The organism is Pleomorphovibrio marinus, assembly GCF_003347495.1.
Classification (GTDB): domain Bacteria; phylum Bacteroidota; class Bacteroidia; order Cytophagales; family Cyclobacteriaceae; genus Pleomorphovibrio; species Pleomorphovibrio marinus.
Genome location: NZ_QCXY01000008.1, coordinates 115,343 through 173,013 on the forward strand (window position 1 = coordinate 115,343; position 57,671 = coordinate 173,013).

Genomic DNA, 57,671 nt, shown 5'->3' on the forward strand with positions numbered 1-57,671 from the left:
ACTCTGATTGAATCAGTGTAACTAAAAAAGGTTTGGAAGGCGAAATAGAGGTTTTCATCCAATGCTTTTGAAATAAGATAAAGTTCTTCCCCTTCCACAGCTTGGTTGGTTTGCAACCTTCTTACATCAGGATCGATGCAGGAAGATAGTATTAGCAGCCAAATGGCATAAACAGAGAAATGTTTACTCATAGAAAAGGGTGTTTTTTGTGACATATAAGCTAAATGGGCAAAGAGTATGCTAAGCATAAGTGCAATTAAGAAATAAAACCGTAATTTGAAACGAAAAAAACATTACAAGAAATATGTCATTCCAAACTGGATTACTTAAAGATAATGCATTGAAGGGTAAAGTGGTGTTGGTTACTGGTGGTGGGACAGGGCTTGGGAAGTCCATGGGACACTATTTTTGCCATTTAGGTGCAAGATTAATCATTAGTAGCAGAAACGAAAGCGTACTTCAAGAAACTGCCAGAGAAATGCAGAAACAGCATGGGGAAGAAGTTTTGGCCCTGCCTTGCGATGTTCGAGACTATGAAGCTGTGGCTGGAATGTTTAAAGAGGCCATAAATCAGGTAGGTCGGGTCGATGCCGTCGTAAACAATGCGGCTGCCAATTTCATCAGCCCTACCGAAAGGCTTTCTCCCAACGCTTTTCACACCATATTGGACATAGTGCTAAAAGGTACAGCAAACATGACATTGGTAGCCGGCAAGCACTGGATTAATTCAGGTCAGGCAGGTAATTTTCTTAATATTGTTACCACATATGCCTTTACTGGAAGTGGGTATGTGGTACCCAGTGCTGCGGCTAAGGCGGGAGTGCTAGCCATGACCCGGTCTCTTGCAGTGGAATGGGCAAAGTATAACATACGTTCCAATGCCATCGCCCCAGGCCCCTTTCCTACTGAAGGCGCATGGTCCAGGTTATTACCTGATGAAATGGCAAAGCAATTTGATCCTGCCAAAAGAGTCCCTTTAGCTAGGGTGGGAGAGCATCAAGAACTCTCCAATCTTGCAGCTTTCCTTTTAGCCGACCAAAGCGGTTTTATCAATGGAGAAGTCGTAACTATAGATGGGGGAGAATGGCTTAGGGGCGCTGGGCAGTTCAATGACTTCGATAAGGTACCCAAGGAATTGTGGGATCAGATGGAGAAAAAGCGTAAAGGAAAATAAATCAGCTTAATCCATTGCGTTGACTTCCCCATCTTCCTCTATGTGTTTTATCCCTTTTACCCTGAGTTCATCCAGGTTTTTTTCCTGACCAGAACTCTCTCCTGTTATGATTCCCGAAAAGCTAAGTACATCTAGAATCTTGCACCCCTTTTTTCTTAATTGAGTGGCAATTTCTTGCATCTGCCCTTTCATGTCTTCATCTACTGAGGCAATGAATTTTTTTCCTTTCTGTTGCATATGCCTGTGGCTATTGTGGGGCCTGAACGAGACCTGCACCGACATCCCGGCTGAGGAGGTCTAATTTCCGTGCTCCTTTCAGTAATAACTCCTTGATTTCAGTGGCTGAGGCCTTCGGGTACTTTTCCCACAACATCGCGGTGATGCCAGCCACAAATGGAGTAGCCATACTTGTACCACTAAGAAATGCATAGTTATGGGGGGAGATATAGGAACTGAATACCCCTACACCTGGACCTGCAATATCCACTTCACCCCCATCGGGGTTAATACCACCACAGGAAAATTCCGCCACCTTCAAAAACCTGTCCAGAGCAGCCACCGCCAATATGGAAGGGCAATTTGCGGGGTGGTTTACAGGGCGTACTATACCCTGAGAACGTCTGCTGTCATTTCCTGCTGCTGCGATAACTAGGGTGCCGTTTTCCATAGCCATTTTTCCAATGTCGTTGAATATTCGGGAATAGGTTTGGCCGGGGTTGGAGGGTGCTCCCAGGGACATGGAGATTACCTTGCAGCCGTTCACCAGGGCCCACTCCATACCTGCCAAAATGCCACTGTCTCTACCTGAGCCAGCATTTGATAATACTTTTCCAATATAAATATTTGCATTATTTGCTGACCCATATCGTGTTTGAGCCCCTGACCTAATGTTTCCTGCTGCATTTCCGGTGCAATGGGTTCCGTGTCCATTTTTGTCCTCTGCCTCTTCCCCCTGTACAAAGGATTTGGAAGTGATTGCTCTTCCAGTAAACCCAGAGTGACCCATGTAGAAACCGGTATCCAAAATTGCTACAGGAACTTGTTTCCCCGTGTAGCTGCTTTTATCGGAAAGGGTAGCAGTGACTCCCCAAAATGCGAAATCGTTATCCTCAAAGCTATCCGGAAGTGTAGGAGGAGAGGGATTGTCTGGGTTTTCAGGGGGCTTGATTCCAAAAATTTTGCAAAGGAGCAGCCAAACATTGCCTAATATGCTGTTTTTTCTATCCACTTCCAATGCATACACAAAGCGTTCTGGCTCATCGTAAAGAAACATTTTGCTGGATCTTGCAGAGGTAGTTAGCATGTTTATTTCAGTATCGTGGTTTTCATTGACTACCGCTACCCCGAATTTTTCAAAAACTATCCCATCCGCATTTTCAAAAGCTTCTACGTAGTCTTCCTCGTGGGTGGTATAGTCACTCGAGAATGCAAGCCTAAGGGAGGCGTTTTTCACCTCCTTGTCAATTTGATTTTGACCCGCATTGGAGTCGATCATCACAAGCCTTTTTCCGGTAAATTCCGGTTTATTGGTAAGGTCTGCAGGAGAGTCGTTTCTAAAGGGTTTCATAGAGAAAGGGTTTTAAAAATTTGGTTTTAGCATATCAATTTAGCAATAAAGTACTTAAATACAATATTTTATAAATCGAATTTAATGCCTTGAGCAAGGGGCAATGTCTGGCCAAAATTGATAGTGTTGGTTTGCCTTCTCATATAGGCTTTCCAAGAATCTGATCCAGATTCCCTTCCTCCTCCTGTCTCTTTTTCCCCTCCAAAGGCACCTCCGATTTCTGCGCCGGAAGTACCTATATTTACATTTGCGATGCCGCAATCCGAACCTATTGCTGAAAGAAAGAGGTGTGCTTCGCTCACATCCTGGGTCATGATGGCGGAGGAAAGTCCCTGTGGCACATTGTTGTGAAGCGCTATGGCCTCTTCAAGGGTTTCGTAGGGAATAAGATAAAGCAGGGGAGCAAAGGTTTCCTCTTTCATAATTTCCGCCGAAGGATCCAGCTCATACACCCCGGGATGGACATAGCAACCGGATTCGTACCCTTCTCCTTCAAGAATGCTTCCCGCAATCACTTCTCTTCCCCCCAGCTCCTTGATTTTTTGGATGGCGCTCTCGAACTGCTTAGCAGCTTCTTGGTCAATAAGTGGCCCAATATGGTTGTTTTCGTCTAGGGGGTCCCCGACTTTCAACTGGGCATATGCACCTTTTAGCCTCTCTTTCACTTCCTCAACTACATCTCGCTGAATGATCAATCTTCGGGTACTGGTGCATCTTTGCCCGGCAGTACCCACAGCCCCAAAAACCGCGGCTCTTATGGCAAGGTCCAGGTTGGCTTTGTTGGAGATGACTATAGCATTGTTTCCTCCAAGCTCCAAAATGCATTTTCCAAGCCTTTCCCCAATATGCTGGGCTACTGCCTTACCCATTTTGGTAGAGCCTGTGGCTGATATTAGTGGAATTCTTTTGTCTTTTGCCAGCCTTTCCCCTAAGGTTTTGTCCCCAATAATCAGAGAGGAAATGCCTTCTGGAAGCTTGTTTTCCTTAAGTATTTTGGCGATGATTTTTTGGCAAGCAATGGCAGAAAGGGGCGTTTTTTCCGATGGTTTCCAAATACAGACGTTTCCGCATACCCATGCAATCATGGCGTTCCAAGACCAAACAGCTACTGGGAAATTAAAGGCCGAGATAATTCCTACTGGCCCTAAGGGGTGCCACTGCTCCATTATTTGGTGTTGAGGCCGCTCTGAAGGCATGGTTTTACCATAGAGTTGGCGGGAGAGCCCAACGGCAAAATCACAGATGTCGATCATTTCTTGCACCTCCCCCAATCCCTCCTGAAGGGGTTTGCCCATTTCGTGGGACACCAACCTACCCAACATCTCCTTTGACTCCCTCAATCCCAATCCGATTTGCCTTATTATTTCCCCGCGTTTCGGAGCAGGAAGTCCTCTCCAATGCCCAAATGCCAGTAATGCCTGTTCGGCCAGCTTTTCATATTGGCTTTCTGTACATGAATGAACACTACCCAGTAGCTGGCTGTTAATGGGGGATTTGGATACAATTATTGAGCCTTCCCCAGGCTCCCACTTTATTCCGGTACTCGCTCCCGAATGGTTTTCAGTAAGCTTGAAGTAGTCAAGTATTTCTTGTATGGTTGTCTTTTCCATAATGGGGGATTAAAAAGAAGGCGGTAGGATAAAAATACAAAAAATAGCCTGTTAATAAAAAAGGCCGCCCCTTGGGGGCAGCCTTTTTTATTAAACAAAACCAAAGAAAAATTAAAGCTCTAGGTCATAGTAGGATCGTTGACCATTTGGGTAGACCCCCAAAACACTCACTTCCTCACCTTTGTGTTTTTTAAGTGCTTCTATCACATCGTTGGAACTGTTGATTCTGGATCTCCCGATCTTGGTAATGATAAACCCTTCTTTTAATCCGGCTTTCTTCCAGGCATCGTTTTCGTTGATGGTGATTACTGCACCTCCTTCAATGTCCAACCTTTCTTTCATTTCATTTTTGAGGTCTCCAAATACCACCCCTTCAAATTCTACCGTCTTAGGCAATTCCTTTATTACAATCTCCGTATCCCCAGAGAAGTTTTTCAATGTTACGGTGGTATTCATTTCATTACCATCCCGTAAGTATTTTACATCTACTGTGTCCCCGGGTCTTTTTCTGGCTACCCTTTCTTGAAGTGAAGAGGTTGTATAAGTGGGAAAACCATCCACACCTATAATGATGTCTCCTTTTTTCAGGCCAGCTTCGTCACCGCCGCTTCCTTCATTTACACCCTCGACATATACGCCTCTACTTACCCCAAGCTTTTTGCCTAGTTTATCTTCAAGTCTTGGGCCTACATCCGAAATGGTGACACCGATTAATCCTCGCTGTACTGCACCGTATTCCATCAAGTCTTCAGAAACCTTCTTGGCAATGGAACTGGGAACGGCAAAGGAATATCCGCTAAACCCTCCTGAACGTGTGGCTATGGCCGTGTTGATCCCTACAATTTCTCCTTGCAAATTCACCAACGGGCCACCTGAGTTTCCTGGATTTACAGCAGCATCAGTTTGAATAAAGGATTCTACCTGAAGGTTGTTTTCATCCCTTAAAATCTGAATGTTCCTGGCCTTAGCGCTGATAATACCTGCTGTAACAGTGCTGTTTAAGTTATAAGGGTTCCCTACTGCGAGTACCCACTCTCCTACTTTAGCATTGTCTGAATCCCCAAATGGGATATGAGGCAGATTTTTGGCTTCAATTTTCAGTAATGCCAAGTCAGTTGTGGGGTCAGTACCAATTACCCTGGCTACATGTCTCTCGTTGTTCTCAAGGGTGATATCAACCCTTGTGGCATTTTCGACAACATGGTTATTGGTCATGATATAGCCATCTTCGGTTATGATCACACCTGAACCTGAACTTTGACCCTCTCTTGGGGGGCCTCCTTCACCCCGAGGAGAAGGGGATCTAAACCCGAAGAACTCCTCGAAGGGATCCATACCTCTTTCACCCCTACCACTTACGGAAACGCTACTTCTCACGTGGACCACTGCTGGTGTTACCACCTCAGCGGAGGCAACGAAGTTGATACCGTCAGGGACTACGAAACTATCGTTGTTGAGCCAGTTTACAAAACTGGCACTTCTTTCCTCGGTGTAGTTAGTGGTGGCCCCCTGGTTATTTTGCAACAGGCTCACACCTGCAATAGCAACCATTCCCCCTATGAGGGAGGCTAGGACCATACCTAAGAAAAACTGTCTTTTATTCATCTTATACCTTCCTTTTGATTATTACTGATAAGTTTCACGTTAATTGCTTTTTTTTGTTGCTTCCAAAACAGTGCCACCCTAGTTATATTGTTACCGTTTAACACCTTTTAACCGGAAATCCAAATTAGAACTCGGGGTTTAAGATTTGTTTACAAAATTTTCGAAGCTTTTAGGTATATGTAACCATATTCTCTGTGGCATGTTTAACCTACTTTCGATGTCGGGAAAGTCTAGGCATTTTTTATTTTAAAGTTTTCTTACTAAATCTAAGAAAATTTGTGCAATTTTCTATCCAAACTGGATTTTATAACCACTTTGAACACGGACTTTAGTATAAAAAAGCAGGATGTATTCTGCGAATCCAATGTAGATAGGATCGCATGGGGTATTTTGGTGTCCTTCCTTTTATCGCTTCAAGTTTACGCACCTGCCTTAGGGTTCTCTATGGTGCAGCAAGACCCTGCCATCTTGGCAGATACCTTAACCCCTGACCTAGAAACCCCTATTTCTCTTGAGAAAAATTTGCAAAACAACCAGCAGGTTCTTTTGAAGTTACAACAAGCCCTGCTGAGATTACAGAGAAGGCCTAACATGGCCTTTATGGAGGAAGAAGTACCCGTAATTTCCCGGGTATTAGATAGGATTCAGGAAAGCTTTTATACCCATGACCAGGTTTTGAATTTTCAATATCTCAATGAACTCGACAACTTGGTGGTGGGATATCAAACCAGACTTGGCCGCTGGCAAAGTGAAGTGCAGTCTAATTTGAACCAATATTTGGAAATCGCAGAAGAAATTGAACCGGTGTTGTCCTATTCGAATCAAATACGGGCTTTTTCCGATTCTTTGAATATTCCTTCCCTCAGCAAGCAAATCGAAATATTGGAGGAAAGAGTAAGTGCCGTAGATAGTCTGCTTCGGATAAGGAGGCTTGAAGGGGTTGGGGCTCAAAGTGAATTGACAAATCTGATTATTTCCTTAAATGACTTGAAGGAGGAATTAAGGGAGAGACAAGTCGTTTTTAGAAACAGGTTGTTTTATAGGGATTCCCCACCTATTTGGCAAAGCCAAATGGAGTCTTTTACCAGAGATTTCCGCTCCATTGTGGCAGAATCACTTTTATTGAATGAAGTGATTCTTATCAGTTATCTCAAAAAAAACACACTGAACCTGTTTTTTTTAGTGGTGCTAATTCTTGTTTTGTACAGGTGGTATGTGCTCTTGTTGAAAAAGATAGGTAGGGAAAAAGAGTTCTCTTCCATTATTTTAAAGAGGACAAAATACCTGTCTTTTTCTCCGTTTATTTGTGCGTTATTGAGTGGTGCTACACTTGGTCCTTACTTTTTCGCATATCCCCCCAACACCTTGATATTGATTTTCTTATTGACCATGGCGGGATGTACGACTTTTTTGATAAGACATGTAGTAACAAAGAAAGCTTTCCGGGTTTGGGGTTTTATGATGCTCAGTTTGCTGGTTTACGGATTTTCCAATTTAGTCACCGAATGGGCTATCCAAGAAAAGGTGTACCTCATGATGTTTTCACTCTTAGGAGTTCTCATTGGGGCCTGGACACTTAGACTCATTCAAAAGGATCCAGAAACTTTCCCAATGTACCTTTCATGGCTGGTGTATTTGTTTGTGAGTTTGCAGGTTCTTGCTGTTTTTTCCCATGCCTTCGGAAGGTTTAGTTTGGGGAAGTTATTGGGGGTTACCGCCACGCTAAATCTAATGCAGGCCATTAGCCTTTACGTGTTTGTGCTAGTAGTCATGGAGGTAGTCTATCTTTTTTCTGAACTAAGCAAAAAGAGTGAAGCTGCCTATACTAGTTTTGTGGATTATGCGGTGATTTTCAATAAGCTGAAAAAATTGTTAATCTCCCTTGCAGTGATAATGTGGGCTTATTATTTTACCACGAACCTATATGTGGATCAATTTTTATGGGAGAGTTTTAGTGGGTTCCTAAACCAAACCCGGACTTTGGGGAACAACAGCTTCACCTATGGGAGTATATTGATATTTTTAGTGGTTTTGTGGATATCTTCGTTGTTGGCTAAGAATATCGCCTACTTTGTTTCAGTAAGGGATGCCCAAAATGTAGGGACCAGAGACAAAAAAATAGGTTCTTCCATACTTCTCATACGTTTAGGGATATTAAGTCTGGGTTTTTTGTTTGCTATCAGCCTGTCTGGAATATCGCTGGATAGACTGGCTATAGTCATAGGGGCGCTTACCGTAGGAATAGGTTTTGGCCTTCAAAATATTGTCAACAACTTGGCCTCCGGTATCATTTTGGCGTTTGAAAGGCCTGTTCAGGTAGGAGATGCCATAGAAGTCGGTAACCAACTCGGTATTGTTAAGGACATTGGCATTCGTTCCAGCACCATACAGGCTTATGACGGCTCAGAGGTAATCATTCCGAATGGGGATTTGATATCCAATCAACTGGTAAACTGGACATTATCCAATAGACAAAGAAGGGTAGAAATATTCGTGGGAGTGGCCTATGGCTCAGACATTGTAAAGGTCCAGGAAGTACTTACAAACCTGATCAATGAGGAACAAATTCTACGGCATCCTCCCCCAAAGGTATTGATGCATAACTTTGCGGACAGCAGTGTGGAGTTTAGGTTATTGTTTTGGGTGGATAACGTATCCGTTTGGTTGGATGTGAAACATACCATCCTCCATAAAATTTACCAGGCTTTCTATGAAAACGGCATCAAGATTCCATTTCCACAGCGTGATATACACCTTGGAGATGGTTGGCACAACTTCAAAGGTTCCGGTGATGGGAAGAGCGAAGACCCTGGGGAAAACACCCTAAAAAAATAAAATCGAGCCTCCCTACCGGACAGGCAAGCAGGAGGAGAACCTCACACGTAGGGATGATTAAGATTGTGAGATTTCCCCGAAACAAGTTCCCCGAAACAAGATCGGGGCAGGCTATATGACCGCTGAAAAGAAATTATAAACATATGAAATATACAACTTCCTTTTTAGCACTTCTTCTACTTTTTGGTTGTAAAAGTGCCGATTCAGACCCAAATATAATTTTTATTGTAGTGGACGATTTGGGTTGGGCAGATATCACGCCAAACTGGCCGGACACCTTTTATGAAACCCCTAACCTGGACCGTTTGGCTAAAATGGGGGTAAGGTTTTCTCAAGCCTACTCTGCCCATCCTGTTTGCAGTCCCACAAGAGCTGCACTTATGACTGGCAAACATCCCAACAGGGTAGGAATCACGGATTGGATTCCGGGTTCTGACCCCTTTGCTGACGAAAGGCCATTGAGTACCCCAGGGATAAACCACAATTTAGCCTTGGAGGAAGTTACCATAGCGGAAAGGGTAAAGGAAAAGGGGTATGACACCTATTTTGTGGGGAAATGGCACCTGGGTGAAGAACCTGATTTTTGGCCGGAAAACCAAGGCTTTGATGTGAATATTGGAGGGTGGAGTGCAGGAGCCCCGCAACTTTCGGATGGAAAGTATGGGGGGTATTTCTCCCCGTATGGAAACCCCCGCTTGGAAGACGGTCCGGAAGGGGAGTTTCTAACCAATAGATTAATGGATGAAAGCTTGGAGTTGATTCGTGCAAGTGACCATAACCCCTTTTTGCTTTACCTCTCCTTTTATACCGTGCATACGCCAATACAGGCAGTTCCACACCTAATCGAAAAATTCCGACGAAAAAGAGAGGATCTTGGCGAGATTGCGGATCACCAAGCAGTAAAACAGGAAGGGGAAGGAATCACGCAAATCGCACAGACGAATGCGGAATATGCCAGTATGGTCGCTGCTATGGATGAACAAATTGGCAGGCTACTGGATGAATTGGAATCCTCTGGGAAAATGGAAAACACATGGATAGTTTTTACCAGTGACAATGGGGGGCTTTCCACAAGATATAATCAAGGAGGGCCTACGGCCAATGGGCCGTTGAGGGCTGGAAAGGGTTGGTGCTATGAGGGTGGCATTAGGGTTCCACTTATTATTGCCGGGCCAGGGGTATTAGCTGGCCCTGTAGTGGATCATCCGGTGGTAAGTATGGACCTCTTTGCCACTGCGGAGGAATTAGCCAATCTGGAGGTAACGGCGCAGGATGGCAAGTCCTTGCTTGGCTTGCTAAGGGGTCAGGAGATTGAAGAAAATGACATTTTTTGGCATTATCCACATTACCATGGAAGTGCATGGAAACCAGGATCAGCTATCAGGTCTGGGAATTGGAAGCTCATTTATACCTATGAAGACCAAAAAATCTCCCTGTATGAGTTGGCTCAAGATGAAGGAGAAACAACAGATTTGGCACTTGTTTACCCTGAAATAGCCGAAGTTTTGCTTGATGCGATACATGAAAAGATGGAAGACACAGGAGGGAAGTATCCCACTTGGAGGAAGGAAGAGGAAGGTGAGGCAACATTTTTTAACCGCTGAAGTTCTCACAAGGACTATGAGGAGACTTTCATGGCCTGCATTTTTTCATACATCTTATAGGGTCAATGAAGGTAATCTTCCCCTATCTGAACATTGCATCTGCCGAAGAATCCCCGGAGGATATATCCAATGTGGAAAGCCATCAAAAAGTCAACTTCCCTGAGGATTCCTCCTATACAGAGGTTACTTCCCGAAGCATTATTCTACTTTCTCCTGCAGCCCCACTCGCTCATGGATTTCAATGGCTTCCTTAATCCCCCAAATGTTGAATGGCAATGAAGGACTAGACAAAGACTGAATGATTGTATAACTAATCCACCCATTGAAAGGACTACTTTTATTTATAGTTTTTGGCCTGAAGTAATAATACGTTCATGCCAGGTTTATATAAAAAAGTCCAGGCTCTAATCTATTCAAATAAATATTCTATTGATTGTTAGAAATAAATATAATTGCCTATTTTAAGTTTAGGTTACCTTGCTTATTCAGCCTAACCTTAAGGATTTATATGTCTTTAGAGTTTTAATTTGTGTAGATTTAAACTCCCTTCCAAAGTTGACAAAACCAATGAACAATTCTGAAACTAATCCCATTCCCAATATTCAAACTTCCAAATCCAAAAAGATAGTCATAATCGGAGCTGGGTTTGGAGGGTTGAAACTGACTCGCAAGCTTGCCCACACGGATTATCAGGTCGTGTTGCTTGACAAAAACAATTACCATATGTTTCAGCCACTGCTGTACCAAGTGGCGACTGCGGCCTTGTCCCCAAGTTCGGTTTCTTTTCCATTGCGGCGCATTTTTCATAAAACTGAGAATGTCGTTTTCCGTATGGCTGTGGTGAAAAAAATTGATAAAAAAAATCAAATCATCTACACTAATTTAGGTACCCTTGAATACGACATCTTGGTCTTAGCACAAGGAGCCAACACCAATTACTTCGGCAATAAAAACATCCGAAAGTTTTGTGCCCCCATGAAATCTACTTCCGAGGCCCTATATATCAGGAATAAAATCATCTCGAACTATGAAAGGGCCATTAATTTGGCTAATGAATCGGATAGAAAACCTATCATGAATGTGGTAATTGTAGGCGGTGGCGCTACTGGTGTAGAACTGGCAGGATCTATTGCAGAATTGAGAAACAAAGTTCTACCTAAAGATTATCCCCAATTAAATTTCGCAAACATGCGAGTGATACTTATTGAAGCTGGGAATGGGCTTCTCAGTGGCCTTACTCAGCCTTCAAGGGAAAAAGCGTTGGTTTACCTTAAGCGATTGGGGGTAGAGGTGATGCTGAATACGATGGTGGAAGATTATGATGGATTTACCGTAAAGTTAAAAGAAAAAGAATCCATACAAACCCTCACCCTACTATGGGCAGCCGGCATTAAAGCCAACAGTTTGGTTGGTCTTGAGGACAATGAAAGGGCTCCCAATGGAAGGTTTTTGGTGGACGAATACCACCGGTTACTTAAAGAGGAAAACATTTATGTGATAGGAGATCAGTGCTTGCAAACCGAGGAAAAATTTCCCCTTGGCCATCCTCAGGTAGCTCAAGTGGCCATCCAGCAGGCGTCTAATTTGGGAAATAATTTAAAAGCTGATTTAAGACAAAAACCCAGAAAACCTTTTTCATACAAAGATTTGGGTTCAATGGCCACAGTGGGTAAAAGGATGGCCGTGGTGGATCTGCCATTTATCAGTTTTCAGGGGATGTTCGCTTGGTTAGTCTGGCTATTTGTCCACTTGATGGCAATTTTGGGGGTCAATAATAAATTGATGATTTTTCTTACCTGGTCTTGGAATTACCTTTCATTTGACCCAAGCCTTCGTTTATTGATCAGGCCCAGATATGTAAAAGACTTTAAGAGGCAATGGATGTTAGAAGAAAAGGATTTTGAAGATTAAATTAACTCAGGTTTTCTGACATAAATTGCCTTGATAACCAGTTTTCACTTCACAGTTGTTCCGCGTATAGATTTTTCACTTAAGAATATTTGCTAGCATGCAGCGATTCGGCAACCCGCTATTTTATAACTAGAGAATGAGCTGACATCCTGACATCAGCCATCATTGAAATTACGAGCTGGCGATGAAGAAGTGTTCGATAACGGACTTAACCCGTCCAGAAATGATACATCAGTCACCTCAAAAGCCTCCTGCAAGCCAACTGAAGGCATTGGCATATTTTTAGGATACAGTTGGAAAAGCTTATTATGAGAATATTTATCAGCTTGGTACTTTTTACCATTTTGTTGGTGTTGTGTTGGCCACTAGCACTATTGGTGCTGCTGCTCTATCCTTTTATCTGGTTGCTACTGCTTCCATTTAGGATTTTGGGATGGGGAGTAGGCGTTTCTTTGGGCGTGATTGGAGCACTTATTCTTCTGCCCTTTCATTTATTAAAGTAAATCATGACGGTGGTAGTGAAGGTAGTTTTTGGTATTCTGATATGTGGCCTTTTAGGTGCTTTGGTAGCTATTTTGTTGTCAAAAGTTAAAAGATAATGGCAATTTTTCCTTTCTAAGTGGCCTAAGCATTCTTAAAATATCTGGTATCATGGTATGTGGAGGTGATATTGCCTAAATTTGCATCATGGAACAGGCACAAAAAAGGGATGTACGAAGGTTAAGTCTGGCAGAGCTTGAGCAGTTTTTTCTCGAAAAGGGGGATAAAAAATTCCGTGCCAAGCAGGTTTACGACTGGCTTTGGAATAAAACCTTAAAAAACTTTGACGATATGAGCAACATTTCCCTGTCCACTAGGGAAATGCTCAAGGCTCATTTTGCCATAAACCATATTCAGGTGGACCAAATGCATAGGAGCCAAGACGGTACTATTAAGAATGCTGTAAAGTTATACGATGGCAAAATCGTGGAATCGGTATTAATTCCTACCCCCAAGCGGATCACTGCCTGTGTGTCCTCACAGGTAGGCTGTAGCCTGGATTGTAATTTTTGTGCTACTGCCAGGCTAAAAAGAATGAGAAACCTGAATCCAGATGAGATTTTTGACCAGGTGGTGGCTATTAAGGATGAGGCCACTGAGTATTTCGAAAGGCCACTGACCAACATCGTCTTTATGGGGATGGGAGAACCTCTGCTCAATTATGCCAATGTGATGGAGGCGATAGCCAAAATCACTTCTCCCGATGGCCTCGGTCTAAGCCCCAAGCGTATTACAGTATCCACCGTAGGGGTGAACAAAATGATAAAAAAATTGGCAGATGACGGGGTGAAATTTAACTTGGCAGTGTCATTACATTCTGCTATTAATGAAACGCGAAGCAGGTTAATGCCCATTAATGACACCAACCCGGTGGAAGACCTTGCAGAAGCCTTACAATATTGGTACCGAATGACCGGAAGAAAAGTCACCTATGAGTATGTGATCTGGAAGGGTATCAACGATGACCATAGGCATGCCGTCGCCTTGGCAAATTTCTGTAAAATCATCCCTTCCAAGGTAAATATTATTCAGTATAATCCCATTGATGAAGGTGAGTTTCAACAAGCGGATGCCGATAAAGTGGAAATGTATTTGGAAATATTGGAAGGGAATGGAATTGTGGCTAAGGTAAGGAGGTCAAGAGGTCAGGATATTGATGCTGCCTGTGGGCAATTGGCAAACAAGCATTCGGTGGTTTAAATTTTTCCAAACCCAAGTATTTTTTTATATTTGAAATGCAATTTTCACCCGAAAAATGGAAAAGGAAAAATTTGCTCAAGAGGCATTAAACGTATTTAACCGTTTCGGTTATGCCAAAACCGATATGGAAAAATTAGTTCAAGGAATCAACATAGGCCAAGGGGAGCTTGAGGAACACTTTTCCGGGAAAAGTGACTTGGTGATCTATTTGTTTCAGGTTTGTTGCAAGGAGTCGGATGAGGTTTCTGCAAAAATTGACAAAGAAGAATCCACATTGGGCAGTTTATTGCAAGTCACCCGCCTTTCCTTTCGGATTCAAGTCAAATACAGGTTTATCTTTTTGGACTTTTATCAGATCATTGAAAGTTTGGAGGAAATAAGGGATAGGTATTATGAATTGTTGTCCTTGAGAAAGACACAGTTAATTCACTTGTTCCAGTTGCTAGAGCAGGAAGGGTTGTTTAGGGGGGAAATAATCCAGGGGCAATACAGTAATCTGGCAAACCAAATGACCATGCTTTCTGATTATTGGGTTACCAACAACTTTTTGTTTTTTGGTAAGGAGGATTTCAAGCCAGAATACTACAGCCACCTCGTGTTTTCTATTTTGCTCCCCTATCTGACCGAAAAGGGACTTAAGCAATATAAGGACGTTACAGGCCTTTGAATTTGGTCATTTATTTATTGCTGAAGTCGAAGAGTTTTCTCTTTTCCTCTTTAGTGAGGTTGTCATAGCCCTTTTCCGCAATCTTGTCCAGAATCTTATCTATTTCTTCTTGGGTACTTACTGTAGCGTTATTGCCAGCACTTGGTTTCGAACCTGTTTTGCCTTGGGCGGGGTTTGGAGATGAGCTGCCTCTTCTATACGTAACCTTTACTTTTGGCTTATTCGTAAAAAGGTTTTCAAAAAACCTGCCAACAGCCTGAACCGGGGTGCCCAAATCCCTGCCTTTTCCCAATTGTAAAATATAGAAGTACCCCAATGCTGCACCCCCGAGATGGGCGAGTTCTCCACCTGCATTACTTCCCGCAGAGTTGGCGAAAGCTACCAGCACATAAAATATGGCGATGTACTTTATCTTAACCGGCCCTAACAAAATCAACCTGAATTCGGTCTCTGGTCGTAGGGTTGCGGCAGCTACCACTACGGCATATACACCGGCACTTGCCCCAAGCATCAATGCGCCTTCTACCCTGTCACTAAAAAGTGGGGCAATGTTATAGATCAGCATATACAGGAAGCCACCCGCTACCCCACCGAGTATATAAAGGTTGACCAGCTTTTTGCTGCCGAGGAAATCGTTGAGCAAAATACCGAACCAATATAAAAACAACATATTGAAAAGAATATGGAAGAAACCTTCATGTAGAAACATATAGGTGAAGAGGGTCCAGGGCTGACTCAAAAAGTAGGGTATGGAGGCAGGCATCATCAGGTAGGACATCATGGCCTTATAAAATTCCCCTGCCCCACCCAAGGTGAGGAAAACCCGAAGTACCATTAAGCCAAGATAAACAATAAGGTTTATGGCTAATATTTTATACAAGCCATTGTTCTTATGGTTAAAGGCGTTTTTCAGGTTATACCAAAATCCTCCGTACATAGTCAGTAGAAATTACGTCTGTCTCTTTTCCACATAGTCACCAATACGGCACCAATAGCCAATCCGGCCAGGTGGGCAAAGTGGGCGACATTGTCTGCGGGATTACTTACAAATATATGATATACTGTGTATAGTCCATAAAACAACACGAGGTATTTTGCTTTCACGGGCATGGGCGGAAAAAGCAAGAACAACTGCGTGTTTGGAAACAACATGCCGAAAGCGATCAAAACCCCAAAAAGTGCCCCAGAAGCCCCTACCATGGGGATGTTTAGTTGCCTTTCCTGAATCCTCAGCATATAGCGTTGGGCTTGGTTCCTCAATTCAGCATCATCGGGGTTACGGCTGTATTTGTCGATGAAGTCATAGATACCGGTGTTAAACAGGTGTCTGTTTTCGGAAACAAAACTGCTGAAGGTATCTGGGTTTGGGTCTTCGGAAAAGCGTTCTATTTTTTGGTTTAGAGAGTTCATTTTAACGGCATTGTACCCAGAATAAAGTACACCGGACCCCACTCCACAAACCATCCAAAGGATCAGTATTTTTTTGGGGCCTAAAAATTGTTCCAACAGGGGCCCAAAGATAAATAAACCAAACATGTTGCTGAACAGGTGCCAAAAGTCCGCATGCATAAACATGTAAGTTACAAATTGGAAGGGCATAAAAAACCTGGACTCAATAGCGTATAAAGCGAAAAAGTTGGTGAGTTGGGGCATGAAAAAAGCTGCGATAACATGGATTCCTATGGTGAGGATCAACAAGTTTTTTACCACAGGAGTAAGGGCTCTAAACATAATATCGGTTTTTATGAATGATTGAAAAAACTGTCTATCTTATTAATATCCAATTGGACGAAGGTTTTGTTCCCAGTTGGGCTGTAATTTGGGTTTTGACAGGCAAACAATTGGCCTACCAAACTCTCCATTTCTCCCTGACTCAGCTTTACCCCCTTTTTAATGGAAGATCTTTTGGCCAGGGAGCGTGCAAGGTTTTCCCTTTTATCCAGGGAGAGCTCGGACTTAAAGTGCTTAAACTGATCCAAAAGTCCCTCAAACAAGGCTTTTTCGTTCGTTATTGTAATATCGGCAGGCACCCCATTAATAACCACTGTCTGCTGCCCAAACACACTTACCAAGAAGCCTAAGCTAGACAATTCCTCTTTCAGGTCCATGAACAATGTGAAATCCGAAGGGCTAAGCCCAATTTGCTGAGGGAATAAACACTGCTGAGAACTTCCTTTTGATTGGTTGAGCTGCCGCTGATACCGTTCGTACAATACTCGCTCATGCAAGGCCTGTTGGTCAAAGATAAGCAAGCCCGAGGACATTTGTGTGACTATGTAACGGGATTCTATTTGAAATGTGGTCCCACCACCGGGACTTTCCTTGTGGGCAACACCAGTAGGATCTTGCGCATTGGCCTTACTTTCAAAGGTTAAGGTTTCCTTGGCAGCTGCTTCTCTTTCTGCCAACATTTCCTCCTCTGAAGGTAGCCTTTCATCTCCCGGTTTTCCTTCGAAAAGCCTCTCCCATCCTGAAATATCTTTTTTTGTAAAGGCGGGGCTGTTGTAGGTCTTGTAGGAGTTTTCTGCCTGGACGTCCTGTTTTTTGGATTCATCTTTCCTCCAGTTGTCGGTAAAGTTAACATCCAGACTAAAATCAAGCGTAGGGACAATATGATGTGCGCCGAGCGCTTGTTTTACGGATGACCTTAGCAGGCCATATACTGTCCGCTCATCGTCAAATTTAATTTCTGTCTTGGTGGGATGTACATTTATATCAATATGTTTGGGATCAATTTCCAGAAACAACACATAAAAAGGATGCTGATCCTGAGCCATAAGCCCCTGATAGGCACTGCTGACCGCATGGTGCAGGTAGTTACTTTTAATATACCTGTTATTGACAAAGAAATACTGTTCCCCCCTGGTTTTTTTAGAGGTTTCTGGTTTGCCTATATACCCCTTGATTCTAATAAGAGGGGTATCCTCCTGACATACCATCAGTTGTTCCTTGTAAGGATTTCCAAAGATTCCGATTATCCTTTTGCTCAACTTTCCCGGCTGCAGGTTGAAAAGCTGCATATCATTTTGATACAAGGAAAAGCTTATTTCCGGATAGGCCAATGCCACCCGCTGGAATTCTTCTACAAGGTGACGCATTTCCACTGGGTTGGACTTAAGAAAGTTGCGGCGGGCGGGTACATTGAAAAATAGATTTTTTACCGCAATGGATGTCCCATCCTGACAGGCCAAAGGCTCCTGTTTTTTCACCTCAGACCCATCTATGCATATCAGGGTTCCGAGTTCGTCTCCCGCGCGTTTTGTCCTCATCTCCACCTGGGCCACTGCCGCTATGGAAGCAAGGGCTTCCCCTCTGAACCCGAAGGTCCGGATGCTAAACAGGTCATCTGATTTTTTTATTTTGGATGTGGCGTGCCGTTCAAATGACATTCTCGCGTCAGTAACAGACATGCCAAGGCCATCATCCACCACTTGGATAAGGGCCTTACCAGCGTCTTTCACCACTACGTTTATTTGCGTGCAATTCGCATCTATGGCATTTTCCAGCAATTCTTTGAGCACTGAAGCAGGTCTTTGCACCACCTCCCCGGCGGCAATCTGATTAGCAATGGCATCGGGAAGGAGCTGAATTAGGTCATTCATCATTTGCCGATTGATTTAAGCCTGAAAAGGCCTACCAAAAGGGCAATTCCACCCCCTAGGTATAAAAAATAATAAAGGATATCCGGGCCTATATAAATGTACCCCCCAAAACCACCTATCAAAATAAGGAGAATAAGCAAACGCATTAAGCCGGCACTTTCAAAAATGTTTGAAGGCTTCCGCTTGATAGGGCTACCTTTGGTGAAAGCACCCCTAATAGATGACCCGTAGGATGGGAGGTTCCCCTCTCTTCCATTGCCTTCCGGGTTAATGATACCCTGTTCTTCCAATTCTCTTTTTATCCGAGATGTTCGCTCTTGGATTTCTTCTTTTACTGGGTCATAATGACGCGGTGTAATGTTAAACTTAGCGGGTCTATTTACTCTGAATATGGATGGAAATTTCATAATTTAATCACAATTTTTCATACGCCTGCCCACATCGGGTTGTGGCATTGCCCATTCCTCTCAAGGGTCAGTTCCGCGGGCAAAAGGTTAACCAAACTGTACTTTTACGAGATATTTTCGTTTAACTTTTAGCCTTGGTGCTAGAAATTACGTTATTAATATAAAATTGCTTCTGTTTATAAATTTTTTGTAGGTTGAAGCAATCATTTTGTGTACGTTTGGACAAGGCAGATTGCTAATTACAAATTTAAACTTAAAATAGGTCAGATAAAATTTTAACGCTTACATGTGTCAAAAAGTTTGTATGGTTTTTTTAACCTTGGTGAGTTGTCTAACTATTGGTTGGACAGTGACGGTAGCTGGTTTTAATCCTCCGGATCCCCTTTTAAGCCTAGATCAAAGTGCGCAGCAACATTGGGTGGATTCCGTTTTTAACAGCATGAGTTTTGAGGAGAGGCTAGGTCAATTGTTTATGGTTGCAGCCTATTCCAACAGGGATCATCGGCATAGGGAAGAAATTTCTCGTTTGGTGAAAGAGGAGAAGTTGGGGGGACTGATATTTTTTCAGGGAGGACCTGTGAGGCAGGCCCACTTAGTCAATCATTATCAATCCCTTTCCCAAGTACCACTCTTTTTGGCCATGGACGCGGAGTGGGGGCCAGGCATGCGATTGGATAGTGTATTGCAGTTCCCAAAGCAGATGACATTGGGGGCAGGAGGCAATGATAGGCTAGTCTATGAGATGGGAAAAGAGATTGCACGGCAATTCAAAGAGATGGGCATGCATATCAACTTTGCCCCAGTGGTGGACGTAAATTCTAACCCGGACAACCCAGTTATAGGTTACAGGGCTTTTGGGGAAGAAAAGAAGTTGGTCAGCCGTAAATCCATGGCCTACATGCGGGGGATGCAGGATCATGGCATAATGGCTAATGCCAAACATTTTCCGGGGCATGGTGACACCAACCTCGACTCACATTATACCACTCCCGTTATCCATAATTCCAGGGAATACATACATGACATAGATCTCTACCCTTATCGGGAGCTCATCGACAATGGGCTGATGAGCGTGATGGTGGCACACCTGCATGTGCCGAGCCTAGGGAGTGAGGCCAGGCAGCCTACCACCTTGTCTCCAAAGGTGGTTACGGAGCTATTAAAAGATGACCTTGGGTTTAAAGGGCTTATTTTTACAGACGCCTTGAATATGAAAGGCGTGAGTAACTTGTACCCGCCGGGAGAAGTGGATCTTATGGCTTTAAAAGCGGGCAATGATGTACTCCTTTATGCCGAGGATGTACCCAAATCCAAGGCCTTGATCATGAAAGCAGTTGGAAGTGGGGAGATTTCTGAAGATGAAATAGACCTTAGGGTGAGAAAAATCCTTGCTGCCAAATATTGGGCTGGGTTGCACCGCAAAACGAAAGTGAACCCCGATAAGCTGGTGGAAAGGGTCAGCAATTTTGGCACAAAGGCCCTCATTGAGCAGCTATATGCCAACAGCATTACCGTGGTGAAAAATGCAGAAAGTATAGTTCCAATAAGGAACCTTGACCTAAGAAATATGGCCTCAGTGTCCTTGGGTAGTCGAGGGGAAGTGTTTAAGGAACATTTGGACAAATACGGGAAGTTCACCCATTACACCATGAGGGGTGCTAGTGGCCCGGCCAATTATAAAGCCATGGAGGAAAACCTCAAGTCCTACAATACCATTGTGGTAGGGGTTATGGGCATGAGTAACAATCCCAAAAGGAACTTTGGTGTCCAAGCATCAGATCTGGAATTTATAAAAAGACTGAACGAAAAACATAACGTCATAACCGTGGTGTTTGGAAATGCATATGGCGCAGGTTTGTTCCAGGACTTGCCGAATTTGGTGTTGGCTTATGAAGAGAATGATTTTACGGAGAAACTGGTGCCTCAAGTACTTTTTGGTGCCAGGCCTGCAACAGGCACCTTGCCAGTAACCATAGGGGAAAAATTACTGATAGGGTCTGGGGAACAGCTTTCTTCGGTGGGTAGGTTGGCATACAGCACACCCGAAAACCAAGGGATGGATAGCAGAAGGCTGATGGAGATAGATCACCTTATGGAAAATGCGATAAGGAAAAAAGCCACTCCTGGAGGTACTGTTTTGGTGGCAAAAAATGGACATGTGGTATTTGAGAAAAGTTACGGTCATGTGGATTACGAAAAGAGCAATCCTGTAACCCCTAAGACACTGTTTGACCTGGCATCGCTCACGAAGGTACTTTCTACCACACAAATGATGATGTTCCTGCATGGCCGGGGGCTAATAGAAATGGACCGTCCTATTGGGGACTACCTTCATGAGCTTCAGGGAACCAATAAGTCCCATCTAAAGCTAGGGGATATCATGACCCATGAAGCGGGTTTAGTAGGATGGATACCCCACTATTCATTGACAATGATGGGCAAGGAATGGAAGCCCGGTTTCTACAATACCGAAAAATCGGAAGAATTCCCCTATCCAATAGCGGACGGAATTTGGGGAAAACGTTCGTTGCCGGACAGTGTGTGGCATTGGACTTTGCAATCCGACCTGAGAAGAACAGGAAAATTGGGCAATAGTTACACCTATCTCTATTCTGATGTCGGGATGTATTTGTTGCATAGGATGATAGAAACAATGATCGGCCAGCCTATAAATGAATTTATGCGGCAGAACTTCTATGAACCTTTGGGATTAAATCGGATGGGATATTTGCCTTTAGAGAGGTTTGACAAGGCACAAATTGCACCTACGGAGGTAGACCGGATTTTCAGAAGAACCTTAGTGCATGGCCACGTTCATGACCCTGGTGCGGCATTGTATGGGGGAGTTGCGGGGCATGCTGGCCTGTTTGGAACAGCACATGATGTTGCTGTAATTATGCAAATGATGCTTCAAGAAGGCGATTACGGGGGCTTGCAACTTTTGGAAGAAGAGACGGTTTCCGCCTTTACCGAAAAAAAATCACTTCACAGCAGAAGGGGCTGGGGCTGGGATAAGCCTGAGCCTGATGTGGAGAAACGAGGAGCGGTGGGTAAATTGGCTTCAAAGAATACCTTTGGGCATACTGGGTTTACCGGAACTGCCGCTTGGGCAGATCCTGATCAAGGTTTGGTATATGTTTTTTTAAGTAACAGAGTTTATCCCGATGCCTCTAATAACCTGATAAACAAGGATAAACTTCGTGGAGCCATTCATGATGTGATATATAGATCCATCTCCCAGCCCTTACTTTTGGCAAATAAGTGAACAAATACTGGTGCAAAATGTGTTAACCCAACTATCCATATAATACTAAACTAAATGAAAATCGGGATTGTTTGTTACCCTACCTTTGGAGGTAGTGGTGTGGTAGCTACTGAATTAGGCAAGGCATTATCCAAGCAAGGTCATCATATCCACTTTATTACCTATAGCCAGCCCACCCGATTGGATTTTCTTAGTCCCAACCTGTTTTATCATGAGGTGGATATTAAGAGTTATCCATTATTTGAGCATGCACCTTACGAGCTCGCACTTGCCAGTAAGATGGTCAATGTGGTAAAATATGAAAAATTGGATCTTTTGCATGTACATTATGCTATTCCCCATGCCAGTGCGGCATACATGGCTAAACAAATACTTAAGGATCAGGGTATCCATATTCCCGTTGTGACCACCCTCCATGGTACGGATATTACATTGGTAGGGAAGGATCCTAGCTATGAGCCTGTGGTTACCTTTAGTATAAACCACTCTGATGGGGTCACTGCTGTATCTGAGGATCTTAAAAAGGACACTCTCCAGCATTTTCAGGTTCGCAAACACATTGAGGTAATTCCCAATTTCATAGATCTCAATAGGTTTAAAAGACAAAGAAAGGAACATTTCAAGAAGGCAATTTGTCCCAACGATGAAAAGTTGATCGTTCATACCTCCAATTTCCGAAAGGTAAAAAGGGTAGGAGACGTGATCCGGGTTTTTCATGAGGTGAGAAAAGTCATTCCTGTTAAGCTCCTATTGGTAGGTGATGGTCCGGAACGGGATAGGATGGAAAGGCTTTGTCGGGAGTTGGGTACATGTGAAGATGTGAGGTTTTTGGGCAAGCTGGATGCTGTGGAGGAGGTATTATCGGTTGCAGATCTGTTTTTGATGCCTTCCGAAAAGGAAAGCTTTGGTCTTGCAGCCCTGGAGGCTATGGCCTGCGAGGTTCCCTTGCTAAGTTCCGATGCAGGGGGAATACCTGAACTCAACGTGAACGGGTTTTCTGGTTTTGTGTGTAAGGTAGGAGACATCGATGCTATGTCAAATAGGGCGTTGGAAATACTGGATGACGATAATTTGCCTACTTTTAAAAAGAATGCTTTAGAAAGAGCAAAGGATTTTGATGTCACAAGGGTACTTCCATTGTATGAGGATTTTTACCAAAAAACCATAGAGAATTCCATCCTTACCTTGAGTAAATGACAAAAATCATCCTTTTATTTTTGGTTTTTTGAAACCCCACTTGGGCATTCCTACGTTTCAAGTTAAAGAATTTCAACCTTAAGAAATTGTTTTTAAAATGGAGGTATAGTTATTGTATATTAATTTCTTAATGGTTATTGTTTAAGTAGTGAATGTTTTAAAACGCTTACAAAATGAAAAAAATTGGAAGACTGGATAGGCCAGACAACAACGGTACGGCAAAGATGTTTGCCAACCCTACTTTGGAGAGAATCAGCCGAACTCATATCAGTATCCCAATCGCCATGTTTTTAGGCGTCAGTGCCTATTCACTTTATTTTGGGATATCTTCCACTCCTACAAGTTTTGGCCATGCATTTATGCTGATCATAAGTGGGTTCTTTACGTTTACCTTCGTGGAGTACTTTATGCACAGGTACTTGTATCACATGGTACCTGACACCAAATGGAAAGACAAGCTACAATACTCTCTTCATGGTGTGCACCACGATTATCCCAAAGACAAGGACAGGCTTGCCCTTCCTCCGTTCATTACGGGTCTTTACGCAGCAATCTTATTTTCCATGTTTTACCTTATGATGGGGGACTTTTCCTATTATTTCTTGCCAGGTTTTTTGGCGGGCTATACCATGTATCTAGGCGTACACTATATCGTTCATGCCTATCAGCCCCCTAAGAATTTCCTGAAGATTCTATGGGTTCACCATGCCATACATCATTATAAAGACCCAGATGTTGCTTTCGGGGTGAGTACCCCCATATGGGATTATGTGTTTGGTACCATGCCAAAAAAAGGTTAATGGAAAAGGGCTGAGGTTTTCAGCCCTTTTTTATAAGGTTATAATAGGATGTACTGGCGAATTGCCTAAGTTGTGATCGAGATCTAACCCTTTTATCAGGCGTATGAAGGTAGTCGGGTTATATCGGATTCCCCTAAATTCATAACAAAGCTTCCAAATTAAAACGTATGCAAATTTCAATAATAGGCCTTGGGTGGATTGGTAAACCTCTTGCCGCAGCCTTACAAGCAAAGGGTCATCAGGTCATCGGAAGTACCACCTCCAAAGAAAAGTTGTCTGCGTTATGCGTGGAAGGGTTTGACACTAGGCTTTTTCGGTTGGACCCCAAGCCCGGAGGTGCAGGTTTTGAAGATCTATTTAATGCGGACATCCTCTATATCAACATACCTCCTTCCAGGAGACATCACCCGGATTCTTACCACCCAGAACAAATTGCCTATTTAAAACAATTGGCAGAAAATGCCAATGTAGGGAAAATTATATATGTAAGTGCGACTTCCGTTTACCCCAGCCAAAACCAAGTAGCCAGGGAGGATGATCCCTTGGACGAAAATACTACTGAAAACCCAGCTCTCTTCAACGCCGAACAATTATTGTGGCAAAATAAGTCCTATGGGCTTACCGTTGTGAGGTTTGGCGGGTTATTAGGAGACAATCGGGTGCCAGGCAAGTACTTTGCAGGCAAGGAACGAGTGCCTGGCCATCCTCCTGTAAACTATGTTTATAGAGAGGATGCGGTGAGAGCCATCCAATGGATCATAGAAAAGGGGCTTTGGAACAAAACTTTTAATGTAGTGGCTCCCCAGCATCCAAAAAAACGACAGGTTTATGAATCCAATGCCCGGCAATTAGGTTTTGCTTTGCCTAATAGTTACGAATCACCCGAACACACGACCTGGAAACAAATCAGTGTTGAAAAGTTCCTTTCTACTGGCTTTAACTTCCACTATCCGGATCCTTTGGAGTTTCCTTACGGGGAATAAGTGGTTGTAACCAACAATTATAGGAGAAATTTTGTCCTGTTTGAAAAAAACAGGTGACATTCATCCAAACCTCCTATTAAAATTGTCTCTTAATCCTGTATTCAGATTACAAAGGCACGGTATTACAAAATAATATTCTGTTTCAATAAAATGACCCCTCTGATAATCAGAATATTGCGTATATTCGGATAAGCGGTTTTTAAAAAATAGCATAAAGAACTAATTTTGTTGAGAAGTAAATATTAAACCATGGACAAATATTCCTACATCTCCAATGCCCATGTGGCCTATATAGATGAACTTTACGAAGACTATAAAAAAGACCCGGAAGCAATAGACCCGAGTTGGAAAGCATTTTTTGACGGATTCGATTTTGCGATCACCAAATACGGGGAAGACGAGAAGGGGGGAGCGGTTAATGGCGGCACTGCTTCCAAGGCAGAAGTCAACGGTAACTTAGCCACCAAAGGCACCATTATGGACATGGAGCAATTGCCCAAGGAAATAAAAGTAAGGGCACTGATCCACGCCTATCGTTCCAGGGCACATCTCCGGTCCAAAACAAACCCCGTAAGGGAAAGAAGGGACAGAAAAGCACTTTTAGATCTGGACGATTTTGGGTTGGAAAAATCCGACTTGGACACTGAATTTCAGGCCGGCAACGAGATAGGCATTGGGAATGCCAAATTGAGCAAAATCATTGAATCCCTAAAAAAGATCTATGAGGGTTCCATGGGGTTTGAATATCTGTATATCAGAGAACCCGAAATGCTGGATTGGCTCAGGCAAAAGATAGAAAAGGAAGCCCTGGAGTTTGATCCTCCCTCCGATGACAAGAAGCGCATCCTCTCCAAATTGAACGAGGCAGTGGTTTTTGAAAACTTTTTGCATACCAAATATTTGGGACAAAAAAGGTTCTCCCTGGAAGGCGGGGAAAGTACCATCCCTTTTCTGGATGCACTGATCACTAAAGCAGCGGACTTGGATGCCGAGGAAGTCATGATAGGTATGGCGCATAGGGGTAGGCTGAATGTGCTGGCCAATATCATGGGGAAAACATACGAACAAATTTTTTCCGAGTTTGAGGGTACAGCTAAACCCGACCTGACTATGGGAGATGGTGACGTGAAATACCATATGGGTTTTTCCTCCGAGGTACCCACCTATCATGGTAAGAAAATGATACTTAAGCTGGCTCCCAACCCTTCACACCTGGAAGCAGTGAACCCCATTGTGGAGGGGTTTGTAAGGGCCAAGCTAGACCATCAATATGGAAACGATGTTTCCAAGATGATCCCTATCCTTATTCATGGGGATGCGGCCGTTGCAGGTCAGGGCATTGTGTATGAGGTGACGCAGATGGCCAACCTGAAAGGTTACCATACAGGTGGTACTATTCATTTTGTCATCAACAATCAGGTTGGCTTCACCACGGATTTTGATGATGCCAGGAGTTCTATTTACTGTACAGATGTTGCTAAGATCATAGATGCCCCGGTAATTCATGTCAATGGGGATGATCCGGAAGCGGTGGTCTATGCTGCCAAACTGGCTGTAGAGTTCAGGCAGCGCTACAAGAGGGATATTTTCGTAGACATGGTGTGCTATAGAAGGCATGGCCACAATGAATCCGACGAGCCCAAATTCACCCAACCCGAACTCTACAATGTGATTTCCAAGCACCCCAACCCGAGGGAAATTTATAATAAGAAACTACTGGAAAGGGGTGATGTGGATGCCCAGTTGGCCAAGCAAATGGACAAGGAGTTCAGAAAACTCCTGCAGGACAGGTTGAATATGGTTAAGGAAAAACCCCTTCCCTACAATTTCAGCCCCTTTGAAAAAGCATGGCATGAATTGCGAAGAGCCAATCCCGAGGATTTTGACAAGTCCCCAGATACTGGGATCCCCGAGGAGCACATCAAGAAAGTCGCCGAAGCCCTAACCGTGGTGCCAAAGGGATTTAAACCAATCAAGCAGATTGAGGCTCAGATAAAGCAGAGGAAGGAAATGTTCTTCAATACCAAATCCCTAAACTGGGCTGCGGCAGAATTACTTGCCTATGGTTCTTTGCTATTGGAGGGGAAGACCGTTAGGATTACGGGGCAAGATTGCCAAAGAGGCACATTTTCCCACCGACATGCAGTGGTACACGATGCCACCAGCAACAAGCCCTACTATAGCTTGAATCACTTGAAGGATAATAAAGGCAAATTTTACATTTATAATTCCCTGCTTTCAGAGTATGCTGTATTGGGGTTTGAATATGGCTATGCCATGGCAACTCCTTCTGCACTTACTATATGGGAAGCCCAGTTTGGTGATTTTGCTAATGGTGCACAGGTAATGATAGACCAGTTTATCACCTCCGGGGAATCCAAGTGGCAGAAAATGAATGGCTTGGTAATGTTACTTCCCCACGGGTATGAAGGCCAGGGTCCGGAGCATTCCAACGCCAGGCCTGAGCGATTCTTGCAGCTGTCTGCCGAATACAATGTGGTAGTGGCCAATATCACCGAACCATCCAATTTCTTTCACCTTTTGAGGAGGCAAATGACCTGGGAGTTTAGAAAACCGTGTATCGTGATGTCGCCTAAATCCCTGCTAAGGCACCCCAAGGTGTTTTCTCCGGTAGATGAGTTTACCAAGGGAAACTTTAGGGAAGTGATAACTGATAATCAGGTAGATGCCAAAAAAGTCAAAAGGGTGCTGCTGTGCTCGGGCAAGATTTATTACGAGCTGGCCGAACTTAGGGAAAAGGAGAAGATTAAGGATGTCGCTATTCTACGTGTGGAGCAGCTTCACCCCTTGCCTAAAAAGCAGATTATGGAAGGGGTCCAATCCTTTGGTAAAGACGTGGAGGTACTTTGGGTACAGGAAGAACCCGAGAATATGGGTTATTGGGCATTTATGGTAAGGAATCTTTTTAAGGATATTTCCATGGACGTAGTTGCCAGAAAGCCGAGTGCCTCACCTGCAACGGGGTACAATAAGGTTCATTTGGAGGAACAAAAATCCATTTTAGAAAAGGCTTTAAAAATTAATGCTTAACATTGAAGTTAAATCAGTTAAATCACCTGAATTTTAAAAAATAAGCTTGAACTTTTTAGGTTCAAAAAAAGCAAAAAGGAACATGAGTATAGCAATCAAAGTCCCTGCCGTAGGGGAATCCATTACCGAAGTAACCATAGGCCAGTGGTTTAAAAACGACGGAGACTATGTTGAAATGGACGAGGTCATCTGTGAACTTGAATCCGATAAGGCCACTTTTGAACTTACCGCAGAGGCTTCTGGGGTATTGAGCACAAAAGCCCAGGAGGGAGACACACTTGAAATTGGTGCTGTAATTTGTGAAATAGATACTGAATCCTCTGGCGACTCTTCTGAAAAGTCCAATTCCCCCAAAAAGGAAGCAACCAAAGAAGAGGCACCCTCGGATAATTCCGGCACCTCGGGCAAAAGTACTGGGGAAGTTCATGAAATGGTGGTCCCTACAGTTGGGGAATCTATCACGGAGGTAACACTGGCCACCTGGCTAAAGGAAGACGGTGAGTATGTGGAGCTGGATGAGATTATAGCAGAGGTGGACTCCGACAAGGCCACTTTTGAGCTGCCCGCCGAAGCCAATGGGATCTTGAGACAGGTGGCAGGTGAAGGTGATACCCTTGAAATAGGAGCTTTGATTTGTAAAATAGAGATAACTGAGGGAGGATCCCCTGGCTCACCTGAGAAAGAGGAGGCTTCTGGAGAAAGCGGAAAGGAAAAACCTCCCAGTGATTCAGGTAAAGAAACCTATGCCACTGGTCATGCCTCTCCCGCAGCAGCAAAAATTTTGGCGGAAAAAGGCATAGACGCCAAGGAGGTAAAAGGTACCGGAAAGGATGGCAGGATAACCAAGGAAGATGCAGAAAAAGCAGAGAAAAAGAAAGCCGAACCTGCAGCATCTAAGCCCTCATCCCCCAAAGAGGACAAAGCAGATCAAGCCGCTTCCCCTGCATCTAGCGGAGAAAGAGCTATGAAAAGGGAGAAGATGACCTCTCTGAGGAGAACCATATCCAAGCGCTTGGTGGCGGCCAAAAACGAAACGGCCATGCTTACTACCTTTAACGAAGTAAACATGAAGCCCGTGATGGATTTGAGAAAGCAGTACAAGGATCAGTTCAAGGACAAATACAATGTTAACCTTGGCTTCATGTCCTTTTTCACAAAGGCCGCTTGTGTGGCTTTACAAGAATGGCCGGCAGTAAATGCGCAGATCGATGGCAACGAGATCATATATCATGACTTTTGTGACATCTCCATTGCGGTATCCTCGCCTAAAGGTCTGGTGGTACCTGTAATCCGGAATGCAGAGAAAATGTCCTTTGCGGAAATTGAGCAGGAGGTGGTGCGACTTGCTGTGAAAGCCAGGGATGGAAAACTTACTATAGAGGAAATGACAGGAGGTACCTTTACCTTGACAAATGGTGGCATTTTTGGCTCCATGATGTCCACCCCTATCATCAATGCACCCCAATCTGCAATTTTGGGCATGCACAATATCGTGGAAAGGCCAATGGCTGTTAACGGGGAAGTTAAGATCCTTCCCATGATGTACCTGGCCCTTTCCTATGACCACAGGACCATAGATGGCAGGGAATCTGTGAGCTTTTTGGTAAGAATTAAGCAACTGCTTGAGGATCCTGCTAGGCTGTTAATTGGAATTTGATATATCAATGGGGCTGTTCAAGCGAATGGCCCCAATCCATATAAACCCTATTGATATTTTGTAGGGCAAACCATTCAACCATTAAAAACATGTATGATTTAATTGTTATCGGTTCAGGACCAGGGGGCTATGTTGCTGCCATTCGTGCAGCTCAACTTGGGCTTAAAACCGCTATTATTGAAAAATACCCCACCTTAGGGGGAACTTGCCTTAATGTGGGCTGCATACCCTCTAAGGCACTTTTGGATTCATCTGAGCATTTTCACAACGCCGAGCATACTTTTAAGGGCCACGGTATAGACCTCAAGGGGCTGGCGGTAAATATGAAGCAGATGATCGCCCGCAAGGAGGAAGTGGTGAAGCAAAATGTGGATGGTATCCAATACCTCATGAAAAAGAACAAAATTGATGTATTTCAGGGGCTTGGTTCATTTGTGGACAAAAATACCGTAAAAATAAGCAAAGAAAAGGGCAAGGATGAAGAGATCTCCGGTAAGCATATTATCATCGCCACAGGGTCAAAGCCGGCCACACTGCCTTTTATCAAACTGGATAAAGAAAGGATATTCACATCTACCGAGGCCCTTACACTCAAAGAGGTGCCAAAGCACATGATAGTAATAGGAGGGGGAGTGATAGGCCTAGAACTTGGCTCCGTATTTGCCCGTGTCGGTGCAAAGGTGTCGGTGGTGGAATTTATGGATTCCCTTATTCCCACTATGGATAGAAGCATGGGCAAAGAACTTCAAAAGTCCATGAAGAAGCTGGGGGTGGAGTTTTACCTTAAGCACAAGGTCACTGGGGTGGAGAGAAAAGGTAAGGAAGTAACCGTTACGGCGGATTCACCGAAGGGGGAGAGCATTTCCCTGAAAGGAGATTATGTTTTGGTTTCTATAGGCAGAAGACCCTATACTGAGGGCTTAAATGCCGAGGCCGCAGGAGTGAAAATAAACGACAAGGGGCAGGTAGAGGTAGATGACCACCTACGCACCGATGCTGACAATATTTATGCGATTGGAGATGTAATAAGAGGTGCCATGTTGGCCCATAAAGCGGAAGAAGAAGGGGTATTTGTGGCTGAGCAAATTGTAGGGCAAAAACCCCATGTTAACTACCTACTTATCCCCAATGTGGTGTACACATGGCCGGAGGTGGCTGCAGTAGGATATACGGAGGAACAACTAAAAGAAAAAGGGATTAAATATAAAACCGGAAAATTCCCGTTTATGGCTTCGGGTAGGGCAAGGGCATCAGGAGACTTGGATGGGTTGGTAAAAGTGATGGCAGATGCCGAAACTGACGAAATTTTGGGTGTGCATATGGTGGGGCCAAGGGCCGCAGATATGATAGCAGAAGCCGTGGTAGCCATGGAATTCAGGGCTTCCGCAGAGGATATAGCCCGAATGTCGCATGCCCACCCCACTTATACAGAAGTGTTCAGGGAGGCTTGCTTAGCCGCTACGGATAATAGAGCCCTCCATATGTAGGCTTACTGGAAAGGGGTGTTAATTAGGAATGGGATAATTAGGGATTTTTTAGCAAAATCCCCCAATTCGCAATTCCTAATCCACAACACTTGAGTTTGGAATACCTGCTCCACTAGTTACAGGTAAAAGTGGATATTGGGAGATGAAGCGCTTTGCCACCCTACCTTCAGGTCTTGGGATTAGCCATTTTACAAAAACAACTAGCAATAGTAAAGCGGAAAATGTCTTCAGTTTTGTTTGCTGATTTTTCAACAATAACCTTCCTATATATAAAGTACTTCCACTACCCCAGATAAAAAATGTCTTGGCCCCACTTCCTTGAGGAGGCCAAGACATTCATAACTAAATTAAATGGGTACTCCTTACCAGGGTTTACCAGTTCCCTGAATTACCCATGGTTTTGACCAAGCAGAGTTGGCACCGTCAATTTCGGCAAAATTGGTGATCTCAAGTCTACCCATCGCCGTTTCGGTATTTGCGGCATTAAGGTTTCTCTCATCAATCATATAGTAATACCGAACGGGCAATACTGATCTGATGGCAAAGGGACCGGCTTCCAATTCAGGGTATCCGGTTCTGCGATAGTCAAACCATGCCTCTGCAGCAGCAGTCCAAGATGCGATCCATTTTTGCTCGATAAGTTGTTTCAGGCTGCCGTCAAATGTCACTCGTTCCTCTGCCATGTAATCGGCATATTGATTGTTCAGTCCCCAAGTGGCAAAGGAGGCCTGGATGGCAGTATTGTAGTATTCCTCAGCCGACCCACCTACCGACCATCCTTTCATAGCTGCTTCGGCAAGTATAAAGTAGATCTCACTGGCGGACATAATCCTTGCTCTAAGCAGGGGGCCTGTTGCCTCCCTATAGATGTCATTCAACCAACTCACATGAGGGTTGAAAGATGCTTGATTGGCATCTGGACTCATATTAAACACCTGAGGCCCAGGAATTGCCGGTGGAATACCTACGTAATCCGGGTTTTGGTTGATGTCATTGATGTCAATATTACGTTCCACTAGCACATCAGGGGAGAGCAGTCTTCGGCTGTTTTCTATTCTATCCGTTCCAGGGGGTAGGTTTTCATCCACCACCAGTGGAATCTGGACTGGGTTTGCCCAAACGGCAATTCTGGGGTCATTCTTTTCCCGTAGGGATTCTACCAGGGTGGCGCACATTTTTATCCTTCTGTAGTTACTCTGATTTGCATCAAAGACAGTATTGTTGGGCCATGAAACCGCACTGCTGTTATTGGCAAAACCCATGGATGCATCGTCAGAAGGGCTTAAAATTATGGGATATTGAGAAGGATTGGCCATTATGGCTTCCATTCCCTCTCTAGCAAAGTCCGGCAGCTTGTCTGACAGCCTCATGTAGTATCTCAATTTAAGGGAGTTGGCAAGTTTTCTCCATTTGCTGACATCACCGCCATAATACACATCCACATCGCTGATGGTGCTTGTATATTCCGCTTGGGGTCGGGAGAGAATTTGATTTGCTCTTTCCAGGTCATCCAAAACCCCTCTATAAATGGTTTCCTGCGTGTCAAAAGCTGGGAAGGTAGTTTCCGGGCTCCCTTCCGTACCTAGTAAGGCCATGCTGTAAGGGGCGTCACCCCATAAGTCTGTGATCAACCCAAACATCAGGGATTTCATCACCAAAGACACACCCTGTTGAAGTTCGAAGTTTAGATCTACCGAACGCTGGTACACATACTGGTTATTTCTCAAAATTGCGTAGTATCCCGCCCAACTGTTGTTCCGGTTCCAGTCGTACAAATTATGGCTGCCCGCCCACCCGTCTTTTTGGGTATGCTGCATTACACCAGCAATATTACCATATCCCAAGTCCAAGATAGTCTTTCCTGCCTCCGTAAGTACGGTGGTCAGCACCAAGTTGGGGTTGGTGGTTTCGGTGTCTGCCTGGTTGGGGTTTACGTTCATGTCCAAGAGGTTTTCCTGGCAGGAAGTGGCCATCAAGGCCCCCCATGCTGCTATGAATATTTTTAGTTTCATTTTTCTCATTTTTGTTGTTGAAAACCGTAGGTCAGAAGGTGGCATTTACTCTAAACCCAATAGGCATAACCCAAGGGTTTACATTCCACCTTTCTATGCCCTGTTTAAACTGGGTACCGGCCTGTACTCCTGCTTGGGGTTGAAATGCCATTTCAGGATCCACATTGATTTTGGCGGCGGTCCATAAGATGATATTTCTGCTATAAATAGAGAAGTTCAAATTTTGCATTTTCAGTTGGCTGGACAAGGCAGGCAGATCCATGCCAAAGGAGACTTCCCTAAGCTTGACAAATGAGGCGTCAAAAAGAAAGGCCCTGGTGAATTGCCAGGCAGTACTTCCTGCATATGGTAAAGTAAGGGTTCCACCAGGTTGCCCTACATTTTCACCCAGGTTTTCGGCAAATTCTGTAGGGTTTCCATTTTCGTCAAAGGCAGTGGCATAGACCCCAGGAATAAAGACCCCTCCATAGGGTAAAGTAAAGGGTCCGAAGGTAAATGGATATCCGTTAAAATCCGGGGTAGGGCCACCCACTAGCGGGAAGTTATTGCCATTGATGAGGACCATTTCATCTTGGTTAGCCACCAGATGGTCCCGAAGCTCCCTGCCACTCATTTCTCCGGGATTGATTAACTTATCCAGGAAAATTTGGGACCTGCCGTGTTCTTCCCCCCATCGGTAGGTTTGGGACACAAAGTCACCACCCTGTCTCCAATCAAAGGTGAAATTGAGGTGGAAATTCTTGTAAGAGAAGGAGCTTTGTCCACCAAGGATAAAGTTTGGATTAAAATTTCCGATTTTGTTTCGAGTATTGACGGCGTCTATATCTTGCCATTTACCCGTTTGGTCCAAAATAGGATAGCCAAAATAGGGGGATTCCGTGTCTTGAACAGTTACCACTTGTGCATCGTAGATATCCCCTATTTGATCGCCCACATAAGTCCATGCACCTCCCCTGGCATCCGTCCATAAGGTATAATAAGGAAGGTCATCGGCTAATTCTATTATTCGGGTCCTGTTTCTGGTGAAATTGAAGTTCCAGTCCCACCTGAAATTCCTGTTTTCTACCACAGTAGTTCCCAAGGTCAATTCAATTCCCCTACTTCTCAATAGCCCGGCATTTATGTTTTTCTGCACATAACCGGTGGATGGTGGAAGTCCTACTGGGAAAATCTGGTTTCTGTTATCCATACTGTAATAGGTTCCATTGAACCTTACCTTGCCGTTAAACAGGTGGAGGTCCAGCCCTCCTTCATAGGAGGTGGCAATTTCCGGCTTAAGTTCAGGGTTTAGTAGGGTGTTTGGCAAGGTCAATCGAGGGGTGTTTCCCCAGCTTCCTGCGTTGGACAAGGCAGCGATTAATTGATAGGGCTCCGTGTCATTTCCCACAGAAGCAATACCTCCACGTAGCTTGAACAAACTCACAGAGGTAGGTAGGTCCAACATTTCATTGACCAATAAACTCACCGCGGCGGATGGATAAAAATAGGGGTCAGCATTGGGAAGGGTGCTGGACCAATCGGAACGTGCTGTCAAGTCCACATAAACCATGTCCTTATACGACAAGTTGGCAAGGGCATACAGACTGTTGATTCCTCTTGTGAACCTATTATTGGAATATTCAATATTGTCGGGTGCGATATTCTGCACAGTATAAACCCCAGGGACTATCAAACCTGCTCCTGGGCGGGAACCATTGAAGAGACTTTGTCCTGTCTGGTACCTGATATTACCTCCTGCGGATAAGGTGACACCAAAATTGTTCACATCCTTATTATAGCTAGCCAAAAAGTCTGCATTGCTCTCAAAGCCGTCCAAACTAGTGATTCCATAGGCTCCATTTAAGTCAAGGTTATAACTTCTGGGGATCTTGCTTTCCCTGCTTTCACTATAAGTGTCGATAGCATATCGGGCAAAAAAGCTGAAGGAGGGAGAAATCTGCCAATCTGCTTTAATATTTCCAAAAACCCTGTCCCTGGTAAAACTATTATTCACCTCGTTGGCTAAAAAATAAGGGTTGTTGAGTGTTCTGGATGGAAAGCCATAGTCTGGGGTTCTTTGTTCCAACCCCTCTAGCCCTGGTACCCAGTAGTCCTTGAGGTCAAGAATGTTGATATGAGGTGAGGTTTCATATACCCATTGCAAGGGGTTAGTGCCCCTTTCTCCCGCTGGCCGATTATTGGAGTTGTTTCTACTTACGTCCAGGTTGGTGCTGATGGATAGATTATCAGTAAGTTTCACCATACTGTTGACATTAAGCGTGTTTCTGAAAAGATCTGCATTAGGGATAATTCCCCTGTTTTGCATATTTCCATACGAAATCCTATAATTCATGGAATTAGTACTGTTAGAGATGGAGAAACCATTGGTAGTGGTTATCCCAGTCTGCATGAAGTTTCTTGCATTATTAGGATAGGATACCAACTCTGTCGGGATAGGGTTTCCGTTCTCATTCAAGGGGCTGTTCCATTGTACACCCATATAACCCCTGTCCAACTCCGGCCCGAAAGCAGCGTTGACGTTTTCTTGGATCAATGTCCCAAAAGGATTGGACAAGGGGGTCCCGCTAATGTCAGGAGGAATAGCAGAGAATTGACCAGAACCAAACCTGCTATGCCATTTTAAATATTTAAATGGCACATCAAATACAGTGTTTGAGGTGACGCTGACTGTAAGCCGGTCTACTTTTCCACTTTTTGTGGTGATAAGTACAACCCCGTTGCCGGCACGTGAACCATATAGTGCAGCTGCACTTGGTCCCTTAAGAATGGTAATCTCAGCAATGTCATCGGGGTTCAGGCCTGAAATTGCATTGCCATAATCCACTCTGTTGTCCCTGCCTACCGAGGAAATATTATTAAGCGTGTTGGCAATGGGCACCCCATCCACCACAAAAAGCGGCTGGTTGTCCGAACTTAAGGAAGTGGCCCCTCTTATTACCATGCTTACAGACGACCCAGCACCACCTGTAGTACTAATGGTCGCCCCTGCCACTTTGCCAGACATGGCATTAAGGAAGCTTTCCTGAGCCACACGGGTCATTTCTTCCCCTCCCACCCGTTCTATGGAATAGCCCAAGGAAATCTCCTCCCTCCGGATTCCTAGTGCAGTAACCACTACTTCCCCCAAGGCCTGGTCATCCAATCTCATATCCACGTCAATGACAGATCGGTTACCTACCATTTCTTCCTTAGGGAGGAAACCAATATAAGAGAAAACCAGAACACTTTCCTGGTCCGGAACCTCTATGGTATACACACCATTTGCATCCGTGGCAGTGCCTAATTGAGTTCCTTTAATGATTACGTTTACGCCGGGTATACCCAGATTGTCTTCTTCTGATGAAACCTTTCCAGTGACCCTCCTTCCCTGGGCCCATGCTGGCGTACCTAGATGAGCCAAAAGGATTACAAATAGCAACCCTAATGTCCACCATTTTGATAGTGTAAAATGATTCCCCATACTTTTTTAATTGGTTAAAATTTAGTATATACGTTAGTTAATACTAATGATGAAATAAATCATACTATTATTTCAAAATTTAATTTTTCAATTAATTTAGATAGGGTATAAAATTGTACACAAAAAATAGGAATGTGTGTTTCACTTGTTTGAATTAAATATTACCAAAATGTTATGCAAATATTAATTTGGTGTATAAAAATGGAAAAAATCAATTGGGCCACTAAGTAGAGTCTAAACCTATTTGCTACTATAGCGGAAGGAATTAACCAAGGTCAATTTTATAGGTAGGGATGTTAATTTCTTCGATAAACTCCCCCAAGGCATTTAATTTTAATCCGGTAAGTGCGATGTCCCTATATGCACCTGTATCCACGTTCCAATGGGCTGGAGTTGACCGAAAAGTTGCCTTTCCTTTTAGTTGAGGGGTATGACCGATAACTTGTAGTTTTCCAATGTCTCGAAGTGGCTTTCTGTTCCACAAAACTCCAGCAGGATGATGCGGATCAAATGGGTTGGGGATAAAGGCTATTCCCGCATGGGACACTAAGATTTTTTCATTTTCCCATTTTAGGGGTAAGTTTTTTAGCCAAGGTAGCCAAGATTCAGCAGGTTTTTGGTATTCCTGAAAACTCTTAAGGGTTCCTGTACCACCATTGAGTAACCATATGTCCTCCTTGTCTTTTCCCTCTAGGTAATCAATCATCAATTGTTCATGGTTTCCTCTTAGGAAAATTGCTTCGTTGGGATATTTATCATTTAGCTCCTTGGCGAAATGCAGACAACTAGCTCCGAAATTGCCCCTATCTATCAAGTCACCGACTTGCACCAAGATTTCCTTTTCAGGGTCCCAAGCCTCTATTAGTTTCAAAAAGGAGTGATAACATCCATGTACATCTCCGATCGCGAATAGGTTCTTAGATATTTGATTCATGTTGGTGGGGTTTTCACAATGTGCCTTAAGATTTGTAGATATCGGGAGCTAAATCTGAAGCAATCCCTGTAACTTAAAATTATTTGGTTAATTTTGCACCAATTTAGCCATAAGTAAAATTTACTCAAAACTATAATCAAGCATGCCTAAAGACAGTAGCATCAAACACATCCTCATCATAGGTAGTGGTCCCATAGTGATAGGTCAAGCCTGTGAATTTGATTATGCAGGTTCTCAAGCTGCCAGGTCACTCAGGGAGGAGGGAATTACCGTAACCCTCATCAACTCCAATCCAGCCACCATCATGACGGATCCTGTGACTGCGGACAATGTTTATCTTCTACCTTTGGAAAAGAAGTCTATTGTACAAATCCTCAAGGAGCATCCAGACATTGATTGTGTACTGCCCACTATGGGTGGACAGACTGCCTTGAACCTTGCCATTGACTGTGATAAGGCAGGGATTTGGGAAAAATTCGGCACTAAGATGATTGGTGTGGATATAGATGCGATAGAAACTGCCGAAAACAGGGAGAAGTTTAAAGCATTGATGGAAAAACTGGATGTTAGTGTGTGTATAGGGCGTACAGCCACTTCATTCCTACAGGGCAAGGAGATTGCTCAGGAGATCGGCTTTCCTTTGGTGATACGGCCTTCTTATACCCTGGGAGGAACAGGGGGCGGTTTCGTGGATACAGCAGAGAACTTTGAAAAAGCACTGATGGCGGGCCTGCAAGCTTCTCCTACCCATGAGGTCCTGATCGAGCAGAGTATTATGGGCTGGAAAGAATATGAGTTGGAGGTTCTCAGGGACAGTAAGGGAAATATGGTGGTGATTTGTTCCATTGAGAATTTTGACCCTATGGGGGTACACACCGGTGACTCCATTACCGTGGCACCTGCCATGACCCTTCCGGATACAGTTTTTCAGGAAATGAGAAACAGGGCCATCAAAATGATGAATGGGATAGGCAACTTTGCAGGAGGGTGTAATGTGCAGTTTGCAGTAAGCCCGGACAATCAAACGATCATAGGGGTAGAAATCAACCCCAGAGTATCCCGGTCGTCTGCCTTGGCCTCAAAAGCCACAGGCTATCCCATAGCCAAGGTTGCAGCAAAACTCGCCATTGGGTACAATCTGGATGAACTGAAGAACTCCATTACTGGAAGTACTTCCGCATTTTTTGAACCTGCTATTGATTACGTAATTGTAAAAATCCCAAGGTGGAACTTTGACAAGTTTAAGGGATCTGACAGAAGGCTGGGACTTTCCATGAAGGCAGTTGGTGAGGTAATGGGGATTGGAAGGAATTTCCAGGAGGCTCTTCAAAAAGCCTGTCAATCCTTGGAAATCAAGAGGAATGGCTTGGGAGCAGATGGTAAAGAGTTGAAAAATCAAGATGAAATCTTATACAGCCTGGCAAACCCAAGTTGGAACAGGATGTTTCATATCTACGATGCCTTTAAGTTAGGCATTTCTTTCAGGACTATCCAAGATTTGACCAAGATCGATAAGTGGTTCCTTAAGCAGATAGAGGAATTAGTGCATTTGGACAAAAAACTGGCTGAATATACCCTTGATAATATCCCTTTTGAATTGATGAAACTGGCAAAACACAAGGGATATGCTGATAGGCAGATTGCCCATTTGTTGGGATGCTTAGAAAGTGAGGTGTTTAATAAGCGCAGAGAGGAAATGGGTATTAAGAGGGTCTATAAGTTAGTAGACACTTGTGCTGCAGAGTTTGAGGCAAAGACCCCCTACTATTATTCCAGCTTTGGGGATGAAAACGAATCTACCCCTTCCGACCGAAAAAAGGTAGTGGTTCTTGGTTCAGGGCCTAATAGGGTAGGTCAAGGTATTGAATTTGACTACTCCTGTGTGCATGGGGTGCTTGCGGCAAAGGAGTGTGGTTATGAGACCATCATGATCAACTGCAACCCAGAAACGGTGTCCACAGATTTTGATATTTCCGATAAACTGTATTTTGAACCGGTTTTTTGGGAACATATTTATGAAATCATTCTTCATGAAAATCCTGTTGGGGTGATTGTACAACTTGGCGGACAGACTGCGCTGAAATTGGCGGAGAAGTTGGACAAATACGGCATACCCATCTTAGGCACCAGTTTCGAGGCCCTTGATTTGGCAGAGGATAGAGGTAGGTTTTCCACCTTGCTGAAAGAGAACGATGTGCCCTATCCTGAATTTGGCACCATACACAACACGGACGAGGCTCTTGAACTGTGCAAGACTATTGGTTTTCCATTGCTGGTGAGACCTTCTTATGTGCTGGGAGGGCAAGGTATGAAAATCGTGATCAACGAGAAGGAACTAGAAGAACATGTAGTAAACGTGCTAAGGGACATTCCAAATAATGAAATCCTCTTAGACCACTTCTTGGAAGGGGCTATCGAAGCAGAAGCCGATGCAATCTGTGACGGGGAGAATGTCTATATCATAGGAATCATGCAGCACATAGAACCTGCAGGTATTCACTCCGGTGACTCCTATGCCGTATTACCTCCCTATAATCTGGGGGATTTGGTGATACGACAAATCGAAACTTATACTGAAAAAATAGCCTTGGCACTACGGACCCAAGGTTTAATCAATATTCAATTTGCTATCAAAAACGACAAAGTTTTTGTAATCGAGGCGAACCCAAGGGCATCCAGAACCGTTCCTTTCATATGTAAAGCTTATGGTGAACCTTATGTGAACTTCGCAACTAAGGTCATGCTGGGAGAAAAGAAGGTAACCGATTTCACCTTCAATCCTATTAAAAAAGGGTATGCAATCAAAGAACCGGTATTTTCATTCCATAAGTTTCCCAACGTGAACAAAGAATTAGGGCCTGAGATGAAGTCCACTGGTGAAGCCATTTATTTCATAGAGGATTTGATGGACGATTATTTCCTGAAAATCTACTCAGAGAGAAACCTATATTTGAGTAAATAAAAGGAGAATACAAAAAGACTCGCCAAAAGAATATTCCTTTTGGCGAGTTTACTGTCTTATTTATCAGGTGTTTCTTATATTTATCCTTACAAAAATATAGATCACTCAGGTAGCGTTAAGAGAGATAGAGTTTATTGGCAGGCATTGATGAATGCAGAAACAAGATCAAAATGATATTAAAAATAATAATCTTCTTCATTGCAATCGGATGGCTTTTGTCTAGTTTGGTGAAGTATTTTCTGAGGAGCAAGTTGAAAAAATTCGTGGATCAAGTCAATGAGGCACAAAGAGAGCAACATAGGCAAAGTAGGAGACCAAAGAATGGCAATGTAAACGTGGATTATATCCCTAAAGATCAGAGAACTTCAAATACCAGGAAAGGCGGAGACTATATAGATTACGAGGAAGTGAAGGATTGATGAGCCCGTTATTGTTCTCGCATGTGTTTTGCTAGGTCAATATTTGTTTTTTTGAAATCAAGTGGATTTTTTTTAAGGTTAAATTGAGATTTCCCAAAATATTTTTACATTTGTCCCAAGAGATTGGGTGTGAACAAAGCTTTTTCCATATTGCTTTTAATTAGTTTTATTAGTTACCATTTCGGTTACTACCTTGTTTACTATGTCCATCATCATCAGGTAGAGAAAGTTTGGGCACAAAAAGTTTATAATGAGGATTTTTCGGGACAAAAGGTAATGAGTATCCCCATGAAGCTCCCCTATGTTTTTGACCAGGAAGATTTTCAACTCACCAATATTAGTTTTAAGAAAGATGGCAAATCCTTCAGAGTAATTAAAAAGAGATTCATCGATGATGCTTTTGAGCTGATCTATGTACCTGATAAGGACAAGATAAAGCTTGAGCTTAATCTTAAGCAATGGGTGATTACCATGGTGCCAAGTGGCAACAATGAGCCGAATGGTGAAAAAGTGCTTTCTAAAAATTTCATTAAAGATTATTTACCCAAGGAACCCCTTTTATCAATGGAAAGGTCCTGGAGATACCTTCAAAACGATTTGGTGTATTTTAGGGAGTTTTTCCAGGATATTTATTTAAAACCACTTTTCCCACCTCCTCAGCTAGGTTGATTTTTCTTAATGTACTACCTAAGTGGAGGATTCATTTGATTCCTTACCAATGGGTGTATTTGGGGTTTCCGGCTCACCGGTTGTGCCGAGGACCCTGCTAACCTACATTTTCTTTAATCTTACCGAATTTGCTAATATAAAATCGAGGGTGACGAGCACGTCACACACCGGGATGCCCCCCCAATAGCTATCGGGACGGGGCAGGCTATATGGCAAATAAAAAAAATAATAATCATATGAAAATTTATACTTATCTATTGAATATAGGAATAGGCCTGCTTTGCCTATTACAAACGCCAGTCATGGGACAAGGCTGCGTGGCCATCCGACAGTTTTCGGGTGTGGGGAATGCTGTCAATCAGGGAGAGCTCCTAAAAAAGGGAGACTGGAATTTTAACACTAATTACCGCTACTTCCGCTCTTATAGGCATTTTAGGGGGATGGAAGAAGAACCGGACAGGGTAGCCAACAAAACCGAAGTGGTGAACTGGTCTCATGCCATCGACTTAAACGTGAGTTATGCTTTTACGGATAGACTATATGGGGTGGTCACCCTTCCCTTTGCCTATAACGAAAGAAGTTCTCTCTATGAACATGGCCGTACGGAAAGGCACATGACCTATTCAGGAGGAATGACCGACATGCGTGCTGGTCTTGGATACTGGCTGTTTGAAGGCGATATGGCCAAAAAGGGTAATATTGCCATAGGTGCCAGTCTCAAAATACCAACTGGAGATTATGCTGCCATGGGGACCTTTTATAATGTGGGTCCGGAGGGAAGCCCAGAACGCAGGCCCGTAGACCAGTCTATCCAACTCGGAGACGGAGGTTATGGACTTATTTTAGATGTACAGGGCATACGATTTCTGCCCGCCAACTTTGTAGTGTACTATGATGGGTTTTATCTGTTTAATCCACGCGAAAGGAATGGGACAAGGACATTTAGGGAAACTTTAAATCCTATTTTAAGCAACGAATCCATAATGTCTGTCCCAGACCAATATGCCTTTCGGGCGGGTATTTTTAGGCCTTTGGTTGGTCACAACTTGAGTGCTTCCTTAGGTGGACGGGTAGAGGGTGTGCCGGTACGGGATGCCCTTGGTGGCAGCGAAGGCTTCAGAAGACCAGGTTATGTAGTGTCAGTGGAGCCTGGTTTGAGTTATATGTACAACAGTTTCACGCTTGTGGTGACTCTTCCTATTGCCCTTATTAGGAACAGAACAAGGAGTGTTACCGATATTGCAGCAAGTACCCCGGACAACCTGCGTCATGGTGATGCCGCCTTTGCCGATTACCTTTTGAATGTAGGGCTGGCTTGGAGGATTTTCAAAAAGGAGCCTGAGTTGTTTAATGTAAAGTGATTCTAATAGGATAACCCCTGAATGGTTTCGGGGGTTATCTTCCCCCATTTGCCCTAAGGTCTTTCAGGCAGTTTTCATCAAGTTGTGGAATTGTGTTGCCTAAGAAGCCAAACAGACCACTGGTCTCCACTTGCCAAAACATCAAGCACTCCTCGTTGTCACAATGTTTCTCCTGTTCTTCGTCTTCATGGTCATGAACCATAGCCGTGCCATTATTGACGAGGCCCAAAAGGTGCCCTAATTCATGTAGAGCAACCGTGGTTTCTAGCAAGCCTCTACTGGGTCTCCTGAATCCTCCGGTGTTCATGTGTATTCTAGGGCCAAAGAGGGCCATGCTGGTGTTTTGATAGGCAATCCCTATAGTAAAGGTCTCCTCCTCATCCCTGGAAAAATTTCCGTCCAACACCATGACAAAAATGGTAACCGTATTACCCTGGTTGTAAAGCGTCCTATGCTCTCTTTCCAAATCCCGGATATTATTTATGGTGTAGGTGTCCTGTCCTTTTGCGGGGATTTCCCTGTCTATGACCTGAATCCCCCCTGGTTTATTGACAAGAGGTTCCAAAAACTCCTGCATTCCGTTGATCATTTGGGTGGTAGGCCTGTATCCTTCCATATAAAGGACTTCGATTTCCAGTCGGGAAAAGCGATTTGCCGACAACAATTGATTGCCAAACTGGCCCACCCCGTACAAAGCCCCATCCCTGCCCAATAAGGGATCTATGTCTTCCGAACAGGAATTAAAGATCAGAATAATCGCCAAAAATGTAAAAAACTTGGTAAATGCTGCTTTCATCGATTAAAATGTATTAATAAATCCAATATTATGGTAATAACCTCTTCGGGAGGCTGAAGTTTAATTTGTGGTGACAATGGAAAAGCTCACCTAGGACTTAACGCTTTTTTTATAGATTAAGGATAAAAAAAACCGTAAATTTTCGTTAGTAAGGGACAAGTAGGCAAAATTTTGGATTACTTTTTGTAATCCGAGCTGCGTAGTATTATGAATCAACTTTCTAAAGCTATGAAGAGATATGTTTTTTTCTTAATGTTATCCATGGCCCTTATAGGGCAAAGTCAAGCCCAATTGCTTTCTTTTGGGCCAAAATTTGGGGTTTCCCAAGGAGATGTACGGGTTTTTGAAGGGTTTCAGGGAGATGACTCCAAAATGGGATACCATGTGGGGGCATTTGCCAGGATCAATCTGCCGGTGCTATTTATTCAGCCTGAACTCCTTTATACCAATACCGGAGGATCCTTTCAGGACAATTCCTTTAACTACGATGTGAGTTTTGACCGCTTAGATGTCCCCATTATGGTGGGCATTAACTTTGCCGGGATTTTCAGATTGCAAGCAGGCCCCATTGCCAGCTACATGATCGACAGCAAAATGACAAGTAGTGGAGGAGGCACACAAAACACTTTTTTTCCTCCAAAGGAGGAATTTACTTTCGGGTACCAAGCTGGTGTGGGTCTGGATATCGGGAATTTTCTGTTGGATCTAAAATACGAGGGGGGATTAACTAATTCAGTGAACGGATTTGATGATGTTCCTACTGACCAAAGGCAGAATCAATTGATACTTTCCTTGGGTTTTAGGTTGTTTTAGGTCAAATTTTCAAGAGAAGTTTTGGAAATTGCTTATAAAACAGCAACAGGCCAATGCTTGAAAATATACTCATATGTTGAATTAGAGCTTAGCATCGTGAGCCTAGGTTATACATGATGGACAAACCACGTATTTTACCCTGGGATGCTGCGGGTTAGCCAAAGTAGGGTTAGGAATAGGTAATTTTAAGGATATCCATAAGCAGAAGGGCGTCATTTCTGTAAATTTGAATGGTAACTTGGATGGGGGTTTTTCCTAAAGAAAACAGCCCTCATTCAATACCTTACCTAATTCATAAAAATAATTCAACTCCGAAAAATAGCGATCATAAATTTCCCGGCATTCCCTCTGTAGGGCAATGTGCCTGCCACTATGAAAAGTCTCCAGAACACTTTCCAGACATCGTTTTTCATTTTTTTCAAAAATTATTATTTCTTTCCAGGGGATTTTCTCCGCAAATGGTAGCACCGTGTCCGTATCTGTCAAGACCGGGATCCTCCCGGCCGAGAGGGACTGGTAAAACCGCATGGAAAAGTTTCCCTTCCCCCTGGGAGCCAATATATACATATTCCTCGCCACATTTTCATCGAATTCCCGTATGAAATTCTCATCATGTGGTTTGCCGCCCCAAAATTTTTCTCTGCAAATGAAATCAGCCTGTACAGCCTCAGATTCTTGAAAGTATTTGATAATTCTTCTCCGGGGTTTGCTGGCAAGACCGCAAAAGCCAACAGCAGGTAGTCCCCGTTTTTCTACTGGCTCAAAGGGGTGCTTGTAATTGTCCCAAATATAAGGGAAGGGTATTTCCTTTGGGTGTTGAGTGGACCTATTTAGGCTGGTGCGCATAAGGATGAACCTTGCTGGCACTTTTAGCTTACCTTCATAGTCTGCCACTATAAAAAGCAGGATTGGCTTGGCGGTAGTATAGCTTTTGGCTAGGTTACTTAATGTCTTGTTTATGGCTTTTTTTTCTTCTCCCCAAATAATTTTGGAGTGAAGAATGAGGTTGCATTCCTCTATACTTGAAAACCGGTAAGACGGGGACTGAAGGATGAAATCGAAAAGCCGATACCCTTCAGCTATTGGGTGGTGAAAAATCTTCAACATATATAGTGTATCAGCTCCTCACCATCTCCTTAGGCTTAATTTCCTTGGAAAGACTCTTTTTGGCCAGAAAAATCAAAGCAAATGAAAGCACAAATAAAATGGCAGCAATGATGGAAAGCACATAGGATTCTTGCTTGAAATTTTGCCAGGCAAATAACCCCAAGGAACTTAGCGTGACGGAAAACATAAAGAACATAGGAATGGTAACGAAGGTGGGGTTTACCTTCTTTTTGATCAACCAAACCGAAACCGTGAGTAAGGCCAAGGCCGCTAGAAGTTGGTTGGCTGACCCGAAAATAGGCCAAAGGGTGGCAAACCCACCACTCTTTAGCAACAGCACCGAAAGAATGACCACAACTCCGGTGGATAGGTAACGGTTTTGGGAAAGGCGCTGTCCGATAGGTTGCTTCACATCCTCAAAATATTCCTGAAGTGTGAACCTGGCCAGCCTGGTGCAGGTATCAAGTGTGGTAAGGGCAAAAGCTGATACCGTCAGCGCCACAAACCCAACGGCGAAAGGCTCTGAAATCCCCATTGCCGAAATAATATTTCCCAACCCATCTGCAAATAGGGGTACAGGTCCCTGTTCCGCAAGCCTGGACACATAATCCGACCGGGTAAGGACAATTACTGCCCCAACTGAAATTATAGCTAAAAAAGATTCTATTAGCATGCCGCCAAACCCGATCACCTTTGCGTCCTCCTCTTTGTCGATTTGTTTGGAGGTCGTACCGGAGGCGACCAAAGAATGGAATCCACTAATAGCTCCACAAGCAATGGTCACAAAAAGTACTGGGAAAATATAACCCAAAGTATCGCTGGAAACCTGCACCTCGGTGTCCATGACAATGGTAGGGTTGGCTACTATTACTCCCACTACAGCGGCCAAAATCAAACCATATAACAAAAAGCTGTTCAAGTAGTCCCTAGGTTGTAGCAGCATGGCCACTGGGGTAACCGAAGCCACAAAAGCATAGGCGAGTAAAATATAGATCCAGGTTTGATAATCCAAGACAAAGGGGATTTGCATTCCTAGATATACAAAATAGTACATGATTCCTACACCTATTATGGTGGCAATTAAAAAGGCGGATTTCTTGTTTGCCGTGAACTTGGTCACAACCCCGAAGGTAATAGCAAGTAATATAAAGAGAATGGATGCAGAGGCTACCCCTGCATTGTTGATAAAGGTCTTTGCGATGATGTCTGCAAATACAGCTATGATGAGAATGAGCGTGGAAAAACTGAACAGGATAAAAAGTTGTTTCCCTTTTTTGCCGATGTTGTTTTGAATGATTACCCCAATGGATTTTCCGTCGTTTCGGAGAGATGCCACCATGCTTCCCAGGTCGTGGACTGCTCCAAAGAAAATCCCACCTATAAGTATCCAAATCACTGCGGGTATCCATCCGAAGGTAATGGCAATAATAGGGCCTACAATGGGCCCTGCACCAGCAATGGATGCAAAATGGTGGCCTAGCACAACGATGGGTTTACTGGGTACATAATCTACCCCATCCTTGAGTCGGTGGCTTGGGGTGATGTTTTTATTGGTGATTTTGAACTTTTTAAACACAAATCTCCCATAGGTGAAATAGGCACCCCATAAAATGATCCCAGACAAAAGAAACAGGTAAATTAATTGCATGTTATTTCTGTAATGTTTTATATTAAGCCATCAACCCAACTATGAGGATAAACTCAAATTTAACCATTTATTTACTACAACCGCTTATCGAGTTAAATTTTATACGTACCACCAACAAAATTTCAAAACTATGCTAAATGATAGGGTCGTTTTTTTTGCTATTATTCTCATTTCCATAATTCTCGGTCATCTTTTACTTTATTTCTTCTTTAGAAGGCTTGCCTACCTATTATACAAACCTGCAGGAGCCAAAGGGGACAGGGCACTTTCCAGGTTTGGGACCAGTTTAAAATGGGGGCTTTTTTTCGTGATTTTCCCCATTGCCGAACCCTATTTCTCTCCCGAGGACATGGACTATTTGCGAAGCCACACTTTGTTTTCGGTATTGTTCATTGTCAACCTATCTTGGATTATCATCGAATTATCCAACGTGTTCCGGTATTATTTACTGGATAAATTTGCCTTTGAGAAGGATGATAACCTTAAGGAGAGAAGGATGATCACTCAAATTGCCTTTATCCGTAAACTATTCATTATCGTTGTTTTGGTAATCTCCACTGCGAGTATTTTAATGAATTTTGAGTCCGCCAGAAACATAGGTGCAGGTCTACTCACATCCGCTGGGGTTTTCGGTATTATTATTGGTTTTGCAGCCCAAAAATCAATAGGCAATCTCTTGGCGGGCTTTCAAATTGCCTTTACCCAACCTATACGTATAGATGATGTAGTGGTAGTTGAGGGGGAATGGGGGAAGATTGAGGAGATTAATCTTACGTATGTAGTTGTGAGGATTTGGGACCAAAGAAGGCTGGTTTTGCCCATATACTATTTTATCGAAAAGCCCTTTCAAAACTGGACCCGAACCACTGCTGATATCTGGGGGACAGTGTTTCTGTATGTGGACCACAGTATCCCAGTGCAAGTCTTAAAGGATAAGTTGAAAGAATTACTGGACAGTACCCCGCTTTGGGACAAGAAGGTGCAGGTACTGCAAGTTACCGATGTCAGGGAAAGGGTAGTGGAGCTTAGGTGCCTCATGAGTGCAAGGGATAGTCCCACAGCATTTGATTTGAGATGTTTTATCCGGGAGAAAATGCTGGAATTCATCCAGAAAAACTATCCTGAATCCTTACCCAAAACCAGGGTGATTATGGAAAGGGATACCGAAGGGCAACAAGGGTTTGCCCAACCTTAAAGTGGGTTTTGGTTTTATTTAATGGATAATACCCATAAATTTGTAATCCCAAATACTTTCTTTGGGACTTAATCTAACTTATATGGCTTGGTTCAAGAGAAAAGATGCAGGAATAAAAACCTCAACGGAGGAGAAAAAGGACACTCCAGACGGGCTTTGGTACAAAACTCCTAAGGGTAACATTATCCATACTCGGGAACTCAAAAACAACTCCTACGTCTGCCCGGACGACGAGTATCATGTAAAGATTGGGTCAAAAGAATACTTCGAGATTCTTTTTGACGACAATAAATTTACGGAATTGGATACAGATATGATATCAGGGGATCCCTTGAGATTTGTGGACAGCAAACCCTATACACAGAGGATTCAGGAAACAATATCCAAAAGCAACCTTAAGGATGCGGCCAGAACCGGCATTGGTAAGTTAAATGGCATGGAAGTTATCATCACCTGCATGGACTTTAGCTTTATAGGTGGTTCAATGGGTTCTGTGGTAGGGGAGAAAATCAGCAGGGCCATAGATCATGCCCTTGAGCATAAAATCCCGTTTTTGATGATTTCAAAATCTGGGGGTGCCAGAATGATGGAAGCCGGATTTAGCCTCATGCAAATGGCCAAGACTTCCGCTAAGCTGGCCTTGTTGGATGAGGCAAAAATCCCATATATTTCCCTTTTGACCGACCCCACCACAGGGGGAGTGACAGCCTCCTATGCAATGTTGGGCGATTTCAACATAGCAGAACCTGGAGCCTTGATTGGTTTTGCAGGGCCCCGAGTCATCCGGGAAACCATAGGCAAGGATCTGCCAAAGGGTTTCCAAAGCTCCGAATTTGTATTGGAACATGGTTTTTTGGATTTCATTATCGATAGAAGGCAATTGAAAAACAGATTGGGGACTTTACTAAACTTATTGAAGAACTAACGGGTTATTGTTAATAGTGAAAAGTAAGTTTAATTAAAAAATATCCTACGGTTTCGGGGAATAAGTAATATATTTGCCATCGATTAACCGGATTTACATACTGGAAAGAAAACTATAGTTACATGACTTCAGTAATCATAACCTCAATAGTAGCATTTACAATAATTATTTTGCTACTCGTTTTTATTCTTCTTTTTGCACAATCCAAGCTTGTCCCTTCTGGGGATGTGACGATTGTGGTAAATGGGGATGAGAAAAACCCCATTGTGGCCTCTGCTGGCTCCACACTTCTCTCTACCCTAAGCAACAAAAAGATATTTTTGCCTTCTGCCTGCGGTGGAGGCGGGACATGTGCCATGTGCAAGTGTACCATTGACGAAGGAGGAGGGGAAGTATTGCCGACAGAAGTAGGACATCTTAGCCGTGCAGAGCAGCAAAACAAAGTAAGGCTATCCTGCCAAGTAAAAGTGAAAAACGACATGCGTATCCGTATTCCTGAAGAAATTTTCGGGATCAAAAAATGGGAATGCGAAGTTGTTTCGAATTACAATGTTTCCACGTTTATCAAAGAATTCAAGGTAAAACTCCCTGAAGGAGAGACTTTGGATTTCGAGCCGGGAGGGTATATTCAAATTGATGTGCCTACCGTCACTGTGAACTTTAGTGATATGGATATCACGCCGCATCCTGAACTCGGACACCCTCAGGATGTGTACAGAAGCGACTGGGATAAATTTGGACTTTGGGATTTGGTGATGAAGAATGACGAGGAGTTATTCCGGGCTTATTCCATGGCCAATCATCCAGCAGAGGGTAATATTATTATGCTTACAATACGGATTGCCACTCCACCTTGGGACAGGGCAAACAATAAGTGGATGGACGTAAACCCAGGGGTTTGTTCCTCCTATGTATTCTCCAGGAAACCAGGAGATAAGGTTACTATCTCTGGACCTTATGGGGAATTCCACATTAACCCTACACAAAGAGAAATGATCTACATCGGTGGAGGTGCGGGAATGGCTCCCTTGAGATCTCATTTGTTCCATTTGTTTCATACGGAGAAAACAGATAGAAAAGTTTCTTACTGGTACGGGGGTAGGTCCAAGAAAGAATTGTTTTATACAGACCATTTTCGTGACATAGAAAAGGACTTTCCCAATTTCAAGTTCCATATTGGTTTGTCAGAACCGCTTCCAGAGGATAACTGGAAGATCAAAAAGTCCCTTGATGATGAAGGAGACGGTTTTGTTGGCTTTATTCACCAGGTACTTTACGACAACTACTTAAAGCATGTGGATGAGCCAGACGAAATTGAATACTACCTATGCGGACCGCCCTTAATGAATTCAGCAGTGCTCAAGCTTCTGGATGATATGGGAGTTCCCAATGAAAATGTAAGGTTTGACGACTTTGGAGGATAACGAATTGAAAGTCCCGCATTTATGTGGGACTTTTTTTAATGGATATTGCACCTTGAAAAAGTTTCACATCCAAAAGCCTTATGGATTTACAACTGTTTTTTGACCCCATCCCGGAAAGCCTTTACCAAAGAAAATTTCCGCATCAGTCTTACTTTAATCATTTGCATCATTTTGGGGAAACATTTCCGGATTTCCAGGGGATGCAAATTGCTTTTATTGGGCTGGAGGAATATCGTGGGACTTCGGGAGTGGACAATGGGTCTACGTCTGCCCATGCCATAAGGGAAAAACTGTATTCCTTAAAGAAAGGACAAGGTCAATACAAAATTGTGGATTTGGGAAACCTTAAAAGTGGGGAAACCCTAAAAGAAACCCAGCAACTGATTCGTTCTATAGGCGAGTTGTTGATCAAAATGCAGATTCTCCCTGTTTTTTTTGGGGGCTCCCATGATTTGGATTTTGGCCAATACCTTTCTTATGAGAAAATGAAAAAGATGGTTAGCCTTCTGACCATAGATGCCAAAATGGACATGGAAGAGGAGGGAAATGCCGACCAGATACATTCCCAGGATATCATTCTTCATAAGCCAAATTTCCTCTTTAATTATTGCCACTTAGGGTACCAAAGTTTTTTGACGGACAATGATTTGGTCAACACACTTGAAAAGCTATATTTTGATCATGTACGGTTAGGTAGCCTTAGAGACAACTTCAAAGAAATAGAGCCCTTGATCCGAAATGCGGACTTGATGAGTTTTGATGTCTGCTCCATTAAGTCTACAGATGTACCTGGGGCAATCGATGCACAACCCTTTGGGTTAACCGCGGAAGAAGCCTGTCAAATTTGTTGGTTTGCCGGGATGAATGAAAAGCTGAGTTCTGCGGGATTTTACGGTTATCACCACTCTTATGATGACAAAAGACACCAGACTGCCGGAGTGATAGCCACTATGATATGGTATTTTGTCGAAGGCTTTTACCACAGGAAGGATAGCTTGTCCTTTAAAAGTAACGACTACACCAAATACACGGTGTCCTTGGATGGAAAACCATCCACCATTCACTTTTACAAAAGCAAGCTTAGCGGGAAGTGGTGGATGGAAATCCCCAAGGATCAAAAAGAGCGAATAGGCAGGGACACAATTATTCCCTGCAGTTACCAAGACTATCTGACAGCCCAGAAAGGAGAAATTCCAGAGCGATGGGTCAATGCCCAGTTGAAATTGTATTGACGGTTTTTTTAATAAAACGGCGATAACTTTTTTAAATTTTTTATATTTGTAACAAACGTCCTTATGATCCAACTCAGTAAGTCCCAATTGGCAAAATACAATGGGCAAGATAAGCCTGAAATCTATGTGGCCTTTAAAGGTAAGTTATACGACCTAGGTAATTCCAGACTTTGGAAGAACGGCAGACATTACGAACATTGGGCAGGACAGGATTTGACGGAGGAATTTAAGGATGCCCCACATACGGAGCATGTTTTTGATAAATTTGACCCCATAGGTTACCTTACTTGAAATGATATTGATAGCAGATAGTGGATCTAGCAAGACCGATTGGCGTGTACTCCATGACAGTGGGGAGGTGGATCAATTCCGTACCGTAGGTTTCAATCCGTATTACCAAAATGCCGAGGATATGCTTCAAGGGCTTCAAGTACCGGAAATATTGAAGTTACGTGGCATGGTCAGGGAAGTATATTTTTATGGGGCTGGCTGCACCTCGGATAAAAACAAGGTAACTGTGCAGCGGACCATAAATGCCGTTTTTTCTGAAGCACAGGTAACAGTGGATCATGACCTAATGGCTTCAGCAAGAGCTACCTGTGGTCACCAACCTGGTATTGCCTGTATACTCGGAACGGGATCCAACAGCGGTGATTATGACGGTGTCACTATCCTTAGCAGTCGTCCTTCTCCGGGATATCTGCTTGGGGATGAAGGCGGAGGATGTTACATTGGCAAGCATTTCCTACAGGATTTTATTTACGATGACATGCCTACCCATATCCGTGAAATGGTGGAGGACGAATTGAAACTTTCCATTTTTGACATCCAGGAGAATGTTTATCAACGACCTTTTCCAAATAGGTATATGGCTGGCTTCTGCAAATTCATTGCCGACCATAAAAGTGATCCTTACTGTTTTGGTTTATTCTATAATGGCTTCCTCGATTTTTTCAGGAGGCATGTAATGCGCTATGAAAACTACCAAAAAAAACCGGTGAATTTCGTGGGATCTATTGCCTACTATAACGGAGATGTACTTAGAAAGGTAGGTCAGGACTACGATGTACACATTAAGGTCATTTTGGAAACACCAATAGCAGGGCTAACCCTTTACCATCAAGAAAAGATATGAGCACCACTGAAAGCACATCCAGTTACGACAATCTTGAAAATATGTCCGTCAAGGACTTATTGAACAATATGAACAAGGAGGACCAGACCGTTCCATTGGCCGTGAAAAAATCCCTTCCCCAAATTGAGACCTTGATTGAGCATATAGTTCCAAGAATGGCTGAAGGTGGAAGATTGTTCTATATTGGGGCGGGTACAAGTGGGAGGTTGGGGATTTTGGATGCCTCCGAATGTCCTCCTACCTATGGAGTTCCCCACGATAGGGTAATAGGTATTATTGCCGGAGGGGATCAGGCCATACGGAAAGCTGTAGAAAATGCCGAAGATGACACCGATCAGGCCTGGCCAGATATTCAATCCTTTGGTTTTAACCCTAAAGATACTGTGATAGGTATTGCCGCTTCCGGCACCACCCCCTATGTGATTGGTGGAGTGAAAAAAGCAAGGGAAAAGGGCTTACTTACTGGATGTGTTACCTGTAATGAGGGGAGTCCCTTGGGTAAAGCGGCGGAGTTTCCGGTAGAGGTGGTGGTAGGGCCGGAGTTTGTGACGGGCAGCACCAGGATGAAATCCGGCACCGCCCAGAAATTGGTATTAAACATGATTTCCACTAGTGTGATGATTAAGTTGGGTAAGGTAAAGGGGAATAAAATGGTGGATATGCAGCTATCCAATAAAAAGCTGGTGGACAGGGGGACCAAAATGATTATGGATGTAACAGGATTACCTGCTGAAAGAGCAAATGAGCTTTTGATGCAGTATGGTTCGGTAAGAGCCGCAGTAGAGGCCTACCATAAAAGTTCTTGAAGTGTAACCTGATTACTTTGACCTGCATTTTTTAGGAGGGTAGGTAAATAAAGGGTATTTACTTTCTTTACTCCAATTTTTATTTTACTTTTAATCGTTTTTACAGAGTAGTTAAAACCATGATTACAGGGAATTGATTTTTTCTGTATCGATTTTTCAAAAGGTATGGGTAGTTATTTTCATCGTATAGACAAAACGCTAGATTTAGCGGTAGCAGATCAATTTGAGGAATCTGAAAATGGAGTGATTTGGGAAATTGACTTTCCTTCCAGAAGGGTTTTTTTGTCTCAGGGTTTGTTGGACTTATTGGGTTATGAGACGGCCCAAATAGGATCGAAATTTAAGGATGCTCTAAATTGTATTCATCCCAACTTCAGGAAAGCCCTCCTAATTCAATTAATTTCTTCTCTTGAAGAAAAAAGGCAGCTTAACATACAAACTTTATTGATTAAGAAAGGTGGAGAGGCACTGCATGTGGTAATCTATGCATATATTTTATACGATGAGGACAATATTATAAAAATCAAAGGTTCCGTTCATGATATTTTTTCCTTTCCCTTGCTTCAAGACCGACTTCATAAATTCCAAAGTAAGTTCGAGTGTTTGATCGAGCATTCTGATGGCATTTTTTGGGAGGCAGATGCCTCCACCTTTGCGTTTACTTATATCAGTCCACAAGTGGAAAAAATCCTGGGGTACACCGCCGATGAATGGTTGTCCTCTCCGGGTTTTTGGCAGGGCCATATCCACCCTGAGGAGGTGAATCAGGTGGTCTCCTACTGCCATTCCGAAACCCAGGACCTTAGGGATCATAATTTTGATTACCGGATGAAAACCAAGCAGGGCAACTACATTTGGCTAAATGACAGGGTGAAAGTACACGCTAAGGACAATAAGCCTTACAAATTGACAGGCCTTATGGTGGATGTGACTAAAGAAAGGCAGATAAGGGAAGACTTAGAGCAAGAGAGTTTTTTGGTGAAACAACTGCTAAAACACCTTCCAGCAGCCTTTTTCCTGTTTGATGAAGAAGGGAACATCCTTTTGTATAATGATTCTCTGCTAGCTTATTCAGAATATCAAGCAGAAGAAATATTGACCCTTAAACCAGAGGATTTTTTTGTTGGAGAGGATAGAAGAAGAGTCAATAATGCCATAGCTAGGGGCTTTTCTACTGGTGAGGCCACCTTGGAGGCTAACTTTCAAAGTAAATCAGGGAAAAGTACCCCGCATTTTTTTAGAGCAGCAAAAATTGAATACAAGGGGAAGACTTGCCTTATTGGGTCTGGACTGGATGTGTCTAGCCTTAAGGGACTGGAGAGTGAATTGAGACAAAGTGAGCGGAGGTTCAAGGCACTGATTCAAGATGGCTCCGATATGATAGCCATTTTGGATGTAGCTGGTGTTTATCAATATGTCAGTGCGTCTTCAGCAGCAATTCTGAATATTAAGCCCCAAGAGTTTCTGGGAAAATCCGCATTTGATTATATTTTTGAAGGGGATTTGGACAGGGTAAAGGCGTCCTTTTTGGCTCTTAAGGATAGCCATCGTATACGATTGGATCCTTTCAGGTTTAAAGATTCTAGGGGAAAATGGCGTTGGATGGAAACCAATTTAACCAATCTGACACATGACCCTTCTGTAAAAGGGTTTGTAGCTAATTCTCGGGATATCACAGATGACTACTACAAAGGGAAAATAGAGTCCTTAGAAAAGGAAATGCTTGCTCTAGTGCTGGATAAGGACATGAAGTTAGTGGATATACTTAATGCCTATCTTCATTCCCTGGAGACCATTTTCCCGAAAATGAAATCTTTTGTTGCCGTTGTCAAGAATGAGAAACTTCACGGGCTTGTAGGGCCTCGCTTGTCCGAGGAGTTTTTGGCTTCACTCCAGCAAATACCAATAGGCCCAAACAGAGGAACCTGTGGAACAGCAGCCTTTTTAAAGGAGCGAGTGATCGTAAAGAATGTATATGAGGATGAAAGGTGGGCAGCAATACGGCATTTACCTGATAAATTTGGGTTCAAGGCCTGTTGGTCGCAGCCAATTTTTAACTCTATCGGAAAAGTTACCGCTACTTTTTCCTCCTATTATGAGGAAGAAAGGGAACCTGACCAACATGAAACCTATGCCATTGATCGTGCGGAGATTTTGCTTTCTTTGCTTTTCTCGAAATTTGATTACCTAGATGCCTTGGAGAGGAGTAATGAGAGGTTTGAAATTGCGAGTAGGGCTACGAATGATGCCATATGGGATTATGAGGTTCTGGAAGACAAATTGTTTTGGGGGCCTGGATTTCAGACATTGTTTGGGTATGACTCAAATATAGTTAAACCTACTTTTGAGTTTTTGGTCAGTCTAATACACCCTGAGGATAGAGAGACTCTATTAACTGAAATTCATGAAAACATGAATGGGGGAAATTCTACTAATATTTGGTCTAAAGAATACAGGTTTCTAAAATCAGATGGCAGCTATGCCCATGTCTCGGATAAGGCAATATTCATTAAGGATTCTGATGGGAAGGTGGTTCGGGCTTTGGGAGCAATGTCTGATATCTCTCAGAGGAAAGCCTATGAGCAATCCCTTCGAAACCTTAACAGGGAGCTTCAAAAAAACATAAAGGAATTGGCAATTTCTAATGAGGAACTTGAGCAGTTTGCCTATGTGGCTTCTCATGACCTGCAAGAGCCCCTTAGAATGGTGGACAGCTTTATGGGTCTTTTAGATAAAAAATACAAGGAGCATCTTGATGATAAAGCGAGACAATATATTTTCTACGCTTCGGACGGAGCCAAGAGGATGCGCCGGATTATCAATGATCTTTTGAACTATTCAAGGGTAGGTAGGATCAGTGGATCACTGGAAACTATGAACGTAAAAGAGGTTTTGGAAGATGTGCTGGCACTTTTTAGAAATAGCATAGCCACAAATACTGCTACCATCCAAATTGGCCACCTTCCTTATATACATTCCTATAAAGTGCCCGTTCAACAGATTTTCCAAAACCTGATTAGTAACGCCTTTAAATATTCCAAAAAGGATGAGCCTCTAATTATTGAAATAGGAGGTTCGGAGTCGGAGAGCCATTGGGAATTCTGGGTGAAGGATAATGGAATCGGGATAGCTCAGGAATACCACGATAAAATCTTTGTCATTTTTCAACGTCTCCATCCAGCAAATTCCTATGACGGAACTGGAATAGGCCTGGCAATTATAAAAAAAATCATTAATAATATGGGAGGAAGGATATGGCTGACTTCCCAGGAAGGAGAGGGTAGTACTTTTTATTTTACCATTTGCAAACCATAAGCATGGAAATCCATGATTATCTCAGAACTTTCGTATATATAAACTTGGCCACGGGGAAATGCCCCCAAGTTGGCCTCGGGGTTTTCGGAAATAGGGGATCCAGGACGCCATCTTCTGGTTGAAGTTCTGGTACCACCTGTTCTTTCACCCTTATAATTTACATTTGCGGGAGATAGTGGAATTTAGGGACTAGGGAAGGATTACTGAGTAAACTTATTGGTTTACCAAAATTTCCATCAGCTTTAGTGCTGTGGCTCTCCCTTTTTCTTTGACAAATTCCCTGGGAGTATTGTCAC

44 protein-coding genes (2 of these 44 running past the window's edge) are annotated in these 57,671 nt (G+C 43.4%); 28 read left to right on the forward strand and 16 right to left on the reverse strand.

Annotated elements, in window-relative coordinates; genetic code table 11:
• Positions 1-191, reverse strand: the start of a protein-coding gene (locus DB520_RS18470; protein ID WP_157972164.1) for a hypothetical protein. The gene continues 628 nt to the left of window position 1, outside the view; 191 of the gene's 819 nt are visible here — the first part of the coding sequence; it begins with the start codon at positions 189-191; its stop codon lies off the left edge, out of view.
• A 113-nt stretch (positions 192-304) separates the two neighbouring features.
• On the opposite strand from DB520_RS18470, the gene DB520_RS18475 reads away from it, so the two are divergent.
• Positions 305-1,174, forward strand: a complete 870-nt coding sequence (locus DB520_RS18475; protein WP_114751260.1) for an SDR family oxidoreductase — start codon at positions 305-307, stop codon at positions 1,172-1,174.
• A 6-nt stretch (positions 1,175-1,180) separates the two neighbouring features.
• Here the strand turns inward: DB520_RS18475 and DB520_RS18480 are convergent, their stop codons facing one another.
• From DB520_RS18480 to DB520_RS18495, 4 genes are all read right to left on the reverse strand, one after another.
• Positions 1,181-1,411 carry a hypothetical protein gene (locus DB520_RS18480; protein WP_114751261.1) on the reverse strand — a complete coding sequence of 77 codons (231 nt, stop codon included), beginning with the start codon at positions 1,409-1,411 and terminating at the stop codon, positions 1,181-1,183.
• Between the two features lie 10 nt (positions 1,412-1,421).
• Entirely contained in the window at positions 1,422-2,741 is a 1,320-nt protein-coding gene (locus DB520_RS18485) for a S8 family serine peptidase (RefSeq protein ID WP_114751262.1), read from the reverse strand.
• A gap of 68 nt (positions 2,742-2,809) precedes the next feature.
• On the reverse strand, positions 2,810-4,351 hold the full coding sequence (amaB, locus tag DB520_RS18490) for an L-piperidine-6-carboxylate dehydrogenase (protein WP_114751263.1): 1,542 nt from the start codon (positions 4,349-4,351) through the stop codon (positions 2,810-2,812).
• A gap of 111 nt (positions 4,352-4,462) precedes the next feature.
• Complete coding sequence (locus tag DB520_RS18495) at positions 4,463-5,956, reverse strand: Do family serine endopeptidase (protein ID WP_114751264.1); 1,494 nt, start codon at positions 5,954-5,956, stop codon at positions 4,463-4,465.
• Positions 5,957-6,232: 276 nt separating this feature from the next.
• Between DB520_RS18495 and DB520_RS18500 the strand changes: the two genes are divergently transcribed.
• The 7 genes from DB520_RS18500 to DB520_RS18530 all read left to right on the forward strand — a co-directional run bounded on the left by DB520_RS18500 (position 6,233) and on the right by DB520_RS18530 (position 14,713).
• A complete protein-coding gene (locus DB520_RS18500; RefSeq protein WP_114751265.1) occupies positions 6,233-8,791 on the forward strand; it encodes a mechanosensitive ion channel domain-containing protein in 2,559 nt (852 codons plus the stop codon).
• 143 nt (positions 8,792-8,934) lie between these two features.
• Positions 8,935-10,395, forward strand: coding sequence for a sulfatase (locus DB520_RS18505; protein ID WP_114751266.1), 1,461 nt, complete (start codon positions 8,935-8,937; stop codon positions 10,393-10,395).
• A 65-nt stretch (positions 10,396-10,460) separates the two neighbouring features.
• Positions 10,461-10,649 (forward strand): hypothetical protein, encoded by a 189-nt coding sequence (locus DB520_RS18510; protein ID WP_114751267.1) that lies wholly within the window; start codon positions 10,461-10,463, stop codon positions 10,647-10,649.
• Between the two features lie 313 nt (positions 10,650-10,962).
• The gene (locus DB520_RS18515) at positions 10,963-12,306 is read left to right on the forward strand and encodes an NAD(P)/FAD-dependent oxidoreductase (protein WP_114751268.1); all 1,344 of its coding nucleotides are present in this window, start codon (positions 10,963-10,965) and stop codon (positions 12,304-12,306) included.
• Between the two features lie 308 nt (positions 12,307-12,614).
• Positions 12,615-12,809, forward strand: coding sequence for a hypothetical protein (locus DB520_RS18520; protein WP_114751269.1), 195 nt, complete (start codon positions 12,615-12,617; stop codon positions 12,807-12,809).
• Between the two features lie 184 nt (positions 12,810-12,993).
• Positions 12,994-14,046, forward strand: a complete 1,053-nt coding sequence (gene rlmN / locus DB520_RS18525; protein ID WP_114751270.1) for a 23S rRNA (adenine(2503)-C(2))-methyltransferase RlmN — start codon at positions 12,994-12,996, stop codon at positions 14,044-14,046.
• 55 nt (positions 14,047-14,101) lie between these two features.
• Positions 14,102-14,713, forward strand: a complete 612-nt coding sequence (locus DB520_RS18530; RefSeq protein WP_114751271.1) for a TetR/AcrR family transcriptional regulator — start codon at positions 14,102-14,104, stop codon at positions 14,711-14,713.
• A 10-nt stretch (positions 14,714-14,723) separates the two neighbouring features.
• Here the strand turns inward: DB520_RS18530 and DB520_RS18535 are convergent, their stop codons facing one another.
• From DB520_RS18535 to DB520_RS18550, 4 genes are read right to left on the reverse strand one after another with little or no spacing between them, the layout of a single operon-like run.
• Positions 14,724-15,650 (reverse strand): rhomboid family intramembrane serine protease, encoded by a 927-nt coding sequence (locus tag DB520_RS18535; RefSeq protein WP_114751272.1) that lies wholly within the window; start codon positions 15,648-15,650, stop codon positions 14,724-14,726.
• Between the two features lie 2 nt (positions 15,651-15,652).
• Positions 15,653-16,444, reverse strand: coding sequence for a rhomboid family intramembrane serine protease (locus DB520_RS18540; protein WP_114751273.1), 792 nt, complete (start codon positions 16,442-16,444; stop codon positions 15,653-15,655).
• 11 nt (positions 16,445-16,455) lie between these two features.
• On the reverse strand, positions 16,456-18,315 hold the full coding sequence (gene mutL, locus DB520_RS18545) for a DNA mismatch repair endonuclease MutL (protein WP_114751378.1): 1,860 nt from the start codon (positions 18,313-18,315) through the stop codon (positions 16,456-16,458).
• A complete protein-coding gene (locus tag DB520_RS18550; protein WP_114751274.1) occupies positions 18,315-18,722 on the reverse strand; it encodes a hypothetical protein in 408 nt (135 codons plus the stop codon). Before DB520_RS18550 ends, mutL begins: the two co-directional genes overlap by 1 nt.
• Before the next feature lie 304 nt (positions 18,723-19,026).
• Here DB520_RS18550 and DB520_RS18555 point away from each other — a divergent pair, with 304 nt between their 5' ends.
• The 7 genes from DB520_RS18555 to lpdA all read left to right on the forward strand — a co-directional run bounded on the left by DB520_RS18555 (position 19,027) and on the right by lpdA (position 31,162).
• Positions 19,027-21,987, forward strand: a complete 2,961-nt coding sequence (locus tag DB520_RS18555) for a glycoside hydrolase family 3 N-terminal domain-containing protein (protein ID WP_232835057.1) — start codon at positions 19,027-19,029, stop codon at positions 21,985-21,987.
• Between the two features lie 54 nt (positions 21,988-22,041).
• Complete coding sequence (gene bshA / locus DB520_RS18560; protein ID WP_114751276.1) at positions 22,042-23,184, forward strand: N-acetyl-alpha-D-glucosaminyl L-malate synthase BshA; 1,143 nt, start codon at positions 22,042-22,044, stop codon at positions 23,182-23,184.
• A gap of 173 nt (positions 23,185-23,357) precedes the next feature.
• Positions 23,358-23,984: a sterol desaturase family protein gene (locus tag DB520_RS18565; RefSeq protein ID WP_114751277.1), complete on the forward strand. Its 627-nt coding sequence runs from the start codon at positions 23,358-23,360 to the stop codon at positions 23,982-23,984.
• Between the two features lie 167 nt (positions 23,985-24,151).
• Positions 24,152-24,967 carry an NAD(P)-binding domain-containing protein gene (locus tag DB520_RS18570; protein ID WP_114751278.1) on the forward strand — a complete coding sequence of 272 codons (816 nt, stop codon included), beginning with the start codon at positions 24,152-24,154 and terminating at the stop codon, positions 24,965-24,967.
• A gap of 249 nt (positions 24,968-25,216) precedes the next feature.
• Positions 25,217-28,018, forward strand: coding sequence for a 2-oxoglutarate dehydrogenase E1 component (locus DB520_RS18575; RefSeq protein ID WP_114751279.1), 2,802 nt, complete (start codon positions 25,217-25,219; stop codon positions 28,016-28,018).
• A gap of 82 nt (positions 28,019-28,100) precedes the next feature.
• On the forward strand, positions 28,101-29,675 hold the full coding sequence (gene odhB, locus DB520_RS18580) for a 2-oxoglutarate dehydrogenase complex dihydrolipoyllysine-residue succinyltransferase (protein ID WP_114751280.1): 1,575 nt from the start codon (positions 28,101-28,103) through the stop codon (positions 29,673-29,675).
• Between the two features lie 89 nt (positions 29,676-29,764).
• On the forward strand, positions 29,765-31,162 hold the full coding sequence (lpdA, locus tag DB520_RS18585; protein ID WP_114751281.1) for a dihydrolipoyl dehydrogenase: 1,398 nt from the start codon (positions 29,765-29,767) through the stop codon (positions 31,160-31,162).
• 362 nt (positions 31,163-31,524) lie between these two features.
• On the opposite strand, the gene DB520_RS18595 is transcribed toward lpdA, so the two are convergent.
• From DB520_RS18595 to DB520_RS18605, 3 genes are all read right to left on the reverse strand, one after another.
• Positions 31,525-33,174, reverse strand: a complete 1,650-nt coding sequence (locus DB520_RS18595) for a SusD/RagB family nutrient-binding outer membrane lipoprotein (RefSeq protein WP_317047774.1) — start codon at positions 33,172-33,174, stop codon at positions 31,525-31,527.
• Between the two features lie 31 nt (positions 33,175-33,205).
• Entirely contained in the window at positions 33,206-36,634 is a 3,429-nt protein-coding gene (locus DB520_RS18600) for a SusC/RagA family TonB-linked outer membrane protein (RefSeq protein ID WP_114751284.1), read from the reverse strand.
• A gap of 265 nt (positions 36,635-36,899) precedes the next feature.
• Complete coding sequence (locus DB520_RS18605; protein ID WP_114751285.1) at positions 36,900-37,568, reverse strand: metallophosphoesterase family protein; 669 nt, start codon at positions 37,566-37,568, stop codon at positions 36,900-36,902.
• 142 nt (positions 37,569-37,710) lie between these two features.
• Here DB520_RS18605 and carB point away from each other — a divergent pair, with 142 nt between their 5' ends.
• The 4 genes from carB (at position 37,711) to DB520_RS18625 (ending at position 42,979) form a co-directional block, all read left to right on the forward strand.
• Positions 37,711-40,530 (forward strand): carbamoyl-phosphate synthase large subunit, encoded by a 2,820-nt coding sequence (gene carB / locus DB520_RS18610; RefSeq protein ID WP_114751286.1) that lies wholly within the window; start codon positions 37,711-37,713, stop codon positions 40,528-40,530.
• A 170-nt stretch (positions 40,531-40,700) separates the two neighbouring features.
• Positions 40,701-40,949 (forward strand): DUF4834 family protein, encoded by a 249-nt coding sequence (locus tag DB520_RS18615; RefSeq protein WP_114751287.1) that lies wholly within the window; start codon positions 40,701-40,703, stop codon positions 40,947-40,949.
• A 129-nt stretch (positions 40,950-41,078) separates the two neighbouring features.
• Complete coding sequence (locus DB520_RS18620) at positions 41,079-41,618, forward strand: hypothetical protein (RefSeq protein ID WP_157972165.1); 540 nt, start codon at positions 41,079-41,081, stop codon at positions 41,616-41,618.
• A 236-nt stretch (positions 41,619-41,854) separates the two neighbouring features.
• A complete protein-coding gene (locus DB520_RS18625) occupies positions 41,855-42,979 on the forward strand; it encodes a hypothetical protein (protein ID WP_114751379.1) in 1,125 nt (374 codons plus the stop codon).
• Positions 42,980-43,013: 34 nt separating this feature from the next.
• Here the strand turns inward: DB520_RS18625 and DB520_RS18630 are convergent, their stop codons facing one another.
• Positions 43,014-43,775: a hypothetical protein gene (locus tag DB520_RS18630; RefSeq protein ID WP_114751289.1), complete on the reverse strand. Its 762-nt coding sequence runs from the start codon at positions 43,773-43,775 to the stop codon at positions 43,014-43,016.
• A 228-nt stretch (positions 43,776-44,003) separates the two neighbouring features.
• On the opposite strand from DB520_RS18630, the gene DB520_RS18635 reads away from it, so the two are divergent.
• The gene (locus DB520_RS18635; protein WP_114751380.1) at positions 44,004-44,588 is read left to right on the forward strand and encodes a porin family protein; all 585 of its coding nucleotides are present in this window, start codon (positions 44,004-44,006) and stop codon (positions 44,586-44,588) included.
• A 255-nt stretch (positions 44,589-44,843) separates the two neighbouring features.
• Here the strand turns inward: DB520_RS18635 and DB520_RS18640 are convergent, their stop codons facing one another.
• A complete protein-coding gene (locus DB520_RS18640; RefSeq protein WP_114751290.1) occupies positions 44,844-45,695 on the reverse strand; it encodes a glycosyltransferase family 47 protein in 852 nt (283 codons plus the stop codon).
• Between the two features lie 10 nt (positions 45,696-45,705).
• A complete protein-coding gene (locus DB520_RS18645) occupies positions 45,706-47,343 on the reverse strand; it encodes a carbon starvation CstA family protein (RefSeq protein WP_114751291.1) in 1,638 nt (545 codons plus the stop codon).
• Positions 47,344-47,473: 130 nt separating this feature from the next.
• Here DB520_RS18645 and DB520_RS18650 point away from each other — a divergent pair, with 130 nt between their 5' ends.
• From DB520_RS18650 to DB520_RS18685, 8 genes are all read left to right on the forward strand, one after another.
• Complete coding sequence (locus DB520_RS18650) at positions 47,474-48,538, forward strand: mechanosensitive ion channel family protein (RefSeq protein WP_114751292.1); 1,065 nt, start codon at positions 47,474-47,476, stop codon at positions 48,536-48,538.
• Positions 48,539-48,620: 82 nt separating this feature from the next.
• Positions 48,621-49,463 (forward strand): acetyl-CoA carboxylase, carboxyltransferase subunit beta, encoded by an 843-nt coding sequence (gene accD / locus DB520_RS18655; protein ID WP_114751293.1) that lies wholly within the window; start codon positions 48,621-48,623, stop codon positions 49,461-49,463.
• A gap of 122 nt (positions 49,464-49,585) precedes the next feature.
• On the forward strand, positions 49,586-50,887 hold the full coding sequence (nqrF, locus tag DB520_RS18660; RefSeq protein ID WP_114751294.1) for an NADH:ubiquinone reductase (Na(+)-transporting) subunit F: 1,302 nt from the start codon (positions 49,586-49,588) through the stop codon (positions 50,885-50,887).
• A gap of 80 nt (positions 50,888-50,967) precedes the next feature.
• Positions 50,968-52,119 carry a formimidoylglutamase gene (locus tag DB520_RS18665; protein WP_114751295.1) on the forward strand — a complete coding sequence of 384 codons (1,152 nt, stop codon included), beginning with the start codon at positions 50,968-50,970 and terminating at the stop codon, positions 52,117-52,119.
• 63 nt (positions 52,120-52,182) lie between these two features.
• Entirely contained in the window at positions 52,183-52,410 is a 228-nt protein-coding gene (locus tag DB520_RS18670) for a cytochrome b5 domain-containing protein (RefSeq protein ID WP_114751296.1), read from the forward strand.
• A 1-nt stretch (position 52,411) separates the two neighbouring features.
• Positions 52,412-53,254 (forward strand): N-acetylglucosamine kinase, encoded by an 843-nt coding sequence (locus DB520_RS18675; protein WP_114751297.1) that lies wholly within the window; start codon positions 52,412-52,414, stop codon positions 53,252-53,254.
• Positions 53,251-54,060 carry an N-acetylmuramic acid 6-phosphate etherase gene (gene murQ / locus DB520_RS18680; RefSeq protein WP_114751298.1) on the forward strand — a complete coding sequence of 270 codons (810 nt, stop codon included), beginning with the start codon at positions 53,251-53,253 and terminating at the stop codon, positions 54,058-54,060. The genes DB520_RS18675 and murQ overlap by 4 nt, the downstream gene beginning before the upstream one ends.
• A 165-nt stretch (positions 54,061-54,225) precedes the next feature.
• On the forward strand, positions 54,226-57,375 hold the full coding sequence (locus tag DB520_RS18685) for a PAS domain-containing protein (protein WP_114751299.1): 3,150 nt from the start codon (positions 54,226-54,228) through the stop codon (positions 57,373-57,375).
• Between the two features lie 213 nt (positions 57,376-57,588).
• On the opposite strand, the gene DB520_RS18690 is transcribed toward DB520_RS18685, so the two are convergent.
• Positions 57,589-57,671, reverse strand: partial view of a M14 family metallopeptidase gene (locus DB520_RS18690; RefSeq protein WP_114751300.1) — the 3' portion only. Its footprint extends 1,186 nt past the window's final position; only the last 83 of its 1,269 coding nucleotides appear in the window; its start codon lies off the right edge, out of view — the gene reads right to left on this strand; its stop codon occupies positions 57,589-57,591.

Coding starts and splice junctions, on each gene's coding strand:
- DB520_RS18475 (WP_114751260.1), top strand. CDS start 305: ATGTCATTCCAAACTGGATTACTTAAAGATAATGCATTGAAGGGTAAA.
- DB520_RS18480 (WP_114751261.1), bottom strand. CDS start 1,411: ATGCAACAGAAAGGAAAAAAATTCATTGCCTCAGTAGATGAAGACATG.
- DB520_RS18485 (WP_114751262.1), bottom strand. CDS start 2,741: ATGAAACCCTTTAGAAACGACTCTCCTGCAGACCTTACCAATAAACCG.
- amaB (WP_114751263.1), bottom strand. CDS start 4,351: ATGGAAAAGACAACCATACAAGAAATACTTGACTACTTCAAGCTTACT.
- DB520_RS18495 (WP_114751264.1), bottom strand. CDS start 5,956: ATGAATAAAAGACAGTTTTTCTTAGGTATGGTCCTAGCCTCCCTCATA.
- DB520_RS18505 (WP_114751266.1), top strand. CDS start 8,935: ATGAAATATACAACTTCCTTTTTAGCACTTCTTCTACTTTTTGGTTGT.
- DB520_RS18510 (WP_114751267.1), top strand. CDS start 10,461: ATGAAGGTAATCTTCCCCTATCTGAACATTGCATCTGCCGAAGAATCC.
- DB520_RS18515 (WP_114751268.1), top strand. CDS start 10,963: ATGAACAATTCTGAAACTAATCCCATTCCCAATATTCAAACTTCCAAA.
- DB520_RS18520 (WP_114751269.1), top strand. CDS start 12,615: ATGAGAATATTTATCAGCTTGGTACTTTTTACCATTTTGTTGGTGTTG.
- rlmN (WP_114751270.1), top strand. CDS start 12,994: ATGGAACAGGCACAAAAAAGGGATGTACGAAGGTTAAGTCTGGCAGAG.
- DB520_RS18530 (WP_114751271.1), top strand. CDS start 14,102: ATGGAAAAGGAAAAATTTGCTCAAGAGGCATTAAACGTATTTAACCGT.
- DB520_RS18535 (WP_114751272.1), bottom strand. CDS start 15,650: ATGTACGGAGGATTTTGGTATAACCTGAAAAACGCCTTTAACCATAAG.
- DB520_RS18540 (WP_114751273.1), bottom strand. CDS start 16,444: ATGTTTAGAGCCCTTACTCCTGTGGTAAAAAACTTGTTGATCCTCACC.
- mutL (WP_114751378.1), bottom strand. CDS start 18,315: ATGAATGACCTAATTCAGCTCCTTCCCGATGCCATTGCTAATCAGATT.
- DB520_RS18550 (WP_114751274.1), bottom strand. CDS start 18,722: ATGAAATTTCCATCCATATTCAGAGTAAATAGACCCGCTAAGTTTAAC.
- DB520_RS18555 (WP_232835057.1), top strand. CDS start 19,027: ATGGTTTTTTTAACCTTGGTGAGTTGTCTAACTATTGGTTGGACAGTG.
- bshA (WP_114751276.1), top strand. CDS start 22,042: ATGAAAATCGGGATTGTTTGTTACCCTACCTTTGGAGGTAGTGGTGTG.
- DB520_RS18565 (WP_114751277.1), top strand. CDS start 23,358: ATGAAAAAAATTGGAAGACTGGATAGGCCAGACAACAACGGTACGGCA.
- DB520_RS18570 (WP_114751278.1), top strand. CDS start 24,152: ATGCAAATTTCAATAATAGGCCTTGGGTGGATTGGTAAACCTCTTGCC.
- DB520_RS18575 (WP_114751279.1), top strand. CDS start 25,217: ATGGACAAATATTCCTACATCTCCAATGCCCATGTGGCCTATATAGAT.
- odhB (WP_114751280.1), top strand. CDS start 28,101: ATGAGTATAGCAATCAAAGTCCCTGCCGTAGGGGAATCCATTACCGAA.
- lpdA (WP_114751281.1), top strand. CDS start 29,765: ATGTATGATTTAATTGTTATCGGTTCAGGACCAGGGGGCTATGTTGCT.
- DB520_RS18595 (WP_317047774.1), bottom strand. CDS start 33,174: ATGAAACTAAAAATATTCATAGCAGCATGGGGGGCCTTGATGGCCACT.
- DB520_RS18600 (WP_114751284.1), bottom strand. CDS start 36,634: ATGGGGAATCATTTTACACTATCAAAATGGTGGACATTAGGGTTGCTA.
- DB520_RS18605 (WP_114751285.1), bottom strand. CDS start 37,568: ATGAATCAAATATCTAAGAACCTATTCGCGATCGGAGATGTACATGGA.
- carB (WP_114751286.1), top strand. CDS start 37,711: ATGCCTAAAGACAGTAGCATCAAACACATCCTCATCATAGGTAGTGGT.
- DB520_RS18615 (WP_114751287.1), top strand. CDS start 40,701: ATGATATTAAAAATAATAATCTTCTTCATTGCAATCGGATGGCTTTTG.
- DB520_RS18625 (WP_114751379.1), top strand. CDS start 41,855: ATGAAAATTTATACTTATCTATTGAATATAGGAATAGGCCTGCTTTGC.
- DB520_RS18630 (WP_114751289.1), bottom strand. CDS start 43,775: ATGAAAGCAGCATTTACCAAGTTTTTTACATTTTTGGCGATTATTCTG.
- DB520_RS18635 (WP_114751380.1), top strand. CDS start 44,004: ATGAAGAGATATGTTTTTTTCTTAATGTTATCCATGGCCCTTATAGGG.
- DB520_RS18640 (WP_114751290.1), bottom strand. CDS start 45,695: ATGTTGAAGATTTTTCACCACCCAATAGCTGAAGGGTATCGGCTTTTC.
- DB520_RS18645 (WP_114751291.1), bottom strand. CDS start 47,343: ATGCAATTAATTTACCTGTTTCTTTTGTCTGGGATCATTTTATGGGGT.
- DB520_RS18650 (WP_114751292.1), top strand. CDS start 47,474: ATGCTAAATGATAGGGTCGTTTTTTTTGCTATTATTCTCATTTCCATA.
- accD (WP_114751293.1), top strand. CDS start 48,621: ATGGCTTGGTTCAAGAGAAAAGATGCAGGAATAAAAACCTCAACGGAG.
- nqrF (WP_114751294.1), top strand. CDS start 49,586: ATGACTTCAGTAATCATAACCTCAATAGTAGCATTTACAATAATTATT.
- DB520_RS18665 (WP_114751295.1), top strand. CDS start 50,968: ATGGATTTACAACTGTTTTTTGACCCCATCCCGGAAAGCCTTTACCAA.
- DB520_RS18670 (WP_114751296.1), top strand. CDS start 52,183: ATGATCCAACTCAGTAAGTCCCAATTGGCAAAATACAATGGGCAAGAT.
- DB520_RS18675 (WP_114751297.1), top strand. CDS start 52,412: ATGATATTGATAGCAGATAGTGGATCTAGCAAGACCGATTGGCGTGTA.
- murQ (WP_114751298.1), top strand. CDS start 53,251: ATGAGCACCACTGAAAGCACATCCAGTTACGACAATCTTGAAAATATG.
- DB520_RS18685 (WP_114751299.1), top strand. CDS start 54,226: ATGGGTAGTTATTTTCATCGTATAGACAAAACGCTAGATTTAGCGGTA.